General features: G+C 71.3%; 55 protein-coding genes and 1 tRNA gene (1 of these 56 running past the window's edge). 29 read left to right on the forward strand and 27 right to left on the reverse strand.

Annotated elements, in window-relative coordinates:
• Positions 1 to 49: 49 nt before the first annotated feature.
• Both NBY69_RS18570 and NBY69_RS18575 read right to left on the reverse strand, forming a co-directional pair.
• Positions 50 to 1,054, reverse strand: a complete 1,005-nt coding sequence (locus tag NBY69_RS18570) for a LacI family DNA-binding transcriptional regulator (protein WP_250302130.1) — start codon at positions 1,052 to 1,054, stop codon at positions 50 to 52.
• A gap of 332 nt (positions 1,055 to 1,386) precedes the next feature.
• Entirely contained in the window at positions 1,387 to 1,617 is a 231-nt protein-coding gene (locus NBY69_RS18575; RefSeq protein WP_250302131.1) for a DUF4287 domain-containing protein, read from the reverse strand.
• Between the two features lie 143 nt (positions 1,618 to 1,760).
• On the opposite strand from NBY69_RS18575, the gene NBY69_RS18580 reads away from it, so the two are divergent.
• On the forward strand, positions 1,761 to 2,093 hold the full coding sequence (locus NBY69_RS18580) for a hypothetical protein (RefSeq protein ID WP_250302132.1): 333 nt from the start codon (positions 1,761 to 1,763) through the stop codon (positions 2,091 to 2,093).
• A 75-nt stretch (positions 2,094 to 2,168) separates the two neighbouring features.
• Here NBY69_RS18580 and NBY69_RS18585 read toward each other — a convergent pair whose 3' ends face one another.
• From NBY69_RS18585 to NBY69_RS18595, 3 genes are all read right to left on the reverse strand, one after another.
• Positions 2,169 to 3,080 (reverse strand): hypothetical protein, encoded by a 912-nt coding sequence (locus NBY69_RS18585; protein WP_250302133.1) that lies wholly within the window; start codon positions 3,078 to 3,080, stop codon positions 2,169 to 2,171.
• 295 nt (positions 3,081 to 3,375) lie between these two features.
• The gene (locus NBY69_RS18590) at positions 3,376 to 4,596 is read right to left on the reverse strand and encodes an acetyl-CoA C-acetyltransferase (RefSeq protein ID WP_250302134.1); all 1,221 of its coding nucleotides are present in this window, start codon (positions 4,594 to 4,596) and stop codon (positions 3,376 to 3,378) included.
• A gap of 192 nt (positions 4,597 to 4,788) precedes the next feature.
• Positions 4,789 to 5,790 carry an SGNH/GDSL hydrolase family protein gene (locus NBY69_RS18595; protein ID WP_250302210.1) on the reverse strand — a complete coding sequence of 334 codons (1,002 nt, stop codon included), beginning with the start codon at positions 5,788 to 5,790 and terminating at the stop codon, positions 4,789 to 4,791.
• Between the two features lie 123 nt (positions 5,791 to 5,913).
• Here NBY69_RS18595 and NBY69_RS18600 point away from each other — a divergent pair, with 123 nt between their 5' ends.
• A complete protein-coding gene (locus NBY69_RS18600; protein ID WP_250302211.1) occupies positions 5,914 to 7,299 on the forward strand; it encodes a cystathionine beta-synthase in 1,386 nt (461 codons plus the stop codon).
• Between the two features lie 492 nt (positions 7,300 to 7,791).
• On the opposite strand, the gene NBY69_RS18605 is transcribed toward NBY69_RS18600, so the two are convergent.
• The 4 genes from NBY69_RS18605 to NBY69_RS18620 form a co-directional block, all read right to left on the reverse strand.
• Positions 7,792 to 8,226, reverse strand: coding sequence for a hypothetical protein (locus tag NBY69_RS18605; RefSeq protein WP_250302135.1), 435 nt, complete (start codon positions 8,224 to 8,226; stop codon positions 7,792 to 7,794).
• Between the two features lie 41 nt (positions 8,227 to 8,267).
• Complete coding sequence (locus NBY69_RS18610) at positions 8,268 to 9,731, reverse strand: cytosine permease (protein WP_250302136.1); 1,464 nt, start codon at positions 9,729 to 9,731, stop codon at positions 8,268 to 8,270.
• A gap of 116 nt (positions 9,732 to 9,847) precedes the next feature.
• Positions 9,848 to 10,351: a cysteine dioxygenase family protein gene (locus NBY69_RS18615; RefSeq protein WP_250302137.1), complete on the reverse strand. Its 504-nt coding sequence runs from the start codon at positions 10,349 to 10,351 to the stop codon at positions 9,848 to 9,850.
• Entirely contained in the window at positions 10,348 to 11,244 is an 897-nt protein-coding gene (locus NBY69_RS18620) for an amidohydrolase (protein WP_250302138.1), read from the reverse strand. The genes NBY69_RS18615 and NBY69_RS18620 overlap by 4 nt, the downstream gene beginning before the upstream one ends.
• A 91-nt stretch (positions 11,245 to 11,335) precedes the next feature.
• On the opposite strand from NBY69_RS18620, the gene NBY69_RS18625 reads away from it, so the two are divergent.
• A complete protein-coding gene (locus NBY69_RS18625) occupies positions 11,336 to 12,337 on the forward strand; it encodes a LacI family DNA-binding transcriptional regulator (protein WP_250302139.1) in 1,002 nt (333 codons plus the stop codon).
• Between the two features lie 214 nt (positions 12,338 to 12,551).
• Here the strand turns inward: NBY69_RS18625 and NBY69_RS18630 are convergent.
• The 5 genes from NBY69_RS18630 to NBY69_RS18650 form a co-directional block, all read right to left on the reverse strand.
• Positions 12,552 to 12,625, reverse strand: a tRNA-Met gene (locus NBY69_RS18630).
• A 196-nt stretch (positions 12,626 to 12,821) separates the two neighbouring features.
• Entirely contained in the window at positions 12,822 to 13,751 is a 930-nt protein-coding gene (locus NBY69_RS18635; RefSeq protein ID WP_250302140.1) for an ABC transporter substrate-binding protein, read from the reverse strand.
• 27 nt (positions 13,752 to 13,778) lie between these two features.
• Complete coding sequence (locus tag NBY69_RS18640; protein ID WP_250302141.1) at positions 13,779 to 14,450, reverse strand: ABC transporter permease; 672 nt, start codon at positions 14,448 to 14,450, stop codon at positions 13,779 to 13,781.
• 3 nt (positions 14,451 to 14,453) lie between these two features.
• Positions 14,454 to 15,098, reverse strand: coding sequence for an ABC transporter permease (locus NBY69_RS18645; protein WP_250302142.1), 645 nt, complete (start codon positions 15,096 to 15,098; stop codon positions 14,454 to 14,456).
• Positions 15,095 to 16,216 (reverse strand): ABC transporter ATP-binding protein, encoded by a 1,122-nt coding sequence (locus tag NBY69_RS18650; protein ID WP_250302143.1) that lies wholly within the window; start codon positions 16,214 to 16,216, stop codon positions 15,095 to 15,097. The genes NBY69_RS18645 and NBY69_RS18650 overlap by 4 nt, the downstream gene beginning before the upstream one ends.
• Before the next feature lie 142 nt (positions 16,217 to 16,358).
• Here NBY69_RS18650 and NBY69_RS18655 point away from each other — a divergent pair, with 142 nt between their 5' ends.
• Genes NBY69_RS18655 through NBY69_RS18665 form a run of 3 tightly spaced genes read left to right on the forward strand, consistent with a single transcriptional unit; the run spans position 16,359 to position 18,907 of the window.
• Entirely contained in the window at positions 16,359 to 17,837 is a 1,479-nt protein-coding gene (locus NBY69_RS18655; protein ID WP_250302212.1) for an aromatic amino acid ammonia-lyase, read from the forward strand.
• Positions 17,838 to 17,865: 28 nt separating this feature from the next.
• Positions 17,866 to 18,702, forward strand: coding sequence for a MurR/RpiR family transcriptional regulator (locus NBY69_RS18660; protein ID WP_250302144.1), 837 nt, complete (start codon positions 17,866 to 17,868; stop codon positions 18,700 to 18,702).
• Between the two features lie 16 nt (positions 18,703 to 18,718).
• Positions 18,719 to 18,907 carry a hypothetical protein gene (locus NBY69_RS18665; RefSeq protein ID WP_250302216.1) on the forward strand — a complete coding sequence of 63 codons (189 nt, stop codon included), beginning with the start codon at positions 18,719 to 18,721 and terminating at the stop codon, positions 18,905 to 18,907.
• A 6-nt stretch (positions 18,908 to 18,913) separates the two neighbouring features.
• On the opposite strand, the gene NBY69_RS18670 is transcribed toward NBY69_RS18665, so the two are convergent.
• From NBY69_RS18670 to NBY69_RS18690, 5 genes are all read right to left on the reverse strand, one after another.
• Entirely contained in the window at positions 18,914 to 19,288 is a 375-nt protein-coding gene (locus NBY69_RS18670) for a hypothetical protein (protein WP_250302145.1), read from the reverse strand.
• A gap of 113 nt (positions 19,289 to 19,401) precedes the next feature.
• On the reverse strand, positions 19,402 to 19,791 hold the full coding sequence (locus tag NBY69_RS18675) for a roadblock/LC7 domain-containing protein (RefSeq protein ID WP_250302146.1): 390 nt from the start codon (positions 19,789 to 19,791) through the stop codon (positions 19,402 to 19,404).
• Between the two features lie 38 nt (positions 19,792 to 19,829).
• Positions 19,830 to 20,588, reverse strand: a complete 759-nt coding sequence (locus tag NBY69_RS18680) for a transcriptional regulator (protein WP_250302147.1) — start codon at positions 20,586 to 20,588, stop codon at positions 19,830 to 19,832.
• Between the two features lie 32 nt (positions 20,589 to 20,620).
• Positions 20,621 to 21,088, reverse strand: coding sequence for a hypothetical protein (locus NBY69_RS18685; protein WP_250302148.1), 468 nt, complete (start codon positions 21,086 to 21,088; stop codon positions 20,621 to 20,623).
• 245 nt (positions 21,089 to 21,333) lie between these two features.
• A complete protein-coding gene (locus NBY69_RS18690; protein WP_250302149.1) occupies positions 21,334 to 22,689 on the reverse strand; it encodes a diaminopimelate decarboxylase in 1,356 nt (451 codons plus the stop codon).
• Positions 22,690 to 22,862: 173 nt separating this feature from the next.
• On the opposite strand from NBY69_RS18690, the gene hutU reads away from it, so the two are divergent.
• The 5 genes from hutU (at position 22,863) to NBY69_RS18715 (ending at position 29,028) form a co-directional block, all read left to right on the forward strand.
• On the forward strand, positions 22,863 to 24,599 hold the full coding sequence (hutU, locus tag NBY69_RS18695; RefSeq protein ID WP_250302150.1) for a urocanate hydratase: 1,737 nt from the start codon (positions 22,863 to 22,865) through the stop codon (positions 24,597 to 24,599).
• A 17-nt stretch (positions 24,600 to 24,616) separates the two neighbouring features.
• Entirely contained in the window at positions 24,617 to 25,816 is a 1,200-nt protein-coding gene (locus NBY69_RS18700; protein WP_250302213.1) for an allantoate amidohydrolase, read from the forward strand.
• Positions 25,807 to 27,156: a formimidoylglutamate deiminase gene (locus tag NBY69_RS18705; protein WP_250302151.1), complete on the forward strand. Its 1,350-nt coding sequence runs from the start codon at positions 25,807 to 25,809 to the stop codon at positions 27,154 to 27,156. The genes NBY69_RS18700 and NBY69_RS18705 overlap by 10 nt, the downstream gene beginning before the upstream one ends.
• Positions 27,157 to 27,230: 74 nt before the next feature.
• On the forward strand, positions 27,231 to 28,406 hold the full coding sequence (gene hutI / locus NBY69_RS18710) for an imidazolonepropionase (RefSeq protein ID WP_250302152.1): 1,176 nt from the start codon (positions 27,231 to 27,233) through the stop codon (positions 28,404 to 28,406).
• A 70-nt stretch (positions 28,407 to 28,476) separates the two neighbouring features.
• Positions 28,477 to 29,028, forward strand: coding sequence for a DinB family protein (locus tag NBY69_RS18715; protein WP_250302153.1), 552 nt, complete (start codon positions 28,477 to 28,479; stop codon positions 29,026 to 29,028).
• A gap of 148 nt (positions 29,029 to 29,176) precedes the next feature.
• Here NBY69_RS18715 and NBY69_RS18720 read toward each other — a convergent pair whose 3' ends face one another.
• Positions 29,177 to 30,070: an RNA polymerase sigma factor SigF gene (locus tag NBY69_RS18720; RefSeq protein ID WP_250302154.1), complete on the reverse strand. Its 894-nt coding sequence runs from the start codon at positions 30,068 to 30,070 to the stop codon at positions 29,177 to 29,179.
• 237 nt (positions 30,071 to 30,307) lie between these two features.
• Between NBY69_RS18720 and NBY69_RS18725 the strand changes: the two genes are divergently transcribed.
• The 6 genes from NBY69_RS18725 (at position 30,308) to NBY69_RS18750 (ending at position 35,775) form a co-directional block, all read left to right on the forward strand.
• Positions 30,308 to 30,676 carry an STAS domain-containing protein gene (locus tag NBY69_RS18725; protein ID WP_250302155.1) on the forward strand — a complete coding sequence of 123 codons (369 nt, stop codon included), beginning with the start codon at positions 30,308 to 30,310 and terminating at the stop codon, positions 30,674 to 30,676.
• 117 nt (positions 30,677 to 30,793) lie between these two features.
• A complete protein-coding gene (locus tag NBY69_RS18730; RefSeq protein WP_250302156.1) occupies positions 30,794 to 31,285 on the forward strand; it encodes an ATP-binding protein in 492 nt (163 codons plus the stop codon).
• A gap of 211 nt (positions 31,286 to 31,496) precedes the next feature.
• Positions 31,497 to 32,213: a peptidase gene (locus NBY69_RS18735; protein ID WP_250302157.1), complete on the forward strand. Its 717-nt coding sequence runs from the start codon at positions 31,497 to 31,499 to the stop codon at positions 32,211 to 32,213.
• A 60-nt stretch (positions 32,214 to 32,273) separates the two neighbouring features.
• Complete coding sequence (locus NBY69_RS18740; RefSeq protein WP_250302158.1) at positions 32,274 to 33,287, forward strand: DUF916 domain-containing protein; 1,014 nt, start codon at positions 32,274 to 32,276, stop codon at positions 33,285 to 33,287.
• Between the two features lie 38 nt (positions 33,288 to 33,325).
• Entirely contained in the window at positions 33,326 to 34,399 is a 1,074-nt protein-coding gene (locus NBY69_RS18745; RefSeq protein WP_374211297.1) for a hypothetical protein, read from the forward strand.
• Positions 34,400 to 34,413: 14 nt separating this feature from the next.
• Positions 34,414 to 35,775: a hypothetical protein gene (locus NBY69_RS18750; RefSeq protein WP_250302159.1), complete on the forward strand. Its 1,362-nt coding sequence runs from the start codon at positions 34,414 to 34,416 to the stop codon at positions 35,773 to 35,775.
• 92 nt (positions 35,776 to 35,867) lie between these two features.
• Here the strand turns inward: NBY69_RS18750 and NBY69_RS18755 are convergent, their stop codons facing one another.
• Entirely contained in the window at positions 35,868 to 37,358 is a 1,491-nt protein-coding gene (locus NBY69_RS18755; RefSeq protein WP_250302160.1) for a peptide MFS transporter, read from the reverse strand.
• Between the two features lie 462 nt (positions 37,359 to 37,820).
• Here NBY69_RS18755 and NBY69_RS18760 point away from each other — a divergent pair, with 462 nt between their 5' ends.
• Entirely contained in the window at positions 37,821 to 38,498 is a 678-nt protein-coding gene (locus tag NBY69_RS18760) for a response regulator transcription factor (RefSeq protein ID WP_250302161.1), read from the forward strand.
• A gap of 36 nt (positions 38,499 to 38,534) precedes the next feature.
• A complete protein-coding gene (locus NBY69_RS18765) occupies positions 38,535 to 39,812 on the forward strand; it encodes an ATP-binding protein (RefSeq protein WP_250302162.1) in 1,278 nt (425 codons plus the stop codon).
• A 6-nt stretch (positions 39,813 to 39,818) separates the two neighbouring features.
• Here NBY69_RS18765 and NBY69_RS18770 read toward each other — a convergent pair whose 3' ends face one another.
• The gene (locus tag NBY69_RS18770) at positions 39,819 to 40,292 is read right to left on the reverse strand and encodes a GtrA family protein (protein WP_250302163.1); all 474 of its coding nucleotides are present in this window, start codon (positions 40,290 to 40,292) and stop codon (positions 39,819 to 39,821) included.
• Positions 40,293 to 40,443: 151 nt separating this feature from the next.
• On the opposite strand from NBY69_RS18770, the gene NBY69_RS18775 reads away from it, so the two are divergent.
• From NBY69_RS18775 to NBY69_RS18785, 3 genes are read left to right on the forward strand one after another with little or no spacing between them, the layout of a single operon-like run.
• Positions 40,444 to 41,595 (forward strand): 5-(carboxyamino)imidazole ribonucleotide synthase, encoded by a 1,152-nt coding sequence (locus NBY69_RS18775; protein ID WP_250302164.1) that lies wholly within the window; start codon positions 40,444 to 40,446, stop codon positions 41,593 to 41,595.
• Complete coding sequence (purE, locus tag NBY69_RS18780; protein WP_250302165.1) at positions 41,592 to 42,116, forward strand: 5-(carboxyamino)imidazole ribonucleotide mutase; 525 nt, start codon at positions 41,592 to 41,594, stop codon at positions 42,114 to 42,116. Before NBY69_RS18775 ends, purE begins: the two co-directional genes overlap by 4 nt.
• 39 nt (positions 42,117 to 42,155) lie before the next feature.
• Positions 42,156 to 43,343, forward strand: coding sequence for a dipeptidase (locus NBY69_RS18785; RefSeq protein WP_250302166.1), 1,188 nt, complete (start codon positions 42,156 to 42,158; stop codon positions 43,341 to 43,343).
• A 33-nt stretch (positions 43,344 to 43,376) separates the two neighbouring features.
• Here NBY69_RS18785 and NBY69_RS18790 read toward each other — a convergent pair whose 3' ends face one another.
• Both NBY69_RS18790 and NBY69_RS18795 read right to left on the reverse strand, forming a co-directional pair.
• Positions 43,377 to 45,218, reverse strand: a complete 1,842-nt coding sequence (locus tag NBY69_RS18790) for a cell wall metabolism sensor histidine kinase WalK (protein ID WP_250302167.1) — start codon at positions 45,216 to 45,218, stop codon at positions 43,377 to 43,379.
• A complete protein-coding gene (locus tag NBY69_RS18795; protein WP_250302168.1) occupies positions 45,208 to 45,996 on the reverse strand; it encodes a response regulator transcription factor in 789 nt (262 codons plus the stop codon). Before NBY69_RS18795 ends, NBY69_RS18790 begins: the two co-directional genes overlap by 11 nt.
• Positions 45,997 to 46,109: 113 nt before the next feature.
• On the opposite strand from NBY69_RS18795, the gene NBY69_RS18800 reads away from it, so the two are divergent.
• Genes NBY69_RS18800 through NBY69_RS18815 form a run of 4 tightly spaced genes read left to right on the forward strand, consistent with a single transcriptional unit; the run spans position 46,110 to position 49,918 of the window.
• Entirely contained in the window at positions 46,110 to 46,775 is a 666-nt protein-coding gene (locus tag NBY69_RS18800) for a hypothetical protein (protein WP_250302169.1), read from the forward strand.
• Positions 46,762 to 47,877, forward strand: a complete 1,116-nt coding sequence (locus tag NBY69_RS18805) for a peptidoglycan-binding protein (RefSeq protein ID WP_250302170.1) — start codon at positions 46,762 to 46,764, stop codon at positions 47,875 to 47,877. The genes NBY69_RS18800 and NBY69_RS18805 overlap by 14 nt, the downstream gene beginning before the upstream one ends.
• Positions 47,874 to 48,662 (forward strand): ABC transporter ATP-binding protein, encoded by a 789-nt coding sequence (locus NBY69_RS18810; RefSeq protein WP_250302171.1) that lies wholly within the window; start codon positions 47,874 to 47,876, stop codon positions 48,660 to 48,662. Before NBY69_RS18805 ends, NBY69_RS18810 begins: the two co-directional genes overlap by 4 nt.
• Complete coding sequence (locus tag NBY69_RS18815) at positions 48,659 to 49,918, forward strand: ABC transporter permease (protein WP_250302172.1); 1,260 nt, start codon at positions 48,659 to 48,661, stop codon at positions 49,916 to 49,918. Before NBY69_RS18810 ends, NBY69_RS18815 begins: the two co-directional genes overlap by 4 nt.
• A 19-nt stretch (positions 49,919 to 49,937) precedes the next feature.
• On the opposite strand, the gene NBY69_RS18820 is transcribed toward NBY69_RS18815, so the two are convergent.
• Positions 49,938 to 50,318: a VOC family protein gene (locus NBY69_RS18820; RefSeq protein ID WP_250302173.1), complete on the reverse strand. Its 381-nt coding sequence runs from the start codon at positions 50,316 to 50,318 to the stop codon at positions 49,938 to 49,940.
• A 95-nt stretch (positions 50,319 to 50,413) separates the two neighbouring features.
• On the opposite strand from NBY69_RS18820, the gene NBY69_RS18825 reads away from it, so the two are divergent.
• Positions 50,414 to 50,935 carry a CGNR zinc finger domain-containing protein gene (locus NBY69_RS18825; protein ID WP_250302174.1) on the forward strand — a complete coding sequence of 174 codons (522 nt, stop codon included), beginning with the start codon at positions 50,414 to 50,416 and terminating at the stop codon, positions 50,933 to 50,935.
• A gap of 42 nt (positions 50,936 to 50,977) precedes the next feature.
• On the opposite strand, the gene NBY69_RS18830 is transcribed toward NBY69_RS18825, so the two are convergent.
• Entirely contained in the window at positions 50,978 to 52,321 is a 1,344-nt protein-coding gene (locus NBY69_RS18830; RefSeq protein WP_250302175.1) for a UDP-glucose/GDP-mannose dehydrogenase family protein, read from the reverse strand.
• Positions 52,322 to 52,485: 164 nt separating this feature from the next.
• Here NBY69_RS18830 and NBY69_RS18835 point away from each other — a divergent pair, with 164 nt between their 5' ends.
• Positions 52,486 to 53,643: an acyl-CoA dehydrogenase family protein gene (locus NBY69_RS18835; protein ID WP_250302176.1), complete on the forward strand. Its 1,158-nt coding sequence runs from the start codon at positions 52,486 to 52,488 to the stop codon at positions 53,641 to 53,643.
• Positions 53,644 to 53,841: 198 nt separating this feature from the next.
• Here the strand turns inward: NBY69_RS18835 and NBY69_RS18840 are convergent, their stop codons facing one another.
• Entirely contained in the window at positions 53,842 to 54,318 is a 477-nt protein-coding gene (locus NBY69_RS18840) for a hypothetical protein (protein WP_250302177.1), read from the reverse strand.
• Positions 54,319 to 54,619: 301 nt separating this feature from the next.
• Between NBY69_RS18840 and NBY69_RS18845 the strand changes: the two genes are divergently transcribed.
• Positions 54,620 to 55,616, forward strand: partial view of a DUF5954 family protein gene (locus NBY69_RS18845; RefSeq protein WP_250302178.1) — the 5' portion only. Its footprint extends 38 nt past the window's final position; 997 of the gene's 1,035 nt are visible here — the first part of the coding sequence; its start codon is at positions 54,620 to 54,622; its stop codon lies off the right edge, out of view.

The raw sequence follows: 55,616 nt of genomic DNA on the forward strand, positions 1-55,616 counted from the left end.
GTGGTGGGTGGCGGCGGTGGTGGGCGGGGCCGTGGTGGTGGGTGGGCGGTCAGCTGGACGCGCGGATCACCAGGTCGGGGACGATCACGGCCTCCTCGGGCCGGTCACCGGACATCAGCGCCTCGACCTGGCGTACGGCGGCCCGGCCCAGCTGTTCCTTGTCGATGTGCAGCGTGGTGAGCGGGGGGTCGACGAGCCGCCCCAGCATCAGCCCGTCGCAGCCGACGAAGGCGCAGTCCCCGGGGACCGAGAGCCCCCGGGCCAGGGCGCGGCGCATGGCACCGATGGCGATGAGGTCGTTGTACGCGACCACCGCGGTGGCCCCCGGAAGGGCCGCCAGCAGCCGGTCCATCGCCTCCGCGCCGCCGTCCAGGGAGTTCTCGGCGGGCAGCACCCAGGCCTCGTCCACGGGCAGCGCGTGTTCGGCGGCCACCCGCAGGAAGAGCCCGTGCCGGGTGTCCGGCAGCAGGGCGTCGCTGTTCGCGCGGTCGTCGAGCATGGCGATCCGGGTGTGGCCACGGGCGGTCAGATGGCCGACCGCCTGCCGGATCCCCGACTCGAAGTCGATCCGGACACCGCCCACCGAGGGCGGCGGCGCCTCGTGGTTCAGCAGGACGAGCGGGATGCCGGAGGCGCGGATGCGCTCCACCGCCACCGGGTCGATCATGAACGCCACACAGGCGTCGACGTGTTCGGCGACGGTGTCGGCCACCGACGACTCGCGTTCCGTCGCGTGGCCGGTGCTGTGGACGGTGACCTGCCAGCCGCGTTTGTCGGCGGCCTCCATCACCCCCGACACCACCTCGGGGAAGAAGGGGTTGAGGACGTCCGCGATGACGAGTCCGACGGTGGTGACCCCCTGGCTGACCATGCCGCGGGCGAAGCGGCTCGGCCGGTAGCCCATCGCGCGGGCGACCTGGAGCACGTGCTGCCGGGTCGCCGGGTCGATCTCGGGCTTGTCGTTGATCGCCCGGGACACGGTCTGCCGGGAGACCCCGGCCGACCGGGCGACGTCGTCGATCGTGGCCCGTCGTGACGTGCTGGCTGCGGACAAGTGCGTCGCCCTTCTTGCCCCGGCCGGTGAACGGCCGGTGAGGGATGGGAAGACGGTGAGGACGGTGGAGGGAGCCGGGTACGTGAGCGCTCCCGGGAGCGCTCACGGGGTCATGATTCTGGCGCCCGGGATGCCTGTCAATACCGCCGGATCTCTGAAATCCCTTCCGGGCGAAGGCACTTGGCCCGTCGGACGTGGGCGCTCGGTGCGTCCGTGGCACGGCTGCCCGGCACGTCCCGGCGTGCTCACGGTCAAGGCGCGCGGCACGACAGCACTTCGCCCCGCAGGCCGGAGCCGACGGGGCGAAGACGGGGGGAGGGGGACCGTACGCCTCAGCGCAGCCGTCGGGCGGCTCGCCGCAGGTCGTACTCGTGGATGATCGCCTTGGCGTGGCCGTAGGCCAGGTGGTGCTCGGTCCTGAGCCAGCTGACCTTCTCGTCGAAACGGACGAGGGTGGGGCCTTCGTCGACGGCACGGAGCCAGTCGGACACTTCGCGGCCCGTGCACTGGGGGATGCGGGAGAGCAGATTGCGATGGGTCTCTTCGGAGAAGACTTGGGACATCGGCGCCTCCGGAGGCGTTGCGCTGAGTCGGCCGTGGAGAGCCCGGTGGTAGCGGGACGGGCCCTCGTGCTGGTCCTTCACTGCACCGTGCCTGAGCGTCGGCCCGTTGGCAACAGTCCTGGACGGGCGCGTAAGGTCGCGGCGTGCTTGATACGACCCCCCTCACCGCCGCAGTGGAACGCTTCGCCGACCGGCTGCGCGCCGCCCCGCAGAGCCGTCTTCAGCGGGGCGCCGCCGCCGACGGGCTCGCGCTGGCCAGGGAACTCTCGTCCCGCGCACAGCGCTTGGAGGCGCAGCGTCGGCAAGGGGCGGGCGCTGCCGTGCGGGTCATGCCAGACGCCGGGATATTCGCCGTGGCCGACCAACTCGCCGTAGCGGGGAACGACTTGGCCCTGGAGCTGCGAACGGCCTCGTCCGTGGAGCTGGACGAGGCCGTGAAGTTGGTGGAAGCGGCCGAGGCCGGTTCGGGTCTGTGAGGGGCGGGTCGGGTCCGCGGAGGGCCGTCGGGTGCGGGTGCTGCGGGGACTGCGGGCGCTGAGGGCGCTGCGGGACTACAGGGACGCGATGACGCGGTCGGCGAGGATGTAGACGTTCTCCTCGCCGCAGGTGAAGGTCAGCGCGTACGCACCGGAGATGCCGGAACCGCCCAGCAGGACCGGGGTGTCGCCCGCGCGCAGCGCCTCGGCGAGCCGTTCGGCGGTCTCGCGGTGGCCCGGGGTCATGCAGAGCGTGGTGCCGTCGGCGAAGACGTACACATCGAGCGTGCCGAGCGGGCCGGGGCGCACGTCGGAGAGCGCGGTGCGGGTCTCGGCCAGCTCTTCCAGGCGGGTCACCATGCGCTCGTGGTCGGTCACCACCGGTGTCCGGACCGGTACGAAGTCGGGGTGCGAGGGGTGCCTGCGGCGGGCGGCGGCCAGCTCGGCACTGTCGTTGGCGTACTCGTCGACGCCCGGCTCGTCGTCCGCCTCGATGCCTGCGTCGACGGCCGGTTCGAGCTCCGGCGCGAAGGGCGATTCGAAGCCGCGCCCCAGAAGGGCGTCGTTCAGGGCACTGTCCAGGCCACCGTCCGGACCGGATTCGAGGCCGGATTCGAAGCCGGTGAAGTCGGCCTGGCGCGGCAGGAAGAACGCGGCGTCCTCGCCGAGTCCGGCCAGACCGCCCAGCAGGGACGGGGTGTCCGCGGCGTCACGGGACTCCTGCGCCGCCCAGAAGGCGCGCGCCTCGGCCAGTTCGCGTTCGCGTTCCTCGGCCAGCGCCTCGGCGACGGCCGCGCGTATCTCCGCGACCGGAGTCTCACGGGCGGCCGGTACGGTGGCGCCCCGGGTGCCGCGGGACGTGGCAGCCAGGTCGTCGCGCAGGGCGGCGATCTGACCGCGCAGGCCGTGCGCGGCATAGAGGGACGCAGCGCCGACGGCCGTGGCGGCGGCCGTCGTCAGCAGCAGGGCAATCGACAAAGTGCTCACTGACTTACTCCCGGATTCAATCGTTCCCCGACTTCCTACATCAGCTTGTCGTGAGAGTGCTCCCACCGGCAGTGCATTACGTCATGAATTGGACAGGTCTTTGTGCCCTATGTTCTGTCCCGATACTGCTGTGACCTGCGGAAACAACTCTCCCCCGGGACGTAGGTCACATCCTGGGGGAGATTCGGTCACAGCTGGGTGGCGAGAGGCTTACCTGAGGCACGGTTGTGACAGGGGCGGCATCAGCCGTGCCTCTGGGTAGCGGAGTACTTCAGGCCGAACAAGCTGATTCAGGTCAGCTGAGGCGCTCGATGACCATGGCCATGCCCTGGCCGCCGCCGACGCACATCGTCTCCAGACCGAACTGCTTGTCGTGGAACTGGAGGCTGTTGATCAGTGTGCCGGTGATCCGCGCGCCGGTCATGCCGAAGGGGTGACCGACGGCGATGGCGCCGCCGTTGACGTTCACCTTGTCCAGGTCGAGGCCCAAGTCCTGGTAGGACGGGATGACTTGAGCGGCGAACGCCTCGTTCAGTTCGGCCAGGTCGATGTCGCCGATGGTCAGACCGGCCCGCTTCAGCGCCTGCTTCGACGCCTCCACCGGGCCGTATCCCATGATCTCGGGGGACAGGCCGGTGACCCCGGTCGAGACGATCCGGGCCAGCGGGGTCAGCCCCAGCTCGCGCGCCTTGGTGTCGCTCATGATGACGAGTGCGGCGGCGCCGTCGTTCAGCGGGCAGCAGTTGCCCGCGGTGACCCGGCCGTCGGGCCGGAAGACCGGCTTCAGGCCCTGCACGCCTTCGAGGGTGACTCCGGCGCGCGGGCCGTCGTCCTTCGAGACGACCGTGCCGTCGGGGAGCGTGACCGGGGTGATCTCCCGCGCCCAGAAGCCGTTCTTGATGGCTTCCTCGGCGAGGTTCTGGGACCGTACGCCGAACTCGTCCATCTCCTGGCGGCTGATGCCCTTGAGCCCGGCCAGGTTCTCGGCGGTCTGCCCCATCGCGATGTACGCGTCGGGCACCAGGCCGTCCTCGCGCGGGTCGTGCCAGGAGGCGCCCTCGCTCTCCGCCACCGCCGCGGTGCGCGCCTCCGCGTCCGCGAAGAGCGGGTTGTGCGTGTCCGGGAGGCTGTCCGAATTGCCCTTCACGAAGCGGGACACCATCTCGACACCGGCGGAGATGAAGACGTCGCCCTCGCCCGCCTTGATGGCGTGCATCGCCATCCGGGAGGTCTGGAGGGAGGAGGAGCAGTAGCGGGTGACCGTGCAGCCGGGAAGGTGGTCCATCCCCATCTGTACGGCGACGATGCGGCCCATGTTGTTGCCCTGCTCGCCGCCGGGCAGCCCGCAGCCGAGCATCAGGTCGTCGATGTCCGTGGGATCCAGCTCGGGGACCTTGGCGAGGGCGGCCTGGATGATGGTGGCGGTGAGGTCGTCGGCGCGCAGGTCCTTCAGCGAGCCCTTGAAGGCGCGGCCGATGGGGGAGCGGGCGGTTGACACGATCACGGCTTCGGGCATCACGGCTCCAGAGGGTGCGGTGGTCGGGTGACGGGGTGCTGGGGGTGGTGGTCGGGTTGCGTGCGGGCGGCGCAGGAAGGCACGGCTGATTGGAAGTTACCCGGACGTACCGTGAAGGTCACCGGACCGGGCATGTGATGCGGGACTCTTTTCTAAGCGACCGCTCAGGACGCGCCGGGGCGGTCCCGGATCTCACCCGTGCGGCGCAGTGTCGGCCGGTTCCGACGCCTCCGGTGTCTCCGGCAGCCGCCTCCGCCTGCGGTGCTTCAGCAGCGCCCACGGGGCCCGCGCCCCGGTGACCTCGGTACCCGCCTCCGACGCCGCTGCCGATGCGGCCTTCGCCACCGGGAGCATGTCCTCGTCGCGGGTCGCGTCCAGCCGGTCGGCCTCCGGCCACAGGCCCAGGGCCGCGCAGAGGGTGGGCAGGACCGCCATCGCGGCCGTCGCGTACCCCTCCGCCGACGGGTGGTAGTTGTCCGGGCCGAACAGCTCGCGCGGGTTCGCCGCGAACTCGGGGCCCAGCATCTCGCCCAGCGACACGGTCCGCCCGCCCTGTTCGACCACGCCGATCGTCTGGGCCGCCGCCAGCTGCCGCGAGACGCGGCGGGCCAGCCAGCGCAGCGGCTGGTAGACCGGCTCCACCGTGCCCAGGTCGGGGCAGGTCCCGACGATGACCTCCGCCCCTGCCGTGCGCAGCCGCCGTACCGCCGTGGCCAGGTGCCGCACGGACCGGGTGGCCGGCATCCGGTGCGTCACGTCGTTCGCGCCGATCATGATCACGCAGACCTCCGGCGTACCGGCGGGATCCGTGAGCACCAGCGTCACCTGGCGGTCCAGGTCGTCCGACATCGCGCCGGGCAGCGCCACGTTCCGCAGGTCCACCGGCCGCTCGGCCACCGCCGCGAGCCCGGAGGCCAGCAGCGCGGCCGGGGTCTGGCCCGCCCGTCGTACGCCCTGCCCCGCCGCCGTCGAGTCGCCGAGCATCGCGAGCCGCAGCGGCTCCAGGCGTTCGGTGCGCCCGGCGAACGCCAATCCGTACCGCCCGTCCGCGCTCGGCGCGTCCGGGGCCCGCCCACCGCCCACCGACCGCTTCGCCAGCTGGACCTCCGCGAGCACCACACCCACCGCAGCCGCTCCGACCAGGCCGATGCTTCCTCCGCCGTACGCCGCGCCCGCGGCGATCCGGCGTGCCACCCTCGCCCTCGACACTGCCACCTCCTCATGGCCGGACACCTGCCGGGCGGTGTCCGGCCGACCAAGTCGTAACTGCCCGGAGACCGGTGCCGCTCAATCTTCTCCAATACGCTGACCGCCATGGTGCACTTCCACGACTCGATGATCAGCCTCGTAGGCAACACCCCGCTGGTGAGGCTCAACCATGTGACCGCCGGTATCAGGGCGACCGTCCTGGCCAAGGTCGAATACTTCAACCCGGGCGGCTCCGTGAAGGACCGCATCGCCGTACGCATGATCGAGGCGGCGGAGCAGAGCGGTGAGCTGCAGCCCGGCGGCACGATCGTCGAACCGACCTCCGGGAACACCGGTGTCGGCCTTGCGATCGTGGCCCAGCAGAAGGGCTACAAGTGCATCTTCGTCTGCCCGGACAAGGTGTCCACGGACAAGATCAATGTGCTGCGGGCGTACGGCGCCGACGTCGTCGTCTGCCCGACGGCGGTCGACCCGGACCACCCCGACTCGTACTACAACGTCTCCGACCGCCTGGTCAGGGAGACGCCGGGCGCCTGGAAGCCCGATCAGTACAGCAACCCCAACAACCCGCGCTCGCACTACGAGACCACCGGTCCCGAGCTGTGGGAGCAGACGGAGGGGAAGATCACCCACTTCGTCGCGGGTGTCGGCACCGGCGGCACGATCACCGGCACCGGGCGCTATCTGAAGGACGTCTCGGACGGCCGGGTCCGGGTCATCGGCGCGGACCCCGAGGGCTCGGTGTACTCCGGGGGTTCCGGGCGGCCGTACCTCGTCGAGGGCGTCGGTGAGGACTTCTGGCCGACCGCGTACGACAGGACCGTCACGGACGGCATCGTCGCCGTGTCCGACAAGGACTCCTTCCGGATGACGCGCCGGCTCGCCAAGGAGGAGGGTCTGCTGGTCGGCGGCTCCTGCGGGATGGCGGTCGTGGCGGCGCTGAAGGTGGCGGAGGACCTGGGCCCCGACGACATCGTCGTGGTCCTGCTGCCGGACAGCGGACGCGGATACCTCTCGAAGATCTTCAACGACGAATGGATGAACGACTACGGGTTCCTGGAGCAGCCGGGCGACGAACCGTGCGTCGCCGACGTACTCGAGTACAAGTCGCACGGCATCCCCAGCCTGGTGCACATGCACCCGGAGGAGACGGTGGGCGAGGCGATCGAGGTGCTGCGGGAGTACGGCGTCTCGCAGATGCCGATCGTCAAGCCGGGGGCCGGACATCCGGACGTGATGGCGGCCGAGGTCATCGGCTCGGTGGTGGAGCGCGAGCTGCTCGACGCGCTGTTCACCCAGCGGGCCTCGCTGGGCGACGCCCTGGAGAAGCACATGTCGGCGCCGCTGCCGCTGGTCGGTTCGGGCGAGCCGGTCGGCGATCTGATGGCCGTGCTGGGCAAGGCGGACGCGGCGATCGTGCTGGTGGAGGGGAAGCCGAAGGGGGTCGTGACGCGGCAGGACCTGCTGGCGTTCCTCGCCAAGGTCGAGGCGTGACCGGCGCACGCTGAACGCGGAGCGTCCCTGATCCGGGCCGTCCTGATCCGGGCCCGTGCCGATCCGGGCCGTGCCGATCCGGGCCGTGCCGGTTCGGGCCGTGCCAATTCGGTACGTGCGTGTCACGTCCGCGCAGCACGGGCTTAACACCACTGGGGCACATTGGTGAGTGCCGGAAGGGAAACCTTCCGGCACCACGAACGGCGTCAAGGACCTCCGGAGCGGCTCCCGGCCTCCAGGACGCCACGGACGCGGTACCCCGGCCCTGACCCGGGACCGCGTCCCTCGCGGGGACCGTCGTCGTCCCGCCCTCCGGCCCGCCGGAGGTGCGGCGGTCCCCGCGGTCACCTCTTCGGTGTTCAGCTGTCCCGGTCGGAGTGGGAAGAGGGGGCGGATGTCGGTGGCTTCGCCGGGTGGGGCCTGAGCAGCCCCCGTCCCGCGCTGCGTGCACCGCCGGGGGTGCGGCGGTCCCCGCGGTCACCTCTTCGGCGTTCAGCTGTCCCAGTCGGAGGAAGAGGACGAGGACGACGACTTCACCCGGTGGAACCCGAACAGCCCCCCGTCCCGCGCCGCGTGCACCATGTTGACGCCGACGATGCCGACCCAGGTGGCGATGAGGCCCGGCAGATGTGCGTTCACCACGCCGATCGCCGACAGCGGGACGGCCAGGATCATCGTGACGATCCCGAATCCGAACCGCTCACCGAATCCGCTCTCCGACTGCGCCGGACGGCTGCCCCGGGCCACCGCCACCTGCTGCTCGGCGAACTGCCGCCGGACCCGCCGGTCCACCGTGCTGTCGAGCCGCTGCTCCACCTTCTCCAGGAACGACTCGACCAGGGCGGAGTCGTACTCCTCGCCCAGCTCCCTGCGGGCGTGCAGGGCGGCGTCGAGTTCCTTCTTCAGCTCTGCGTCGCTGGCTTCCATGTCGTACACGGTACGAATCCGGGGGCCCCGGAGCAGTGGGGCTAACCCCCCAATCCGATTCGGGGCTGCCTCCGGTCCGGCTCGTTCCGCCGGCCCGGCACCTGGCCCGGCACCTGGCCCGCCGCCGTGACGATCGTCGCTTCCGGGATGTGTGACGTGTCCCGGCGGGCCAGCAGCCAGTACAGCGCCGCCGGGACCACCAGCCCCACGATCCAGGAGATGTCCGCGCCGCCCAGCGGGTCCACCAGCGGGCCCGTGTAGAAGGACGTGGCCAGGAAGGGGAATTGGGCCAGCAGCCCGATGCCGTAGACCAGGAGCGCGTCCCAGCGCCAGGCGCCGTAGCGGCCGTTCGGGTCGGACAGGGCGGGGATGTCGTAGCGCTCGCGGGAGATCAGGTAGTAGTCGACCAGGTTGATCGCCGACCACGGGGTGAAGAAGGCCAGCAGGAACAGCAGGAAGTCCTTGAAGGAGTTCAGGAAGCTGTCCTTGCCCGCGAGCGCCACCGCCGTACCGGCGAGCATGATGAGCAGGATGTAGAGCGTGCGTCCGCGCGGGGAGAGGGTCTTCTGGCCGCGGAATCCGCTGATGCTCGTCACCATCGACATGAAGCCGCCGTAGGTGTTGAGCACATTGATGGTGAGTTTGCCCAGGGCGATGACGAAGTAGAGGACCGAGGCCATCAGGCCGGTGCCGCCGAGGCCGACCACGTAACCGACCTGGTCGTCGAGGAACGCGTCGCCCGCCGTGGCCGCGACGAGGACGCCGAACGTCATCGACCACTGGGAGCCCAGCGCGGTGCCGCCGAGGGTCCACCAGAACGTGGCACGTCCGCTCGTCGTGCGCGGCAGGTAGCGCGAGTAGTCCGCGACGTACGGGCCGAAGGCCAGCTGCCAGGAGGCCGAGAGCGAGATCGCGAGGAGGAACAGCGGGACGGAGAAGCTGTGGTCGTGCAGGACCGTGGAGAGGTCGATGCGGTCCAGCAGCCGGATGCCCAGGTAGACGAAGGCCACCGCGCACACGATGCTCGCCACCCGGCCCAGCGTGTGGATGATCCGGTAGCCGATGACGGCCATCACGGCGGTGATCACGCCGAAGACGATGATGCCTGTGGTGTCGCCGAGGTGGGTCAGCTTGCCCACCGCCTCGCCCGCCAGGACCGTGCCGCTGGCGAAGAACCCGACGTACATCAGGATGACGAGGAGGAGCGGGACCACCGCTCCCCGGACCCCGAACTGGGCGCGGGACGAGATCATCTGGGGCAGACCGAGCCGCGGTCCCTGCGCCGAGTGCAGCGCCATCACCGCGCCGCCCAGCAGATTGCCGAGCAGCAGGCCGACGATCGACCAGAGCGCGCCGCCGCCGAAGACCACGGCGAGCGCGCCCGTGACGACCGCGGTGATGTGGAGATTGGCGCCGACCCAGAGCGTGAACTGGGAGAAGGCGCTGCCGTGACGCTCCTCGTCCGGGACGACATCGATCGACCGCTGTTCCACCAGGCCTGCCATCCGACGGCCTCCTCTCTCGTCCCCCCGCACCCTCATGTATTGATCTATGCAGAGTGTGCGGTGATGAATGGAAGGTCAATAGGTGGCGGTCGATCGACTCGATAATCAGCGGATTCTCAGGCTGCGGGAGAGTCCATCGGTCGGAGTTCGTCCGCATATGAGACGGAATGGCGTCGCATCAGGCCGTCATCGCTGATGTCGTACTGGCCGAGCCGCCAGAGCGGCGGCGAGTACGCGTGGATCGAGACCGCGTCGTCCGTGGCCCCGGTGAGGCGGTGGATGTGGTCCGGGCCGAAGCAGAACGAGGTGTCCGCGCCGACCGCCGTGGCCAGGTGGTGGCCGCCGATGCGGGGGTTGGACTCGGTCAGCGCGCCCTGGACCACCCGGACCGCGCCGGACGAGATGTCGTGGTCGTGCCAGCCGGTGTCGTTCTGCCGGGTCCAGCAGAGCAGCCAGATGTCCACGTACTCGTCGCGGTGCAGCGAGGCGTAGTGGCGGTCGGTGTCGGAGAACGCGACCTCCGAGCGCCACAGCTCCGGCCTGGCCGCCAAGTCGTCGACCAGGGCCCGGAGTTCACGCTTGTCGAGATTGCGGTCGGGCAGCGCGGCGTCGTACGTCATGGGCGTGCTCCGTTCAGGAGGCGGGCGGGGTTGGTGGCACGCAGGGCGTGGACGGCGGCGTCGGCCCCGAGGTCGGGGTGGACGGGGACGGCGTACGGGCGGTCGCTGCCCGAGACGACCACATCGATGCCGACGGCCCGGACCAGCGCGTCCACGGCCCGGGTGCCGTACGAGGAGGTCTCGTAGAAGGCGTCGAAGTCCACCGGGCCGCGTCCGCCGCCGCGCGCCGCGAGGCGCTCGCCGTGCAGCGGGGCGAGGCCCGCCAGGGCGGCGAAGCAGATGCGCAGCCCGGGATGGCGCGGGCGGCCGAACGCACGGAAGGCGAACCACGCGGCGTGCATCTGCTGGAGGTACGGCACCAGAGCGGGCCACCACGGCGGCGCGCCGGGGTCGCCGGCCGGGGCCGCGCCCGGGTGGACGAAGAGCGGCTTGTCCGCGCGGGTGAGGGTGTCGATCAGCGGGGCGCAGTGGGCCCAGCCCGCCTCGTCCAGCAGCGCGGTGGCCGGGAGTTGGAGGCCCGCGCAGCCCCGGTCGAGGGTGTCGGCGAGCGAGTCCGGGTCGGGGGCGACGAGACCGGCCGAGGCCCAGACACCGAAGGGGGCGGGCAGCGCCAGGGCGCCCTCGTGGAAGGCGGCGAGGAGCGGGGCCGACTCGGCGGGTGGCAGATATTCGATACCGAGGGGGCTGGAGAGCGAGACGAGTGCCAGCCCGAGGCCGTCGGAGCGGGCGAGCGCGGTGCGGGCGGCGAGGTCGTGGTCGGCGGGGTCGACCTGGTACGGCGGTTCGCCCGGCAGGTGGAGCGTCCATCCGTCGAGGTGCGGACCTGTCCGGCGGGCGCGCAGCAGCTCCGTGAAGGCCGGGGGCCAGAGATGTTGGTGGACGTCTACAAGCAAGGGTCACTCTCGTGTTAAGCGGTTCAGTGATGCGCTTAAGTGAAGCGGTTAACGAGGCGGGGTGTCAAGAGCGGCCGGTAGGCTTCCGGGCATGGCCAGGCCCAGCAAGCGCACCACCCTCCGCGAGGTGGCCGAGGCCACCGGACTCTCCACTGCCGCCGTCTCGTACGCCCTGCGCGGCAAACAGGTCTCCAAGGAGACCGAGGAACGCGTCCGCAGAGCCGCCGCCGAGCTGGGTTACGAGGCCGATCCCATCGCCCGTGCCCTCGCCAGCGGCCGTACGAGCATGGTCGGCGTCCTCGCCGGTGACCTCCAGGACCTCTGGCAGCAGCAGTTGATGGCGGCCATAGGACGGGAACTGCTCGCGGGGGACCGGTACGCGCTGATCCTCGACGCGGGCGGCGACCCGGACCGGGAGCTCGTCCTCGCCAAACAGCTGCGTGACCAGCGGGTGGACGGCCTGCTGGTGTCGCCCGTCGACCCGTCGGCCGGGGGCTGGGCGAAGATCGCCGACGCGGTGCCGGTGGTCTCGATCGGGGACTCGCTCCAGCAGGCGAGCACCGCGGGCGAGGTGCTCTTCGACAACCGGGCCGGTATCGATGCGGTGCTCGGGTACCTGGCGGGGCTCGGGCACCGGTGCGTGACGGTGCTGACGCCCACCGGGCCCAGTACGCCCGACCGGCCCGCGGACGTGTATGTGCGGGAGGCGGCGGACCGGCTCGGCCTGGAGGTCGAAGTCGTGCCCTGCGCGCAGGAGTTGGGCGAGGCCACCGGGGTCGCCCGAGGGGTTCTCGGGGGGCGTTCGACGGCGGTCTTCTGCTTCTCGGACTCGATCGCGTACGGGGTGTACGCGGCGGCGGCGGAGGCCGGGCGGGTGATCGGGCGCGATCTCTCGGTGGTCGGCTTCGACGACCATCCGGTGTCGCGGGTGCTGACGCCCGCGCTGACCACGCTGGACTGGGGGCTCGCGGAGATCGCCACGCAGGCGGCGCGGCTCGCGGTGGCGGCGATCGAGGGGCGCCGGGTACGGCGGAAGCGGGTGCTGTGCGCGCCGCGGCTGGTGGAGCGGGGGTCCGCGACGCGGGCCGGGTAGACCTGGGCCGGGCAGGCCTGGGCCGGGCAGGCCTGGGCCGGGCAGGAAGTCCGGCCGGTCGGGAAAGTCGGGCCGGTCGGGAAGTCGGGCCGGTCGGGAAGTCGGGCCGGTAAGGAAAGTCGGGCCGGTAAGGAAAGTCCGGCCGGTCTCTGCCCCGCCGGGAACGGAAAACACCGCAGGCCCGGTGCTTGCGCACCGGGCCTGCGGTCTTCAGTAGCGGGGACAGGATTTGAACCTGCGACCTCTGGGTTATGAGCCCAGCGAGCTACCGAGCTGCTCCACCCCGCGTCGGTAACCCCGACAGTACGGGTTCGGGGACCAGGTGGGAAATCGCCCCCGTCGCGCCCCTGCGCTCGCGGCCGTCATCCGAGCCCGGCGAAGCCCCCCCCGGACATGGCCTACGCCGTCACCCAAGCCCGGCGAAGACCGGCCGGACACGGCCCGCGCCGTCATCCGAGCCCGGCGAAGACCCACCGGACACGGCCTACGCCGTCAGCTTCTGCCGCTTGAGCCACGCGTCGGCCACCCGGTCAGGGTCCTGCTTGTCCTTGTCCACCAGCCGGTTCAGCCGGGTCAGTTCCGCCGTGGTGAGCGCGTTGCCCAGCTCCGCCAGCGCCTTGCGGACCTTGGCGTCCGCCTTGCGGGCGGCGACCAGCGGGACGATGTGCTGCGCGGGCACCAGGTTCTTCGGGTCCTCCAGGACGACCCACTTGTTCGCCGCCACGTCCACGTCCGTCGTGAAGACGTTCGCCACGTCCACGTCGCCCTTCTTCAGCGCGCCCTTCACCAGCGGCCCCGACGAGTCGAGGGCCTTGAACTCCTTGAACTCCACGCCGTACTGGTCCTTCAGCCCGACGACTCCGACGACCCGCTTCTTCATCTCGGCGGCGGCCCCGAAGACCAGTTTCCCGTTGGCCTTCTTCAGGTCGGCGAGGGTCTTCAGGCCGTACCTATCGGCGGTCTCGCGGGTGACCGCGAAGCTGTCGCGGTCCTCGGCCGCCGCGTACGGCAGCACCTCCAGGCTCGCCGGGAGCACCGCGGCGAGCGCGTTCTGCATGGCGCCCGCCTCCGTCTCGGTGGCCTTCGGATCCAGGTAGAGCAGCAGGCTGCCCTGGTACTCGGGGAGCAGGTCGATGTCGCCGCCCTTCAGCGCGGGCACGATGATCTCCCGCGAGCCGAGGTTGGGCTTGACCGTGGTCTTGATGCCCGCGGCCTTGAGCACCCCCGCGTAGAGGTAGCCGAGTATCTGGTTCTCGGTGAAGTTGGCGGTGCCGATGACCAGGCCGCCCGAGCTGCTGCCGGTGTCGCCGCCGGATCCGTCCCCGTTCAGGGACGTGATGCCGGACGAGCAGGCGGCGAGCAGCGGTGCGGAGGCACCGGCCAGCAGGGCGGTGAGTGCGGTACGTCGGTTCATCTCGGGTCTCCAGAAGTCAGCGGGCGGTCAGCGGGCGGTGGTGGGCCGGCCGCGCAGCAGCAGCCGCTGCACCCCGCCCAGGGCCAGGTCGGCGAGGACGGCGAGGACGGCGACGAGCACCGCGCCGCCGAGTACCTGCACCAGATCGCGCTGGGCCAGGCCGTCGAACACGTAGCGGCCCAGGCCGCCGAAGCTGACGTAGGCGGCGATGGTGGCGGTGGCGACGACCTGGACGGTCGCCAGCCGGATGCCGGTCATGATCAGGGGGAGCGCCAGGGGGAGTTCGACCTGCCAGAGGACCTGGTGCCCGCGCAGGCCGACGCCCTTCGCCGCGTCCTTGACCTCGGGGTCGACGGCGGCCATGCCCGCGTACGTATTGGTGATGATCACCGGCACGGCGAGCGCCACCAGCGAGATGTACACCGGCCAGATGGAGAGGCCGCCCGCGAGGAAGACCAGGGTGACCAGGCCGACGGTCGGCAGCGCGCGGCCGAAGGAGGCCAGGTTGACCGCGAGGAACGCGCCGCGTCCGGTGTGGCCGATCAGCATGCCGATGGGCAGCGCGATCACGGCGGCGACGACGGTGGCCAGCAGCGAGTACTGGAGGTGTTCGACGAGCCGGTGGGCGATGCCTTCCGGGCCGGACCACTGGGCGGAGCTGGTCAGCCAGGTGGCGAGGTTCTTGAGGAGTTCGATCACGGCTCAGGCACCTCGCTCGTGGGTCCACGGCGTGCACAGCCACTGGACGGTGACCAGCAGCGCGTCCGCCACCAGGGCGAGCAGCAGGGTCAGGACCACCCCGGCGACGACCGGGGTGGGGTAGTTGCGCTGGAAGCCGTCGGTGAAGAGCTGGCCGAGGCCGCCGTACCCGATGTAACTGGCCACGCTCACCAGGGAGATCGACATCACGGTGGAGACCCGGACACCGGCCATGATCACCGGGAGCGCGAGCGGCAGCTCGACGGTGAGCAGGGTGCGCAGCGGCCTGGTGCCCATGGCGGTCGACGCCTCGCGCACCCTGGCGGGCACCGCGTCCAGGCCCTCGACGGTGTTCCGTACGAGCACGACCAGGGTGTACGCGGTCAGCCCGGTGATCGCGGTCGTCCGGGTCAGCCCGGTGATCGGGAGCAGCAGGACGAAGAAGGCGAGGGACGGGATCGTGTAGAGGATGTTGGAGAGACCGAGGACGAAGCCGCGCAGCGGCCGTACCCGGTGGGCGAGGACCGCCAGGGGGAGCGCGATCAGCAGGCCGAGGAGGACCGCGGGTACCGCGGTGGAGAGATGGTCCGCGGTGAGATGGGTCATCTCACCGGTGTGGTCGGGGAACCAGCCCCAGTCGATGGTCATGCGGCGCTGCCCGTGCCCGCTGCCGCGTGGGCCTCGCCCGCGCGGTCGTGGATGTCGTCGCGCGCGGTGACGCCGGTCAGGACGCCTGCCGCGTCGACGCGGGCGACGAGACCGGCCGGGGAGGCGACCGATTCGTTGAGCGCGGAGAGCAGCGAGTCGGTGTCGCGCAGGGCCCGTACGGGCAGCAGCCGGGCGTCGCCCGCGGTGTCGTTCGTGGGGCCGGACGCCTTTTCGGCCTCGGCGTCGAGCCAGCCGAGCGGCTTGCCGTCGGCCGAGACGACCAGCTGCCAGCGGGCCGCGCCCTTGGCGGCGGAGAGCTTCTCGCCGGCCCGGACGGTGGGGGTCGCGGTCTGCGGTACGCCCGCGAGCGTGGACAGCGAGAGGAGCTTCAGCCCGCGCTCGGCGCCCAGGAAGTCCGCGACGAAGGCGTCGGCGGGACGGGCGAGGAGTTCGGCGGGCTCCGCGCACTGGACGAGATGGCCGCCGGTACGGAAGACGGCTATTCGGTCGCCGAGCCGCACGGCCTCGTCTATGTCGTGGGTGACGAAGACGATCGTCTTGTCGATGTCCTGCTGGAGCCTGAGCAGCTCGTCCTGGAGCTGGGTGCGGACCACCGGGTCCACCGCGCCGAACGGCTCGTCCATCAGCAGGACCGGCGGGTCGGCGGCGAGCGCGCGGGCCACGCCGACCCGCTGCTGCTGGCCGCCGGAGAGCTGGTGCGGGTAGCGCTTCGCGGTGTCGGCGTTCAGTCCGACGGTCTCCAGCAGCTCGGCGGCGCGGGCACGGGCCTTCTTCCGGCCCCAGCCGAGGAGGAGCGGGACCGTCGCCACGTTGTCGAGGATCGTCCGGTGCGGGAAGAGCCCGGACTGCTGGATGACGTAACCGATGCCGCGCCGCAGGTCGGCGGCGTCCGCCTCGCGGATGTCCTTGCCCGCGAGACGGATGGTCCCCGAGGTCTGCTCGACCATGCGGTTGATCATGCGGAGCGTGGTCGTCTTCCCGCAGCCGGACGAGCCGACGAGGACGGTGATCTGCCCCTCCGGCATGTCCAGGCTGAGGTCGTGGACCGCGGTGGTGCCGTTCGGGAAGCGTTTGTGCACGGAGTCGAATTCGATCATCGGTCATCCCTTGCCGGGCTGCATATGGTCATGCAGAGTTCTTGGTGGCTGAATAATTTGTCATGGGGCTGTGGTGAGAGGTCGGGCGGTACGAGGCCATGGGGCAAGACCGTATGTCGGAAAAAGGAGGCGTTCGCGCATGATGTCGTCCCGCACGGTGGACACCCCGACCGGCATCGTGGTCCTCGACGGTGAGTCCCTTCCGGTTTCCGATGTGGTGCGACTGGCGCGTGGTACGGCCAGGCCCGTACCCGGAACCGAAGCGATGAAGCGTGTCGAATGGTCGTGGGACGCGGCCCGTGAGCTCGCCGCGTCGGGCCGCGTGTACGGCCGCTCCACCGGTGTCGGGGCCAACCGTAACGAGTCCGTGCCCTCCGGCGCCGCCGCCGACCACGGACTGCGGCTGCTGCGCTCGCACGCCGGGGCCATCGGCGACCCGCTCCCCGCGCACGAGGTCAGGGCCATGCTCGCGGTCCGCGCCAACCAGCTGCTCGCCGGTGGGGCCGGACTGCGGCCCACCGTCGTCACCGCGCTCTGCGAGGCCCTGGAGTCCGGCGCCCACCCCGTCGTCAACGAGTTCGGCTCGGTCGGTACGGGAGACATCGCCGCCCTCGCCCAGCTGGGACTCGCCCTGGCCGGCGAGCACCCCTGGGAGGGCGGTGCGCCGCCCGCCGCGCAGCCCCTCGACAACAACGACGCCCTCGCACTGATCAGCAGCAACGCCCTCACCCTCGGCCAGTCCGCGCTCGCCCTCGACGAGCTGCGCCGGCTGGTGTCCGCGACCCAGGTGGTGGCCGCGCTGTCGCTGCTCGCCGTGGACGGCTCGTTCGAGGCGTACGCGGAACCGGTGCACGCGGCCCGCCCGCACCCCGGCTCGTACGCGGTCGCCGCCCGCAGCCGCTACCTGCTGGGCGCCCCCGAGCGGCCCACCCCGCCGCTGGGCCGCATCCAGGACCCGTACGGTTTCCGCTGCGTACCGCAGATCCACGGCCCCGCACACGACGCGGCCGACCTGCTGGAGCGGACCATCGCCATCGAGATCAACGCGGCGGCCGAGAACCCGCTGATCCGCCCCGCCGACATGGCCGCCTACCACCACGGCGGCTTCTACATGGCCCAACTGGTCCTGGCCCTCGACCACTTCAGGCTGGCCCTCACCCAGACGGCCCGGCTCTCGACCTCCCGGCTCTCCGCGCTGAACGAACCCGCGCTCACCCGGCTGAGGCCCTTCCTGGCCGACGGCGAGGCCGCCTCGTCGGGCGTGATGATCCTGGAGTACGCGGCCGGGGCGGCCCTCGGTGACCTGCGGGCCTTCTCCGCGCCGGCCTCGCTCGGGCATGCTGTTCTCTCCCGCGGCGTCGAGGAACAGGCCAGCTTCGCCTCACTGGCGGCCCGGCAGGCGCTGCGGGCCGGGCGGGCGTACCGGTACGTCGTCGGCTGCGAACTGGTCGCCGCCGTAAGGGCGTTGCGCCAGCGCGAGCTGCGGATCGACCCCGGCCTGCCGGTCGGCCGCGCCTTCGAGCTGGCGGACGCGGTACTCGATCCGGACCCGGCGGACCGGCCGCTGACCGGCGATGTGGAGGCGGCAGCCGCGCTGCTCGACCGGTTCAATGAACTCTGACACGGACATGGATCTTGAGGGGGACGGCATGAGCGACAGCCCGGCCGCACGGCTGCAACAGCTCTTCGAAGGGCACCGGCTGACGCCGACCCAACGGCGGATCGCGCACTGCATGGTGCGCCGGGCCGCCGACGCGCCGTTCCTCTCGTCGGTCGAGCTGGCCGAGCTGGCCGGTGTCAGCCAGCCCTCCGTCACCCGCTTCGCCGTCGCGCTCGGCTTCGACGGCTACCCGGCGCTGCGCAAGCACCTGCGGGAGGTCGCACCGAACGGGCGGGCGGTCGGCGGGGACAGCCTCAACGAGTACCAGCAGGCCGTCCAGGGCGAGTTGGAGAATCTGCGGCAGCTGTCCGAACTGCTCGCCGACCCGTCACTCGTGGAACGGGCGGGACGGCTGCTCGCCGGGTCGCCGACCCTGCCGGTGCTCGGCCTGCGTGCCGCGTCCTCGCAGGCCAGGGGGTTCGCGTACTTCGCGGCGAAGGTCCACCGGGACGTCCGGCTGCTCGACGAGGGCGGCACGATGCTGGCCGACCGCATCGACGCGTCGGTACGGGCGGGCGCCACGGTGCTGCTCTGTTTCGCGCTGCCGCGCCACCCGCGCGAGGTGGTCGAGGCACTGGCGTACGCGCAGTCGGCGGGGCTGACCGTGGTGACGGTCGCCGACTCGGCCTTCGCGCCGGTCGCCAAGCACAGCGACATCCTGATCCCGGCGGCGGTCGGCACCGGTCTGGCCTTCGACACGGCCTGCGGGCCGATGCTGCTCGGCCGGGTGCTGCTGGAGGCGATGTGCGACGAGCTGCCGCAGGCGCAGTCGCGGCTGGAGGAGTTCGACGCGCGGGCGGCGGCGCGGGGGCTGTTCGTGGAGTAGCGCCCGTTCTCGTGGTGTGCGCGGCGCCCTTCCGCGTCCACGGCGTGCGCAGGGGCCCGTTCTCGCGGCGTACGCGGACGACCTGCTCCTCTGGGTCCGTACGGACTGGATCGCCCGGGGCCCGGCCGGGAAGCAGGTCAAGGGCTACCGCTCCACGGGCGTACTGGCGGGCGACGCCGCACCCGGCGGGGCGCGGCGCCGCTGACCGGGCTCACACCTCCAGCTCGGCCTCGATCTTCCTCAGCTGGTGGCGGGCCATCGCGAGATTGGCCCGGGACTTGTCCAGCGCGAGATAGAGGAACAGGCCCGTGTTGTCGCGTCCCTTGAGCAGCCGGATCAGGTGGTACTGCTCGCCCAGCGTGATCAGGATGTCCTCGATCTCGTCCTTCATGCCGAGGTGCTCCATGGTCCGCACCTTGGCGCGCACCACATCCGTGTTCCCGGCGGCGGCCACCGCCAGATCGAGGTCCTTGCCACCACCGAGCGTGCCGAGGGCCATGCCGCTGGTGAAGTCGACGAGCGCCGCGCCGAGCGCGCCCTCGATCGAGGTCATCGCGTCCTTGAGTGCGTTCTCGGTGTTCGCCATGAGGGGTGCACTTCCTTTCTCGTGGGTGGATTTCCTGGTGTGGTTCCGTGCGTGGTCCGGTGCGGTCCTGGCACGGGCGGCGCCGGAACGGCCCGCCCGTGAGGGGGAGTTGGTCATGGGCTCTCCAGCCGGTCGAGGGCGCCGTCGACCAGCTCGCCGATCCGGGTGCCGGCCCGGCGGGCTTCGAGGTGCAGGCGGCCCACGTTGACGCGCGGCCGGGCGAGCAGGGTGAGGACGGCGGACGGGCCTGCCGCGTAGGTCGCGACATAGCCGTTCTCGCCACGGACCAGCAGCTCGCGGAAGCCGCCCTGGCCCGTCGTCTCGGTCAGCCGCTGGGCGACACCGAGGGCGGCGGCGGTCAGTGCCGCGACGGACTCGGCCTCCGCCGCGGCGTCCTGCGCCAGCACCAGTCCGTCGACGGTGGCTGCGAGCGCCCCGCCGATCAGCGGCACCCGGGCTCTCAACCGGCGTAGCTCTTCGAGGACTTCGGACTCGGCGGACATCAGCTGTCTCCTCTCGGCGCGCTGCCGCAGGGAGCGGATCACAGCGTGGCCTCCAATGCGTCTCGCAGCCGTTGGAGCAGGGCGACATCCGGGTCCCGAGCCACCTCGCCGACCCAGGCGGGGACGGCGGAGGCGGGCGGCGCGGGTGTCCGCGGGGTCTCGACGGCGCCGGCGGCTGCCAGCCTGCGGACGTCGATGAGGACGTGGAAGGCCGGGCGCCCCAGCGTCCGCGCGATGTCCGGCGGGGTCCGTACGCCGTCGGCCAGCGCGAGTACCGCGCGCTGGCGCGGGGTGACGGGCGTGCCGGGGACGTCGGCCGCGCGGCTGCGGTGCGGGGCCCGCACCACGGGGGCGCTGTCGAGGTCGGGGTACGGCCACAGCCGGTCGAGCAGTTCACGGCGGCGCGCCGCCTCCCGCTCCACCGCGTCGGCGGGTACGGGGTGCACCGGGCCGATCCAGTGGGCCACCCCGTAACGGAACCGGGTGGGGCCGCTGCCCGGCGCCAGGGCGAAGTACGCCGCGTCGTGCAGCGCGCCCAGGTGGCAGATCTCCAGCTCGCCCCCGGCCACCTGCCCGCTCTCGACGAGGAACCGGCCGACCGATCCCTTGGCCCCGGCCCGGTCGACGGCCTGCTGCCACCCCTCGGGGCGGAGCCGTCCGGTGGTGGTCAGCAGGATGTCGATACCGGGGGCGGCCGGGCTCTCGGCGTGCACCACCTGGCCGTCGACCAGGTAGAGGGTGCCGCGGTCACGCAGCAGGGCGCCGGTGGCGCGTTCGCCCGCGAGGCGGACGAGCATCGGGGAGACGCTGCTCTGCGGCGCCGGGCCCATCACAGCACCAGTCGTTCGGCGAGGTCCCGCAACCGTAATCGGGCGAGCGCCAGATTGCCCTCGTCGCGGTTCAGCCAGAGATGGAGGAAGACGCTGCTGTCGAAGGTCGTCTCGACGAAGTGGAGGAGGTGGTAGCCGGTGCGGGTGGTGACGATGACGTCCTCCACGGAGAGGCCGCCGTCGTTCCCGTCGCCGCTCTCGTCGCCGCTCTCGTCGCCGCTCTCTCCGCTGCCCGCGGGCGCTGTCGCACCGAAGGCTGTCGCACCGAAGGCCGTCGCGCGGAAGGCGGGGTGCTCGGCGGCCATCCTGGCCAGCTCCGCCGTCTCGGCGGCGGTCGCCTCGTGGTCGTCGTTGGGTGACTGGCCGATGGTGCCGAGCGTCAGCCCGCTGGTCCAGTCGACCACGCCCGCACCGAGGGCACCGGGCAGTCGCATCGCTTCCAGCAGACACTCGTCGATTCCGGGCACGCGGAACTCCCCTCCCGGCGTGGTGCGCACGGTGGCCGTCGTGACCGCGGGGGGCGGCCGTGCGGCAGTAACCGTGAAGTTACGGGGACGGTCCTCCGGCCGGTGGGACTTCTGGCATTTTCCAGCGGAACATGCCCAGCGGGTCTAGAGTCCGCGACCCGGCGGGCGGCAACGGCCGGGACGGGAGCGGAAGGCAGGGCAAGTCCCTTTGGACACACGTGAGTTGCAGTCGTCGACAGCCCGCCTCAGAGCAGCGCGTCCGCGTGCTCGCCGCCCGACTCCGCCACGATCTCCGCCACGCTCTGCGCGTCCCGCACCACGGCGAACCGCACCCCGTCAGCCCCCGCGGTGAACCCGTGGATCCCCGGCCTGGCCAGGCTGTTGTACGCGTAGTGGTGCGCGAAGTAGTACGCCCCCGTGTCCAGCACCGCCGCGTAGTCCCCCGGCTCCAGCAGCGGCAACTCCCGGTTCTCCGCCAGCAGATCACCCGCGAAGCAGGCCGGTCCCGCCACGTCCTGCGCGACCGCGGGCCCGGTCCTGGGGCGCCCCTGCGCGTCGAACGCGGCGATCCGCAGCGGCCAGGACGCCGGCGCGTACACCGTGCGGGTCGCCACCTGGACCCCCGCGTGGGTCACCGCGATGGGCCGCCCGCCGGCGGACTTCGTGTACTCGACGTGGGCCAGGATCGTGCCGTGCCGGGCGAGCAGCGAGCGGCCGAACTCGGTGACCAGGCCGTAGCGGCCGTCCAGCAGTCCGGGCGCGGTCCTCTTGAGGAGGCGGGCGTAGTCGGCGTACGTGGGGGTCTCCTCGTCGGACGAGAAGTTGACCGGGAGGCCGCCGCCGATGTCGATGGTGTCGATCTGCTGCCGGCCGGCCGCGGCGTTGATCTCCTCGGCCAGTTCGTGGACGGTCCGTACCCCCTCCGCCATCAGGGCCAGCGGTACGCCCTGCGAGCCCGTGTGGGTGTGCAGCCGGGTCAGCCACGGGCGGTCCAGGTAGGCGCGTACGACCCACGCGCGGGCGCCCGCGTCGCGCAGCGCCACCCCGAACTTCGACGTCGCGGTGGCCGTCGACAGCGCGCCGATGGAGCCCGCGCCGATCTGCGGGTTGACGCGCACGCCCAGCGGGGACGTGGTCGGGGCCGACCGGACGAGCGCGTCGATGCGGGCCAGTTCCTGCGGGTTGTCGGCGTTGACCGCGATCCCCAGGGCCAGGGCCTCGCGCAGCTCGGCGGGGGTCTTGGCGGGGGAGTCGAGGACGGTGCGGGCGGGGCGTACCCCGGCCGCGCGGGCCAGCGCCAGCTCGCCCGGACTGGCGACCTCCGCGCCGATGCCCTCCGCTCCGAGCAGCCGCAGGACCGGCACGAGCGGGCACGCCTTCACCGCGAAGGCGTGCAGGACGGGTGTCCCCGGCGGGGTGACCTCGTCGAAGGCGGTACGCAGGGCGGCGGCGCCGCCACGGATGCCGGAGACGTCCAGCAGCGCGACGACGGGGTTGTCGGGGCCGACCAGGCCGGCCGCGACCGCGGCCTCGACCGCCTGCTCACGCCGTACGACGGTGCCTGTTTCGAAGGCCGGTCCGGAGCTCGTGTGGGAAGCCATGCGATCCAGCCAATCACCGGCCGGGGGCCGGCGGGAGGCCCAGCGGTATTGACTAACTCTATTCAGCTCATCAAGATGTGAATAGTTCATGCAACAGTGGGAGATCGCAGCGTGAGGCCACGGTGCGGGATCACACTGCGACATCGAGGTCGCGACACCGAGGAGGCAGAACCATGTCAGGACCCCGGCCGGTACGGGCCCCGCGCGGTACGGAGCTGAGTGCCCTGGGATGGCAGCAGGAAGCCGCCCTCCGGATGCTGCAGAACAACCTCGACCCCGAGGTCGCCGAGCACCCCGACAAGCTCGTCGTCTACGGCGGCACCGGCAAGGCCGCCCGCGACTGGCGCTCCTTCGACGCGATGGTGCGTACGCTGCGCACCCTCAAGCAGGACGAGACCATGCTCGTCCAGTCGGGCCGTCCGGTCGGTGTGATGCAGACGCACGAGTGGGCGCCGCGGGTCCTGATCGCCAACTCCAACCTGGTCGGCGACTGGGCCAACTGGGAGGAGTTCCGGCGCCTTGAGTCGCTCGGGCTCACCATGTACGGCCAGATGACGGCCGGTTCCTGGATCTACATCGGGACCCAGGGCATCCTCCAGGGCACGTACGAGACCTTCGCCGCGGTCGCCGCCAAGCGGTTCGACGGCACTCTCGCCGGGACGATCACGCTCACCGCCGGTCTCGGCGGCATGGGCGGCGCCCAGCCGCTCGCCGTGACGATGAACGACGGCGTCGCGATCTGTATCGACGTCGACCCCCGCGCCATCGAGCGCCGGATCGAGCACCGCTACCTGGACGTACGCGCCGACAGCCTGGAGCACGCCCTCCAGCTCGCCGTCGAGGCCCGCGACGCCCGTAAGCCGCTCTCCATCGGCCTCCTCGGCAACGCGGCCGAGCTGCTGCCGCGGATGCTCGCCGAGGGCGCCCCGATCGACATCGTGACGGACCAGACCTCCGCCCACGACCCGCTCGCCTACCTCCCCCTCGGCATCGACTTCGACGACATGGCCGCGTACGCCGCCGAGAAGCCCGCCGACTTCACGGTGCGCGCCCGTGAGTCGATGGCCCGGCACGTCGAGGCCATGGTCGGCTTCATGGACGCGGGCGCCGAGGTCTTCGACTACGGCAACTCCATCCGCGGCGAGGCCCAACTCGCCGGATACAGCCGGGCGTTCGACTTCCCCGGCTTCGTCCCCGCCTACATCCGTCCGCTCTTCTGCGAGGGCAAGGGACCGTTCCGTTGGGCGGCGCTGTCCGGCGAGGCCTCGGACATCCACAAGACCGACAAGGCGCTCCTCGACCTCTTCCCCGAGAACGAGTCGCTGCACCGGTGGATCAAGATGGCCGGTGAGCGCGTCCACTTCCAGGGCCTGCCCGCGCGGATCTGCTGGCTCGGCCAGGGCGAGCGCGACAAGGCCGGGGCGCTCTTCAACGACATGGTCGCCGACGGCACCCTCGCCGCCCCGCTCGTCATCGGCCGCGACCACCTGGACTGCGGCTCGGTCGCCTCCCCGTACCGCGAGACCGAGGCCATGCTCGACGGCTCCGACGCCATCGCCGACTGGCCGCTGCTCAACGCCATGGTCAACGTCGCGTCCGGCGCCTCCTGGGTGTCCATCCACCACGGCGGCGGGGTCGGCATGGGCCGCTCCATCCACGCCGGTCAGGTGTCGGTGGCCGACGGCACGCAGCTCGCGGGCGAGAAGATCCGCCGGGTGCTCACCAACGACCCGGGGATGGGCGTCATCCGGCACGTCGACGCCGGGTACGACATCGCCGAGCGGGTGGCGGACGAGCGCGGGGTCCGCGTCCCGATGCGCGAGGGCGACGACGCGACCGGTGCCACCGCGGGCGCCGGCAGCACCACCGGCACCAACGGTGGCGCGAGCGGCGAGGGCGATCCCCGGTGACCTCCTCGTTCCACGAGATGTGGGCGGAGCTGCTGCCCGTCGGCCGCAGCTCCGCCTCCGGCGGGTACCGGCGGTACGCCTGGACCCCGGCCGACGCCGACTGCCGCGCCTGGTTCAAGGACCAGGCCGAGTCCCGCGGTCTCACGTACGAACTGGACCGCAACGGCAACCAGTGGGCCTGGCTCGGTGACCCGCAGGGCTCCGACGCCGTCGTCACCGGCTCGCACCTGGACTCCGTACCGGACGGGGGCGCCTTCGACGGCCCGCTCGGCGTCGTCTCCTCCTTCGCGGCACTCGACGAACTCCGTCGCAGGGGAGCGGAGTTCAGCAGGCCGCTGGCCATCAGCAACTTCGGCGACGAGGAAGGCGCCCGGTTCGGGCTCGCCTGCGTCGGCTCCCGGCTCAGCGCCGGACAGCTCACCGCCGACAAGGCCCGCCACCTGCGCGACGGCGACGGGATCTCCCTGCCCGAGGCCATGGAACGGGCCGGGTACGACCCGGCCGCCATCGGCCCCGACCCCGAGCGGCTGGCCAGGATCGGCGCGTTCGTCGAGCTCCACGTGGAGCAGGGCAGGGCCCTCGACCTCAGCGGCGACCCGGTCGGCATCGCCTCCGCCATCTGGCCGCACGGCCGCTGGCGGTACGACTTCCACGGCGAGGCCAACCACGCGGGCACCACCCGCCTGGTGGACCGCCGGGACCCGATGCTGACGTACGCCGAGACGGTCCTCGCCGCCCGCCGCGAGGCCGAACTCGCGGGTGCGGTCGCCACGTTCGGCAAGATCGCCGTCGAGCCGAACGGGGTCAACGCCATCCCCTCCCTGGTGCGCGGCTGGCTCGACTCGCGCGCCGCCGACCAGGCCACCCTCGACACCGTCATCGCCGGTATCGAGCAGGCCGCGAAGGAACGCGGCGAGCGCGACGGCGTGGACGTCCGCGTCACCCGGGAGTCCTTCACCCCCGTGGTCGAGTTCGAGCACGCCCTGCGGGACGAGCTCGGCAAGATCCTCGGCGGCGACGGCTCGGACATCCCCGTACTGGGAACGGGCGCGGGACACGACGCCGGAATCCTCTCCGCGTCCGTCCCGACCGCCATGCTGTTCGTACGCAACCCCACGGGCATCTCGCACTCCCCGGCGGAGACCGCCGGCGAGGACGACTGCCTGGCCGGGGTGACCGCACTCGCCGATGTTCTGGAGGGCCTGGCGTGCAGGTGACGTACTGGCTGGAGCATGCCTGGCTCGACACCCATGTCGAGCCGGGCGTCGCCGTGGAGACCGAAGGCGGCAGGATCACGGCCGTCAGCAGAGACGTGCCGCAGCCGCCGCCCGGCGCGACCGCCCTGCGCGGCCTGACCGTCCCGGGCCTGGCGAACGCCCACAGCCACGCCTTCCACCGCGCCCTGCGCTCCACGGCCCAGGTCGGCTCCGGCACCTTCTGGACCTGGCGCGACGTGATGTACGGGGTGGCCTCCCGGCTCACCCCCGACTCGTACCACGCGCTGGCCCGCGCCGTGTACGCCGAGATGGCGCTGGCCGGGATCACCGTCGTCGGTGAGTTCCACTACGTGCACCACGCGCCGGGCGGCAAGCCCTACGACGACCCGAACGCGATGGGCGAGGCCCTGATCGCCGCCGCGGCCGACGCGGGCATCCGCATCACCCTGCTCGACACCGCCTATCTCGCCTCCGGCATGCTCGACAAGCACCGCAGCGCGGCGCCCGAGAAGCACCAGCGGCGCTTCTCCGACGGCACCGCCCAGCAGTGGGCCGAGCGCGCCTCCCTGCTCAAGGACCGGGACCACGCCCGGATCGGCGCGGCCGTGCACTCCGTGCGCGCGGTGCCCGCCGACCAGCTCGCCACCGTGGCCCAGTGGGCCGAGGCGCGCACCGCCCCGCTCCATGTGCACCTCTCCGAGCAGACCGCGGAGAACGAAGCCTGCCTGGCGGCCCACGGCTGCACACCCACCCGGCTGCTCGCCGACCACGGTGTACTGGGCCCGCGCACCACCGGCATCCACAACACCCACCTCACCAGCGAGGACATCGCCCTCCTCGGCTCGACGGCGACCGGTACCTGTATGTGCCCCACGACCGAACGGGATCTCGCCGACGGCATCGGCCCGGCGGTCCAGCTCCAGCGCGCGGGCAGCCCGCTCTCCCTCGGCAGCGACAGCCATGCCGTGATCGACATCCTCGAAGAGGCACGCGCCCTGGAGCTCGACGAGCGGCTGCGGTCCCGCACCCGCGGCCACTGGACGGCCGCCGCCCTGCTGCGCACCGCCACCGCGGGCGGCCACCAGGCCCTCGGCTGGTCCGAGGCGGGCATCATCGAGCCGGGCGCCCTCGCCGACCTCACGACGATCGCCCTCGACACCGTCAGGACAGCGGGACCGGTGCCACGCCTGGGAGCGGAGACCGCCGTATTCGCCGCCTCCGCGGCGGACGTACGCCATACGGTCGTGGGCGGCCGTCATGTCGTACGCGACGGGGTCCACGCCCTGGTACCCGACGTCCCGCAGTCGCTGGCCGACGCCATCGGGGCCCTGCACCCCTGATTCCGGCCCCGGCGCCGTTCCCGCTTCCGCCCCCGTCTCCGTTCCTGTTCCCGTTTCCGTAGGAGCACACCGCGATGCCGAGCACCACGGCCATCACCCACATCAGCAGCCTGGTCACCAACAACCCCTCCCTCGGTGACGGATCCCCGCTCGGTCTGATCCAGGACGCGGCGCTCGTCATCGACGGTGACCGCATCGCCTGGGTCGGTGAATCCAGCAAAGCACCCGCCACTGACAATGCGGTCGACGCGGGCGGCCGGGCGGTCCTCCCCGGGTTCGTGGACTCCCACTCGCACCTGGTGTTCGCCGGCGACCGCACGGCCGAGTTCAACGCGCGCATGTCGGGCCGCAGTTACTCGGCGGGCGGCATCCGCACGACGGTCGCGGCCACCCGCGCGGCCACCGACGAGCAGCTCTCGGCGAACGTACGGACGTACCTGGGCGAGGCGCTGCGCCAGGGCACCACCACGCTGGAGACCAAGTCCGGCTACGGCCTGACCGTCGCCGACGAGGCCCGCGCCCTGCGCATCGCGGCCGAGCACACCGACGAAGTCACCTACCTGGGCGCCCACATCGTCCCGCCGGACCACGCCGACGACCCCGCCGGTTACGTGGACCTGGTCACCGGTGACATGCTCGAAGCCTGTGCCCCGCACGCCCGTTGGATCGACGTCTTCTGCGAGCAGGGAGCCTTCGACGCCGACCAGGCCCGCACGATCCTCACCGCGGGCCGCGCCAAGGGCCTCCTTCCGCGCATCCACGCCAACCAGCTCAGCTACGGTCCCGGTGTGCGGCTGGCCGTGGAGCTGGACGCGGCGTCGGCCGACCACTGCACGCATCTCACCGACGACGACGTGACGGCCCTTGCCGACGGCAACACCGTCGCCACGTTGCTGCCCGGCGCGGAGTTCTCCACCCGCGCCGAGTGGCCCGACGCCCGCCGCCTCATCGACGCGGGCGTGACGGTGGCGCTCTCCACCGACTGCAACCCGGGCTCGTCGTTCACCTCCTCCGTGCCGTTCTGCATCGCCCTGGCCGTACGGGACATGGGCATGACCCCGGACGAGGCGCTCTGGTCGGCCACCGCGGGCGGCGCACAGGCCCTGCGCCGTACGGACATCGGCCGTCTCGACCCGGGGGCGCGGGCGGACCTGACGCTGCTCGACGCCCCGTCCCACGTCCACCTCGCCTACCGGCCCGGCGTCCCGCTGGTCTCGGGCGTGTGGCAGCGCGGGGTCCGGGTGGTCTGAGACCGACCGGCACCCGGGGGGTCCGGAAAAGCTCTGGCGGGCCCGGTGCCCAGGGCCGAGCATGGCGGGCATGACTGGACCCCTCAGACGTGCCGACATGTTCATCGACACCGCCGACGACCCCCGGGAGGACGGGCCCACCCTGGGCGGTGAGCTGGCCACACTCGTCGAATTCCTGCGCTGCCAGCGGCTGACGCTGGAGTTGAAGTGCTCCGGGCTCGACGCCGAAGCCCTGGCCCGGCGTGCTGTGGAGCCCTCCACGATGTCGCTGCTCGGGCTGGTGCGGCACATGGCCGACGTGGAGCGGCGGTGGTTCCGGGTGCGGATGGCCGGGCTCGACGCGCCGCCGTACTACCGCACCGACGCGGACCCCGACGGGGACTTCGACGGCGCGGTGGCCGATCCGGCGGTGGTCGCCGACGCCTGGGACACCTGGCGGGACGAGACGGCGTTCGCCGATCGGTTCGTGGCCCGGGCGCCCGGCCTCGACGTCATCGGGGACACCGGCAACGGCCCCATCTCGCTGCGGGAGTTGCTCGTCCACATGGTGGAGGAGTACGCGCGGCACAACGGCCACGCCGATCTGCTGCGCGAGCGGATCGACGGCAGGATCGGCCAGTAACCGGCCTTCCCCGACACAGAGGAGCCGGTCCCGACGCGGACGAGCCGTCTCCTACACGGAGGAGCAGTCTCCCTACGTGGAAGAGCCGGTCCCGACGAGCGGGACCGGCTCTTCCACCGAGGAGCCCCGGGCTCCTCGCGGCGGTGCGTCACTGCTCCAGGGTCAGCCCCTTGCGCAGCTTCACCAGCGTGCGCGACAGCAGCCGCGACACATGCATCTGTGAGATCCCCAGTTCCTCGCCGATCTCCGACTGCGTCATGTTGGCGACGAACCGCAGCGAGAGGATCTGCCGGTCGCGCGAGGGCAGTCCGGCGATGAGGGGCTTGAGCGACTCGATGTACTCGACGCCTTCGAGGTCGTGGTCCTCGTACCCGATCCGGTCCGCCAGCGCGCCCTCGGACTCGTCCTCCTCGGGCTGGGCGTCGAGAGAACTGGCGGTGTACGCGTTGCTCGCCGCCATCCCTTCGACGACCTCTTCCCTGGTGAGGTCGAGGCGCGCGGCGAGTTCCGCCACGGTCGGGGCGCGGTCCAGCTTCTGTGCGAGTTCGTCGCCCGCCTTGGCGAGGTCGAGACGGAGCTCCTGGAGGCGGCGCGGTACCCGGACCGACCAGGAGGTGTCGCGGAAGAAGCGCTTGATCTCGCCGATGATGGTCGGCATGGCGAAGGTCGGGAACTCGACGCCCCTGCTGAGCTCGAACCGGTCGATCGCCTTGATCAGGCCGATGGTGCCGACCTGGATGATGTCCTCCATCGGTTCGCTGCGGGAGCGGAAGCGGGAGGCGGCGAACTTGACCAGAGCCAGGTTCAGTTCGACGAGTGTGTTGCGTACGTACGCGTAATCGTGTGTTCCCTCTTCGAGGGATTCGAGACGCGCGAAGAGCGTCTTCGACAGGGCCCTGGCATCCAGCGGGCCCACCTCGTCGTACGGCGGAATCTCGGGAAGATCCTCGATTCCGGACTCGATCCGGTTGGGCTGGGTAGTCTGAAATTTCGACGGATCACTGTGGGATTCGTCGAGCCGGGGTGACATGGCGTCCTCCATGGTTCTCGGCATATGGCTGCCGATGCCTGCGTGTCAGCGGTGTAGCGGCGCCTCCAAAGCCGGCCGTGTTCGAATGCTGTCGCTCCTACCCCTATCGGCTAGTGAGGGACCAGCGCAAGTATCGAATGTCCGTATTGTGATAGTTCGTTGGCGTTGTTCGGGTACCGGACGGCGCGCGGAGGGCGTAGTCTTTCTCGCACGTCAACGACATCTCCAACACGGTGAAGAGGGACGGACATGGACCGCGGGACGGTCGGCAGCGCGAACCGGGGCCGGCTTCAGGTCGGAGTCCGGTCCGAAGGCCGGAGCGAAGTCGTGACCCCGGCGGGTGAGCTGGATCACCACACCGCCGAATTGCTGAGCGAGCCGCTGGACAGGGCTCTGGAGCGGGGTCGGTCCCGGCTGGTCATCGACTGCTCGGAGCTGGAATTCTGCGACTCCACCGGCCTGAACGTGCTGCTGGGGGCCCGCCTCAAGGCGGAGGCCGCCGGGGGCGGGGTTCATCTGGCGGGGATGCAGCCGGTGGTGGCCAGAGTGTTCGAGATCACAGGCGCCGAGGCGGTCTTCACCGTGCACGATTGCCTGGAAGACGCACTGCGCGACTGATCCGCACACTCTGTCGAAAGAAAATGAGTGTTGTCACCATTCGGCAGGGCAGGAGTCCCTGCGCAATCCCTGTAACGCTGACTTTTTGAACTGGTGAATCGGTGAGGTGAAGCGCTGATGAGCACCACCCGGCAGCAGCCGCCGGGGGACCTCGGCCCCGAGCGCGACAGCGCCGGACCAGCCTCGACCGTGTCCGCCGACGGCCGCATCCGCACGCTCTCCTTGCAGAGCGCCAGCGGCATCGTTCCGCTGGCGCGCGATTTCACGCGGCAGGCGCTGTACGACTGGGCCTGGCTGCCCGCGGCGAGCGCCGACCGGCGTGCCGCGGCGGAGGACGTCCTGCTGGTCGTGTCCGAGCTGGTCACCAACGCGTGTCTGCATGCCGAGGGCCCCGAGGAGCTGCGCGTCTCGTACGGGCCGAAGGTGCTCCGCCTGGAGGTCAGCGACCGCGGCGCGGGCCAGCCCGCGCCGCGCAGCCCGCACCGGGCGGGCCGCCCCGGCGGGCACGGCATGTTCATCGTCGAGCGGCTCTGTCTGGACTGGGGAGTCGTCCGTACGCCGGGCAGGCCCGGCAAGATGGTCTGGGCGGAGCTGGCCGCGCCCGCCTGAGGGCGGAACGGCCCGCACGGCAGTCCGTACGACCGGCGCACGGGAGCGCCTGAGCTCCCGGTGTCCGCCCCTGTTGTCCCGCATCCCCCAGAGCGCACCGATCCGGTGCGCTCTTTGTCTTCCCTCGGCAAGGCCCCGGGCGTACCTTGAGCGCCCAATCTGATGTGTCGTCAGTAACTTAGCGGCGGCATCCGGCATAAGGGGACACGAGGTGTCGTACCAGAAGCGGACAGCGTTTGCGCTGGCGGCGGCGGTCGCGGGCTCGGTGGTGCTGATGACCGCACCGGCGGCCCACGCCGACGTCGTGGACGTCAACTACCAGTGCAAGACGCCGATCGGGAACAAAGGAGCCGTCTCGCCCATCGACATCAAGGGCGTCAAGAGCGGCAGCGGCTACACCCTCAGCATGTCCTTCCAGAAGGGCGTCTCCTCCAGCCCGGTGGAGCTGGGCAAGGGTGCCATGAAGCCCAACGCGCTCATCCAGCTGGGTGGGGCGGAGAGCGGCACGGTCGCGGTCGCGGGACCGGCCAACGACGCGGCCATTCCCGCCAACACCCCCATCAAGATCAGCACTCTGACGGGCACGTACACGCCCAAGAAGAGCGGCAAGGTCACCTTCACCGCCTCGACGCTCACCATCAAGGCGCTCGGGACGACGACCACCTGCACCCCGTCCAACAGTCCCAAGCCTTCCCTGGAACTGACGGTCGCGGGCTCGGGCGGCGGCGCGAGCGGCGGTACCGGCGGGAGCAGCAGTTCCGGCGGCAGCAGTACGAGCGGTGGCACCTCCCAGAGCGCGTCGGGCGGCGACCTGCCGAAGACCGGACCGCTGGACTCCACGATGGCGCTCGGCACGCTCGGCGGGACCGTCCTGCTGACCGGCGCCGCGGGTGTCCTCTGGCTGACCCGGCGGGGCCGGCCGGCCTGAGGTCCGGTGTCCGCGTGTCCTCGCCTGTCCTCGCGTAAGCCGGTACCCGGGAGTCGTTTCATGCCGACGCGCATCGTCCGTTCCGCCGCGCTCACAGCCGCCGTGCTGCTGTGCTCGGCCCTGTCCGCACTCGTACCCGCCCACGCGGCGGGTCCCGCCGCGGGCGATCGCGCCTGGACGGCGGCTCCCGCGTCCGGCGGCGGGAGCAGGCCCGGCGAGGACGGCCGCCCGTACTTCTACCTGGAGGGCGCGGCGGGAACGGTACTGGAGGACACCCTGACGCTGACCAACCCGGGCACGAAACCGGTGTCGGTACGGCTGCGCGGGGCCGAGGCGTACAACACGGCGTCCGGTGCCTTCGCGATCCGCGGTACGGACGACTCGTGGATCACCCCGGCCGTCCGTACGGTGAAACTCCCGGCGCGCACCCGGGCCGACGTCCCGTTCAGCGTCACCGTCCCCGCCACGGCCGCACCGGGCGATCACCCGGCCGCGATCGTGGCGTCGGCGGGCGGGCGCCAGGCCGGGGTACGGGTGCAACTGCGGGTCAGCGGGCCCACGCTGTCGGCGCTGACCGTCGAGGACGTCGGCGTCGACAAGGGCCGCGGGCTCATCCGCTACACCGTGGTGAACCGCGGCAACACCGCCCTCACCCCGAAGCTCGAAGTCCGCGCCGACGGCCTGTTCGGCCGTGTACTGCACCGGGCCCCGCACGCGCTGCCGATGGAAGTGCTGCCCGGCCAGCGTGTGCGGCTCACGGAGAAGTGGCCGCACCCACCGGCGCTGGACTCGGTACGGGTCCGGGTGACGCTGACGGCGGGAGGCGGCGCCCACGGCACCGGAACGGCCTCGGCGGTGTTCGTCCCCTGGGCGTGGGTGGCCGGTCTCGCGGCCGTCGTCGCACTGGGCGCCGGGGCGTGGTTCGTACGCCGGAGACGGCCTGCGGAACCGGAACGGGCGCCTGCCGCCGGGTCGGACAGCGGCGACGGAGTCGTTGGAGCCGACGGAGCTGACGGAAATGACGAAACGCACGTGAAGAACAGCGAACCGGCTACGGCGGGAGCGGCAACGTGAAGATCAAACCCGTCCGGTCCCCGAGGGCTCCCCAGCCCCTGCGGACCCTGCGGAACCTGGGAGTCTGGGGGGCGGCCCTGACGCTGCTCCCCGCCCTGGTCCTCCTCCCGGCCACCGGCGCCGTCGCGGACGGTGGTCCGGGCGCCACCCTCTCCCAGCAACAGGCGGGCAAGGGCGGCGACATCACCGTCAAGGGCACGGGCTGGCGCCCGCACGCCCTGCTGATGATGCTGATCTGCGGTCAGTCCGCGCCCGGCCGCGGCGTGATCGGCGGTACCAACGCCTGCGCCAACGCCGACGGCCGCGCGGTGACCACCGACGCCAAGGGCACCTTCGACAAGAAGCTGCCGGTCGCCGAGCCGCCCAAGCCCTGCCCCTGCGTGGTGCACATCGCGACGGTGACCGGTGAACCGGCCGCCGCCGACGTGGTGTTCAAGGTGGCGGGCCATCCGGTGGCGCCCCTCCCCGAGGCCCCGGCGGGCGGGCGGCTCGCGGTGCTGTCCGCCGCCCGGCTCGAAGGGTCGAGCGGGATCCTCACCTGGTTCGGTGCACCGCCCAGCCGGCAGATCGTCTTCACGGTGGGCAATCTCGGTTCGACACCGGTCAAGGACCCCCTCTTCTCGCTCGGCACCTCGCACGGGGTGTTCGCGCCCCAGTGGGAGGACCGGCAGTGGCACGGCACGATCGCGCCCGGCAAGAAGGCGCAGATCAAGCTGGACACCGAACTGTCGGCAGGAGCACACGGCGACTACCAGATCGCGGTCAGGTACAGCGGCAAGGTGCTGATCGAGCAGCCGTGGGGGGTGGGGCGTCCCTGGGGCGTCACGTTCTTCTGGCTGCTGCTGTGCGTGGTCGTGCCGGCCGCGGTGTTCCGCATCGGCATGGCGGTGGTCGACAAGGTCCGGCCGCGGACCGGGCGCGGCCCTGGCGCCGGGCGCCACCGGACCGGGCTGCTGCCCGAACTCACCGTGAAAATACCCGCGTTCCGCAGGCCCGAGCAGGCGCCGAAGGCACCCGCCGACGGGCCGGAACCCCAGACCGCCACGGTTCTTCCGTGGTTCACCCCGGACACCGCACCGTCTGAGAACCATCCGACGAAGGGACATTCGTGACCAGACAACGGAGGATGAGCGCGGCGGGATTCGCGCTGATGCTCGGCGGCGCGGGAATCGTGCTGGCCGCGGGCCCCGCCCAGGCCGCAGACATCTCGTACAAGACCGAGTGCATACCCCCGGCGATCTCCGGCCTGCCGCCCATCGAGGGCACGACCAAAGTGGAGATCACGGCGCCCGCGACGGCAAAAGTGGGCGACGAGGTCGACGTGGTGTGGAAGACGGTCTCCGCCGCCTCCAACAATCCGAACATCCTCGACCTGGCCGCCGACACGGTCCAGCCCACGGGCACGGTCAAGGTGGCCGGGGCGCAGACCGCCGACCTGTCCATGCAGGGGCCCCGGACCAATCCGCCGATCGCCAAGGGCAGCCCGATGCTCTTGTCCGACATGACCGGCAAGCTGAAGCTGACCACGGCCGGTGATGTCACGCTGACCGCGGACCAGTACAACATCAACGTCAGCAAGCCGATCTCCACGGACACCAAGTGCACGCCGAAGGAGACCGTCCCGAAGTCGGTCACCATCAAGGTGACGGACGGCGGCGGGGGGACGACGACGGGCGGTACCACCACGGGCGGTACGACCACGGGTGGCACCACCACCGGCGGTACGACCACCGGTGGTACGGACACGGGCGGGACGACCACCGGCGGTACCACCACAGGGGGCACGACCACCGGCGGGACGTCCACGGGTGGCACGACGACCGGCGGTACCGGCGGGGGCGCGACCGACTTCCCCGGCAAGCAGGTCGATGTCGCCTACACCTGCAAGACCCCCATCGGTGACAAGAAGGCCACCTCCCCGGTGAAGATCAGCGCCAAGAAGGACGGCGGCTCCTACGGCCTCACGGTGAACTTCGCCAAGTCCGTGATGGACAGCCCGGTCGACATCCCCGCGGGCGCGGTCGTTCCCTCGATGGAGGTCAAACTGGGCGGCTCCGACAAGGGCACCGTCCATGTCGTGGGCCCGGCCAACAAGGAGGGCTTCAAGCAGGGCGCACCGATCGCGATCCCTGACCTGACCGGTACGTACAAGCCGGGCGCCAACGGCAAGTCGACGCTCAGCCCCGGCGTGCTCACGGTCAAGGCGCTCGGTACGACCACCACCTGCACCCCGCCGGCGAACGTCGGCGTCTCGCTGGAGCTCGACACCTCGGCCCAGCCGGGCGGAGCCTCCGGCGGTACGTCGACCGGCGGCACCACCGCGGGCGGCACCGGCGGGAGCACCAGCAGCAGCGGTGGACTCGCCGAGACCGGCGCGAGCGACAACGGCAGCCTGCGGGCGCTCGGCCTGGTGGCCGGGACCGCGATCCTGCTGGGCGGCGCGGTGTTCACCTTCACCCCGTGGCGGAGGCTCCGCGGCACCCGCTGACCCGGGCACGCCACGTACCCCGCTACAGGCGAGGGCCCGGCCGCACCGGATCAACCGGTGCGGCCGGGCCCTCGCCCGTGTTCAGGACGGCGTCAGCGGACGTCGCCCATGAGTTCCTTCACCTTGCCGCGGTACATCCAGACCGCGAAGGCCGCGACCACCGCCATCGCGGCTTCGAGGCCGACCATGCCCGACTTGTCGAGGTTGACGCCGGCCAGGGACATCAGGCTGGTGAAGCAGTCGCCCGCCGTGACGGCGAGGAACCACACGCCCATCATCTGGCTGGCGTACTTCGCCGGGGCCATCTTCGTGGTGACGGAGAGCCCGACCGGGGAGAGGCAGAGCTCACCGACGGTCTGGATGAAGTAGATCGCCACCAGCCACATCGGGCTGACCCTCGACCCGTCGGTGGTCGACATCAGCGGCAGCATGAAGACGAAGAACGACACCCCGATCAGGAACAGACCCGACGCGAACTTGACGACGGTGCTCGGCTCCTTGCCCCTCCGGTTGAGCGCCAGCCAGATCCAGGCGACGACCGGGGCCAGCGCCATGATGAAGACCGGGTTCACCGACTGGTACCAGGACGTCGGGAAGTGGAAGCCGAACAGGGTGTTCGTGGTGGAGGAGTCGCCGAAGAGCGACAGCGTGGAGCCGCCCTGGTCGTAGATCATCCAGAAGACGGCAGCGGCCACGAAGAACCAGATGTACCCGGACATCTTCTTCTGCTCCAGGCCGGACAGGTCCTTGTCGCGCTTGATGCGCACCAGGACACCGATCGGGATGAGCAGGCCGAGCACGGTGATCGGGTAGAGCGCCCACTTCTCCGTGAAGAGACCGCCGAAGACGACGATGCCGTAGAACACCGCGGCGACGATCAGGCAGATCAGGCCCTTGGTCAGGGTGGCGTTGCGCTCCTGGACCGACAGCGGCTTCGGGACGACGCTGCTGCGCGCGCTCAGGTGGCGGGTGCCGACGAGGAACTGGACGAGTCCCAGCGCCATGCCGACGGCCGCCAGGGCGAAGCCGAAGTGCCAGTTGACGTTCTCGCCCACGGTGCCGATGACCAGCGGCGCGAAGAAGGCGCCGAGGTTGATGCCCATGTAGAAGACGGTGAAGCCACCGTCCCGGCGGGGGTCGTCCGGACCCTTGTAGAGATGGCCGACCATCGTGGAGATGTTGGCCTTCAGCAGTCCCGAGCCGAACGCGACGAGGGCGAGGCCCGCGAAGAACGCGCCGGTGCTGGGCAGGGCGAGCGTCAGATGCCCGACCATGATCACCGAGGCCGCGATCGTGACCGTTTTACGGGGGCCCCAGACCCGGTCGCCGAACCAGCCGCCGGGCATCGCGAGCAGGTAGACCATCGCCAGGTAGATCGAGTAGATCGCCGTGGCGGTGGCCACGCTCAGGTGCGGACCGCTGTTGGAGACGAGGTACAGGGGGAGCAGGGCCCTCATGCCGTAGAAGCTGAAACGCTCCCACATCTCGGTCATGAAGAGTGTTGCCAGGCCGCGGGGGTGGCCGAAGAAGGTCTTCTCCGCACCGGGGGCGCCGGTCGGGTCCTTCGTCAGGCTTGACGCCATGGTCGTTCCTTGCTTTTCGGGACGCGCCGCAGTCGGTGGTGCGCCCGGTGGGGGGAGGCCGGCACCGGTATGGCTCGTTCCCGCGCCCACGTCCGGGGGCCGGCCGGAATGGATCCGTGCCGAAGGGGAAGACCACACCGGGATCCACGCCCCGCGTGCTGTGTCGCACGCGGAGCCCGGCCGCTAGGTCAGTCACTTTGTACCCGGCCGACAGAGTCGACCGGGTACAGAAAAGGGGCCTTTGCCGCTCTATAGCGGGTCAAAGAGCCCCGAATACTGTTACAGACGTATCGCAACCATAAAGAGCAAGCTGGGGCATATGGAAGGACTTGAGAGATGGATCACAGGTGGATACGGAAACCAGCCAGCCAATTCAAAGGAAATGCTCGACATTAATTCTGTATCCGAAGGGCTTGTCGATCGCCTCACGAGCAGTACCTGTCGCGGACTACCATCACCCTCATGACCCGTGTACTGCTCGCCGAGGACGACGCATCCATCTCGGAGCCACTGGCCCGCGCACTGCGTCGGGAGGGCTACGAGGTCGAGGTGCGGGAGGACGGACCCACCGCGCTCGACGCCGGCCTCCAGGGAGGTGTCGACCTGGTCGTGCTGGACCTGGGTCTGCCCGGAATGGACGGCCTGGAGGTGGCCAGGCGGCTGCGCGCCGAGGGCCACACCGTGCCGATCCTGGTGCTCACCGCCCGCGCCGACGAGGTCGACACGGTGGTCGGCCTGGACGCCGGTGCCGACGACTACGTCACCAAACCCTTCCGCCTCGCCGAACTGCTGGCCCGCGTACGGGCCCTGCTGCGGCGCGGCGCCACCGAGACCACCCCCCAGCCCGCCACCCACGGGGTGCGCATCGATGTCGAGTCGCACCGCGCCTGGATGGGGGACGAGGAACTCCAGCTCACGGCCAAGGAGTTCGACCTGCTGCGGGTCCTGGTCCGGGACGCGGGCCGGGTCGTCACCCGGGACCAGCTGATGCGTGAGGTCTGGGACACCACCTGGTGGTCGTCCACCAAGACGCTCGACATGCACATCTCCTGGCTGCGCAAGAAGCTCGGCGACGACGCGGCGAACCCGCGCTACATCGCCACCGTGCGCGGCGTCGGCTTCCGCTTCGAGAAGAGCTGATCCCTTCCGGGGAGCTCCGGCTGCGAGACTGACGGCATGCGCCGCCGACTCATCAACTCCACGCTCGCCGTCGTGCTCGTCGTGATCGCCGTCTTCGGTGTCTCGCTCGTCATCGTCGAGACGCGCACCATCAACAGCAGTGCCCAGGAGAGCGTGGACTCGGAGGCGCTGCGGCTGGCGAGCATCGTCGAGAGCCGGCTGGTCGGCGACGAACGGGTCACCCAGGCGATCCTGCGGGACCAGGTCGCCGTCGACCGCTACGCCGTGATCACCATCCCCGGCAAGCAGACCATCCGGCTCGGCACCGAGCCGCAGGGCGGCGTCATCCGCGGGAAGGCCACCGGCGGCCACGGCGAGCACGTCACCGTCGAGGAACCGGCCTCCACCGTCACCCGCGAGGTCGGCCGCACCCTGCTCATCATCGGCGCGGTGGCGCTGCTCGCGATCGTCTCGGCGGTACTCCTCGCCGTACGCCAGGCCAACAAGCTGGCCTCCCCGCTCACCGATCTCGCCGAGACCGCCGAGCGCCTCGGCTCCGGCGACCCGCGCCCCCGGCACAAGCGGTACGCGGTGCCCGAGCTGGACCGGGTCGCGGACGTGCTGGACTCGTCGGCCGAGCGGATCACCAGGATGCTCACCGCGGAACGGCGGCTGGCCGCCGACGCCTCGCACCAGCTCCGTACGCCACTGACCGCGCTCTCCATGCGCCTGGAGGAGATCACCCTCACCGACGACCTGGACACGGTGAAGGAGGAGGCGACCATCGCACTGACCCAGGTCGAGCGGCTGACGGACGTGGTGGAGCGGCTGCTGACCAACTCCCGTGACCCGCGCACCGGTTCTGCCGTCACCTTCGATCTCGACGACGTGGTGAAGCAGCAGCTCCAGGAGTGGCGTCCGGCGTACCGCAGCGCCGGGCGGGCGATCGTGCAGTCGGGCAAGCGCGGGTTGCAGGCCATCGGCACCCCGGGCGCGGTGGCCCAGGTGATGGCCGCACTGATCGAGAACTCGCTGATGCACGGCGGCGGGACCGTGGCGGTCCGCACCCGGGTCACCGGCACCCAGACGGTTGTCGAGGTGACGGACGAGGGGCCCGGCGTACCGCCCGACCTCGGGGCGCGGATCTTCGAGCGGACCATCAGCGGACGCAATTCCACCGGCATCGGGCTGGCCGTGGCGCGTGACCTTGCGGAGGCGGACGGCGGACGGCTGGAAATGCTCCAGCAGCACCCGCCGGTCTTCGCGCTCTTCCTCAGCCGGGTCTCCAAGAACCCGCCGCCGCCCGCGGAGAACCCCGAGCCGACGATCAGGTGAGGCGGCTCAGCGGGCGAGAGGCTCCGCGACCGGAGCGCCGTCCCGCACGGGCAGTGCCCGGAACACCCAGGTGCGGTAGGACCAGAAGCGGAAGAGCGTCGCGACGGCGATGCCGAAGAATTTGAAGAAGTTGCTCTGCAGTGGGGAGTTCCAGTCGGCGCCGTACGTCGCCGCGTACAGGATCCCGTTCTCGATGACCGCGCCGACCACGCTGAACAGCAGGAACAGGGTCATCTCCCTGGCCCGCCCGCTCTTCTCGCGGTCCCGGTAGGTGAAGTACCGGAAGCCTATGTAGTTGAAGACGATCGCGAGCGCGGTGGCCACCAGGCTGGCCCGGACCACCTGCAGGGAGGTCGTGTGGCGCAGGAGATTGAACGCCGCCATGTTGACCAGCAGGCCCAGAGCCCCCACCAGGCCGAACTTGGCGACCTCCCGCCAGAGCCGTCGCACCCGCGTCCGCACGCCGCCGGAATCGCTCATGGTGGTCGCTGGCCCCGTTCGGTCGGTTGAGTCGACTCACCCATGTGATCGAGTCAACATGCCCATGCTAACCAGTTCCCCCTTCGGGTGCCTCTCGCGGACCGGGTACGGGTGGCGAGCCCTCGGCCGGCCTGCGGATACCCTGGGATACGTGACGTTCCCCGTAGTCGGCATGGTCGGTGGCGGTCAGCTCGCCCGTATGACCCACGAGGCGGGCATCCCCCTCGGTATCAGATTCAAGCTGCTCAGTGACACCCCCCAGGACTCGGCGGCCCAGGTGGTGAGCGAAGTCGTCGTAGGCGACTACCGCGACCTGGCCACGCTGCGCGCCTTCGCGCGCGGCTGCGACGTGATCACTTTTGATCACGAGCACGTGCCGACCGAGCACCTGCGGGCCCTGGAGGCGGACGGCATCCCCGTCCGGCCGGGCCCCGAGGCGCTGGTGCACGCCCAGGACAAGGGGGTGATGCGCGAGAAGCTCACCGAGATCGGCGCGCCCTGCCCCCGCCACCGGATCGTCTCGGACCCGTCCGACGCGATGGCCTTCGCGGACGAGGTGGGCGGCCTCCCGGTCATCCTCAAGACCGTGCGCGGCGGCTACGACGGCAAGGGCGTCTGGTTCGTACGCTCCCGCGAGGACGCCGAGGCGCCCTTCAAGGCGGGCGTCCCGGTGCTGGCCGAGGAGAAGGTCGACTTCGTACGGGAGCTCGCGGCCAACGTCGTCCGCTCCCCGCACGGCCAGGCCGTGGCGTACCCGGTCGTGGAGTCCCAGCAGGTCGACGGCGTCTGCGACACCGTGATCGCCCCCGCGCCCGGCCTCGACGAGGACCTCGCGGGCGAAGCGCAGCAGCTCGCCCTGCGGATCGCCGCCGAGCTCGGAGTGACCGGCCATCTGGCGGTCGAGCTGTTCGAGACCCGGGGACCGGACGGCAAACCCGGCATCCTCGTCAACGAACTCGCGATGCGCCCGCACAACTCCGGCCACTGGACCCAGGACGGCGCGATCACCTCGCAGTTCGCCAACCACGTCCGGGCCGTCCTGGACCTGCCGCTCGGTGACCCGCGCCCGCGCGCCCGGTGGACGGTCATGGGCAACGTCCTCGGCGGCGACTACCCGGACATGTACCAGGCGTACCTGCACTGCATGGCCCGCGACCCGCAGCTCAAGATCCACATGTACGGCAAGGACGTGAAGCCGGGGCGCAAGGTCGGCCACGTCAACACCTACGGCGACGATCTCGACGAGGTGCTGGAGCGCGCCCGTCATGCCGCCGGATATCTGCGAGGGACGATCACCGAATGACCTCTCCTGTAGTAGGCATCGTCATGGGTTCGGACTCCGACTGGCCGGTCATGGAGGCGGCGGCCACCGTCCTGGAGGAGTTCGGCGTTCCGTACGAGGTCGACGTCGTGTCGGCGCACCGGATGCCCCGCGAGATGATCACGTACGGCGAGCAGGCGGCCGGGCGGGGCCTCAAGGCGGTCGTCGCGGGCGCCGGGGGCGCGGCCCATCTGCCGGGCATGCTCGCCTCGGTCACCCCGCTGCCGGTGATCGGCGTCCCTGTACCGCTGAAGTACCTCGACGGCATGGACTCCCTGCTCTCCATCGTCCAGATGCCGGCCGGTGTCCCGGTCGCGACGGTCTCGGTGGGCGGCGCCCGCAACGCCGGGCTGCTCGCGGTCCGCATCCTGGCCGCGTCCGACCCCCAACTCCTCGTGAAGATGCAGGAGTTCCAGCAGGAACTGAACGACCAGGCGACCGAGAAGGGCAAGCGGCTGCGGGCCAAGGTCCAGGGCGCGGGCTCCTTCGGATTCGGGAAGTAGAACGTTCGGATCCGGAAAAGTAGAGACGAGAGGCTCCTGATGAGCAATCACCTCACCGAAGCGCTTGATCTGCTCGCCGAGTACCCGGTCGTCGACGGTCACAACGACCTGCCGTGGGCGCTGCGCGAGAACGTCCGCTACGACCTCGACCGGATGGACATCGCCCGCGACCAGACGGGCCACCTCCACACCGACCTGCACCGGCTGCGCAAGGGCGGCGTCGGCGCGCAGTTCTGGTCGGTCTACGTCCGTACAGACCTGACGGGCGACGAAGCGGTCAGCGCGACGCTGGAACAGATCGACGTGGTCGCCCAGTTGCTCGACCGCTACCCCGGCGACCTGGTCCGCGCGCTGACCGCCGACGCCATGGAGTCGGCCAGGAGCCAGGGCCGCATCGCCTCGCTGATGGGCGCCGAGGGCGGCCACTCCATCAACAACTCGCTGGGCACGCTGCGCGCCCTGCACGCCCTGGGCGTGCGGTACATGACGCTGACCCACAACGACAACATCGCCTGGGCCGACTCGGCGACCGATGTCGTGAAGGCCCACGGGCTGACCGCCTTCGGCCACGAGGTCGTACGCGAGATGAACCGCACCGGCATGCTGGTGGACCTCTCGCACGTGGCGGCCTCGACGATGCGCGACGCGCTGGCGACCTCCACCGCGCCGGTGATCTTCTCGCACTCCTCGGCCCGCGCGGTCTGCGACCACCCGCGCAACATCCCGGACGACGTGCTGGCGCAGCTCCCGGCCAACGGCGGCATCGCGATGGCCACCTTCGTACCGAAGTTCATCCTCCCGGAGGCGGTCGAGTGGACCGCCCGCGCGGACGAGAACATGCGCACCCACGGTCTGCACCACCTGAACACCACGCCCGCGGGCATGAAGGTCCAGCGCGCCTTCGAGGAGGCGCACCCCCGCCCGGTGGCCACCCCCTCGACGGTCGCCGACCACCTCGACCACATGCGTGAGGTCGCGGGCGTCGACCACATCGGCATCGGCGGCGACTACGACGGCACGGCCTTCACCCCGGCGGGCCTGGAGGACGTGGCGGGCTACCCGAACCTGATCGGTGAGCTGATCGGGCGCGGCTGGTCGAAGACGGACCTGGCGAAGCTGACCTGGCAGAACGCGGTACGGGTGCTGCGGGCGGCCGAGGACGTGGCCCGCGACCTGCAGTCGAGGCGCGCCCCGTCGAACGCGACGCTGACCGAGCTGGACGGCTGACCGTACGGTCCACGGCCCCTCAGCCCTCAGCCCTCAACCGCCGGCCGGGTCACCCCCGGTCGGCGGTCGGGGTCGGCCGGTCGGCACCCCCGCGTCCGCCGGGAACCGCAGCGTGAACACCGACCCGGCCCCCACCGTGCTCTCCGCGGTGACCGACCCGCCGTGCGCCTCGGCGAGCTTCCGTACGATCGACAGCCCCAGACCGCTTCCGCCCGTCCGACGGCTGCGTGACTTCTCCGCCCGCCAGAACCGGTCGAAGACCTGCGGCAGTTCACCGGGCCCGATACCGGTACCCGTGTCGGCCACCTCGATGAGCACCACGTCGCCCTCCCGCCGGGACCGGAGGGTGACCGAGCCGCCGGGCGGGGTGTGCCGGACGGCGTTGGTGAGCAGGTTGCCGACCGCCTGGCGCAGCCGTACGGGGTCGGCCTCCAGCTCCAGGCCGTCGGGCGCCGACACCACGAGCGACACCCCGGCGCCGTCCGCCCCGCCCCGGTGGGCGGCGGCCGTCTGGGCCAGCAGTTCGGCCACCTCGGTCCGTTCCGTACGGATCCGCAACTCGCCCGCGTCCGCCGCCGACAGGTCCCGCAGATCGTCGATGAGGTGCTGGAGCAGCAGCGCCTCCTCGTGGAGCGAGGCGAGCAGCACGTCGTCGTGCGGGACCACCTCGTCCTGCGCGGCCTCCAGCCAGCCGCGGATGTTGCTCAGCGGAGTCCGCAGCTCGTGGGCGACATCGCTGACCATCGCCGTGCGGGCCGCCTCCAGCTGCTCACGCCGCCGGGACATGGAGTTGAAGGCCAGCGCGAGCCGTCCGATCTCGTCGCCGCCGGTCACCCGTACCCGGGCCGAGGCGTCCCCGCGCTCCATCCGCTGCGCCGCGTCCGTCAGCGCCCGCAACGGCCTGACCAGCCGTACCCCGGCCAGGGTGGTGACCGCGAAGGTCACCAGCAGGACCAGCGCGGCGCCCCCGGCGATCCGGGCCCGGTTGCCCGCCGACAGGTCGAAGAAGGTCGTCGCGCTGCGGCCCGGACTGCTGACGTACAGCAGGGCGGCGGGGGCGACATAGGGGGTGAGCTGTTCGGTGCGGCTCCGGTCGACGCACGAGGTGACGAGCGAGGGATCGGTCGTCGCGCGCGGGTCGCGCGGCGTCCAGCTGCCGTCCAGCGCGAGCCGCACCCCCGGCGCCCGGCCGCGCGCGAGGCAGGTGTCGACCAGCCTGTTGAGCGCGGCGAGCGCCTCGGCCTCGGTGGGGGTGGGCCCGGCCAACTCCTCGGCGGCGCACCGGACACCGGGCGTGAGCGGGCCGTTCGCGGAGTCCGTACGTGGGCGCCCGCTCGGCCCCTCGACGACCTGCGCGTCGATGTGCAGCGTGGTGCGCAGACAGGCCGCGGAACGCTCGGCGGCGGTACGCAGCCGGGCCCGTTCCCCCGGCGGGAGCCGGAAGGGCCCCACGGCCCGTGGATCGATGCGGTCGGGGGCCGAGCCGGGCAGCAGCTCCGGGTCGACCGCCAGTGGGTCGATGACCGCCGTGGGCTTGGCGGGTGGCTCGTACGGGCGGCCGGGATCGGGGGCGGAGTCGCCGACCGGAGCATGGTCCCGGGTGGTCAGCACGATGCGGTGGCCGGTCAGCCGGGCCAGCGAGGCGACCGTACCGGCCACCGAGTCCCAGTCGGGGTGGCTCGCCGCGTACCCGAGCAGCGCGTCGTAGACCCGGGCGTCGTCGGCGAGCGCCTGGCCCTGCTCCTGCTGGATCGCGACGGCGGTGGTGCGGATCACCAGCCAGGCGGTCGCCGCCACCGAGCAGACGCCGACCAGCGCGGACACGGCGAGCAGCCGCAGCAGCAGACTGCGCCGCAGCGGCACCTCACCGGGCACGGTGCGGCTCCTGAGGCTCCTGCGGTTTCTGAGGCTCCTGAGGTTTCTGAGGCTCCGGTGATTCCTGAGGCGCCCGCGGGCCGCTGTCAGCGAGCTTGTAGCCGACCCCGTACACCGTCACCAGACAGTCGGCCCTGCGCGGATCGCGCTCGATCTTCCGGCGCAGATTCATGATGTGCACATCCACGGTCCGCGAGGTGATGTACCGGTCGAAGCCGTGCAGATGATCGAGGATCTGCGCGCGGGTGAAGACCTGGCCGGGTCGCGAGGCCAGCACTTCGAGCAGCCGGAACTCGCCCGGGGTGCAGTCGATCCGCCGCCCGTGCGCCCACACCTCGTGGCGGCCCGGATCCACGGTGAGCGCGCCGACCGTCATTACGGGATCGGCGGCGGCCCGCTGCCCGTGACCGCCGCGCCGCAGCAACGAACGGATCCGGGCCATCAGTTCGCGCGGGCTGAACGGTTTGGACATGTAGTCGTCGGCGCCCAGATCCAGGCCGAGCAGCAGATCGTCCTCGGTCGACCTGGCGGTCAGCATCAGGACCGGGAGCGCGGCGAACTCCGGCTCGGCGCGCAGGATCCGGCACACGTCCAGACCGTCGGTCCTCGGCATCATCACGTCCAGCACGAGCAGGTCGGGCGTGACCCCGCGGACCGCCTCCAGCGCCGCCCGTCCGTCGTGCACGACCACCACACGGTGCCCCTCGCGCTCCAGATAGCGACGGACCAGCTCGGCCTGCTTCTCGTCGTCCTCGGCCACCACCACATGCGCACACATGACGGTGAGTCTAGGAACGTCCGTCCGGGTACGGGCGCCCGCGAGCCCCGGGACCATCACCGCGCCACGGCTTCCTGACAGCTTTCTGACATCTTCAGGAAATCGTCGGGGCCATGCCGAACCAGACAGTCCGCAGTACCCCGGTGGCCCGTGCCGCAGCCCTCTGCGCCGCCGCCCTGATCTCCCTGGGCGCGCTCAGCGCATGCAGCAGCGGCATCAGCGAGGTGAAGGGGGAGAAGAGTGAGAAGGGCGTCGACTCGCTGGCCGACGGCGCATCGACGTCCGGCTCCGCCGCGCACGGCAAGGGCAACACCACGCCGAAGGACAGCACCGCGGGCCGCCCCCAACTGCGCCTCGACACCTCGCCCGAGGAGGCGCAGCGCCTCGATGACACCTACAACGCCTGTCTCCAGGCCCACGGTGTCCCGATGAACACCAAGCGCGCGGCTCTCGCGGGCGCCAAGCAGGCGGCGCCGCTCCAGAATCCTGACCCCACGAAGGCGCATCAAGCGGCCTACGACGCCTGCGAGATCAAGCTGCCGCTCCGGCCGCCGGAGACGAGGCCGGAGACCAACGCGCACTTCGCCGACGACTACCGCGCGTATGTGAAGTGCCTCCAGAAGCGCGGCATGAGGATCCACATGGTGCCCGACACCAGCGTCAGCCCCGACGGTCTGTCCTGGCGGTACGACGACAGCAGCGGCGAGACCCTCTCGGACGCCGAGCAGACCAAGGCCGACCGCGACTGCATGACGGAGGCCTTCGGTGGCAAGGGATAACGCCGCCGCCCACGCGCCCCGCCGCCGTACGGGCCGGCGCATCGCCCTCACCGCGGCGGTGGCCGTCCTCGTCGCGGGCGCCGGGGCCGGAGCGATGGCGCTCTCCGCGCACGGCCACGCCTCGGACCCGAAGCCCGCGGCGGCCCCGTCCGCCCGCACGGTCGCGATCGTACGGACGGACCTGTCGGACAGCCGCTCGGTGACCGGGACGCTGGGCTTCGGTGGTGGCTCCCCGGTCAAAGGAGCGGGCAAGGGGCTTGTCACCCGCCTGCCGGAGCCGGGTACGACGGTGGCCCGTGGCAAGCCGCTGTACTGGGTGGACGACCGGCCGGTCATGGTCTTCTTCGGGGACACCCCGGTCTTCCGCGAGCTGGCGAAGCCGGGCGTCACCGGCCGTGACGTCACGGTGCTCGCGGAGAACCTCCAGGCGCTCGGGTACGACACGGGCCCGGTGCGGCAGCACGCGGACGGCGCCGAACTCACCCCCGCCCTCGCCGCCGCCCTCAAGCGGTGGCAGCGCGACACCGGGCAGCAGGCCACCGGAACCCTGGGGATCGGGCAGGTCGCCGTACTGCCGGGGGAGGTACGGGTCAGCGCGGTCAAGGCGCAGCTCGGCGACGAGGCGGCGGCCGGCGAACTGCTGACCGTCACCCCGGTCGCCAAGGTCGTCTCGGTGAAGATGGACGCGGCGGACGCCGAACCGGTCCGCAAGGGCGACCGGGTGACCATCACCCTGCCCAGCACCAAGACGGTCCCCGGCAAGGTCACCGCGGTGGGACAGACCGTGCAGGGCGGCGCGGACGACGACGGGTCGGGCGAGCAGGCCCCGCCGACGCTCGGGATCACCATCGTGCCGACGGACCCCGGCACCGTGAAGAAGCTGGACTCCGCCTCCGTACAGGTGCAGTTCACCACCGGGACCAGGAAGCACGTCCTGGTGGTGCCGGTCGGATCGCTGCTCGCGCTGAGCGAGGGCGGCTACGCGCTCCAGAGCCCCGAGGGGAAGCTGCGGGCCGTGCAGACCGGGCTCTTCGCGAAGGGCATGGTCGAGATCTCCGGGCCGGGCATCAGCGAGGGCGACCGGGTGGTGACCACCTCATGACGGCGCCCCCCGCGGCCGGCCCGGCGGCCGGTGCCCCCAGGACCGCGGCCGACCCGGCGGCCGGTGCTTCCGGTGCCACGGCTACGGGCCCCGCGGGCCCGCCGCCGGTGCTGGCCGTCCACCGGGCGAGCAAGGCGTACCCCGGCGGAGTCACCGCACTGGACGACGTCTCGCTCTCCGTCGGCCGGGGCGAACTGCTCGCCATCGTGGGCCCGTCGGGCTCCGGCAAGTCCACCCTGCTCAACATCATGGGCACGCTCGACCTCCCGACCAGCGGCTCGGTGGAGTTCGGCGGCGTGGACGCGGCGGAGCTGTCCGACCGGCGGCTCTCGGCGCTGCGCGGGCGCTGGCTCGGCTTCGTGTTCCAGCAGTGCCACCTCACCGACGGGCTCAGCGCCGAGGAGAACGTCGCCACCGGCCTGCTGTACGCCGGGGTGCCGCGCCGCAAGCGCCAGCCACTGGCCCGCGCGGCGCTGGCCCGGGTGGGCCTCGCCTCCCGGGTGCGGCACCTCCCGCACCAGCTCTCCGGCGGCGAGCGCCAGCGCGTCGCCATCGCCAGGGCGCTGGTCAACGAGCCCGCACTGGTCCTCGCCGACGAACCGACCGGCGCCCTGGACACCGCCAACGGCCGGGCCGTACTCGACCTTCTGATCCAGCTGAACAGTGAGGGCACCACCATCGCCGTCATCACCCACGACCGGGACATCGCCGCCCGGCTGCCGCGCCGCGTCGAGATCCGCGACGGCCGCGTCACGGCCGACACCGGTTCCGGAGGGTACGTATGACATCCGCCGCGCCCGCCTTTGATTCCGATCCTGCACCCGATTCCGCGCCCGGCTCCGACCGTACGAAGCCGGTGCGGCTGGCGCCCTCCGACGTGCTGCGGCTCGGGCTGCTCGGGATCCGTACCCGCCGCATGCGCGCGGCGCTCTCCGCGCTCGGCATCTCCATCGGCATCGCCACCCTGATCCTGGTGACGGGCATCCCGGCCTCCAGCCAGCGGGACCTGAACGCCCAACTGTCCGCGCTGGGCACCAACACACTGCGCGCCGAACCGCAGCCGAACCAGAGCCCGCCGGTGCTGCTGCCCGAGAACGCGGACGAGTCGGCCGCCCGCATCGGTCCGGTCACCGTGGCCAGCAGCGTCGCCAACACCCATGCGCTCGTGCGGCGTTCGGACCGTACGGATCCGCAGGACGGCTCGGGACTGACCGTGCTGGCCGCCAAGTCCGACCTGCTGCCCGCGGTCAACGGGAAGATCCGTTCCGGCCGGTTCCTGAACGCGTCGACCGAGCGGTTCCCCACCGTCGTACTCGGCTACCGGGCGGCGTCCCGCCTCGGCATCCCCCGGCTGGTACCGGGCGCGGAGGCACCGCAGATCGTCATCGACGACCGGTGGTTCACGGTCATCGGCGTCCTCGACGAGCTGCCGCTCGCGCCCGATCTCGACCGCTCCGTACTCGTCGGATGGCAGGCGGCCCGTACCGAGCTGGGCTTCGACGGCCACCCCACGGTGATCTACGTGAAGGCCCGCGAGGACGCCGTCGAGGACGTCGCCGCGGTGCTGCCCGCGTCCCTGTACCCCGAACTGCCCGGCATGGTCAGGGTCAGCCGCCCCTCGGACGCGCTGACGGCGAAACGCGCCACCGAGACGACGTTCTCCGCGCTCTTCCTGGGCCTCGCGGGGGTCGCCCTGCTGGTCGGCGGGATCGGGGTCGCCAACACCATGTACATCTCGGTCCTGGAACGCCGCAGGGAGATCGGCCTGCGCCGGGCACTCGGCGCGGGCCGCGGGCAGATCCGCGTGCAGTTCCTGACGGAGTCGGTCGCGCTGTCGGTGCTCGGCGGCATCGCGGGCACCCTCATCGGCGTGCTGGCGACGCTCGCCTACGCCCTGTACCAGGGCTGGCCCGCGGTCGTCCCGCCCACCGCGCTCGTCGGCGGCACGGTGGGCGCGGTGCTGATCGGGATGGCGGCGGGCGTCTACCCCTCGGTCCGCGCCGCCCGGCTGACCCCGACGGAGGCGCTGGCCGCGACGTGACCCCGTACGGTGCGCGGGCTCAGTCGAAGCAGAGGCAGAACGGGTGCCCCGCCGGGTCCGCGTACACCCGCCAGTTGCACGACGGGTCCGTCGCGTCCGGCGCGTCCAGCAGCTTCGCGCCCAGTGCCAGGACCTGTTCCTCCGCCGCGTCGATGTCGGTGACGGAGAAGTCCAGATGGAACTGTTGAGAGCCGTCGGCGGACGGCCACGACGGGGGTACGAATCCGGGCGCCTCCTGGAACGCGAGACGCGTGCCCTCGTGCCCTTCGAGGACCACCCACCGCACCTCTTCGCCGTCCTCGGCCACGGGCGTGCCACCGATGACGGCGGCGTAGAACGCGGCGAGCGCGTGCACGTCCGGACAGTCCAGGACGACACTGCGCAGCTTGGCTACGGTCATGGGTTCTCCCTAGTTCGAGGCCGCTGGTTACCGCTTGCAGGGCTCATCCGGTAACCGTTACCTCATGCTGCCGCATGGAAGGTAACGTCGCAAGGGTGAATGAGAGGGCAACCGCCCCGGGCGGGCTCGCGCTCGTGGAGGCGCTGGTGAACACGGTGAGCCTCGACACCGGCGACGACCGGCTGGCCGAGGAGTTCTCACTCGGCGGCGGCGCACTGGCCGAAGCGGCCGAGCTGCGCGAGGCGCTGCGCGCGGCCTGCCGGGCGCACGCGGGCCAGGACATGCCGACAGCGCAGCGGGAGACCCTGGCCCGGCTGCTGTCGGACGCCCCGCTGGTGGTCACGGTCGACAAGGAGGGCGTGGCCGCGCTGGCCCCGAAGGACCCGTCCGCGCTCACCTCCCGTGTCGCGGCGGCCGTCGCGACAGCGGTCACCGAGGGCACCTGGCAGCGCCTCAAGGCCTGTGAGGCGGAGGACTGCCAGTGGGCGTACTACGACCGCAGCCCGGCGGGCCGCGGTCGCTGGTGCACGATGGCGGCGTGCGGCAGCCGGGCGAAGATGCGCGCGTACCGGGCCCGGAAAGCGGGCCGCACGGCATCGGATCCGCCCGGCACCTGAGGGGCCGGCGCCGGGCCCGCACCAGGAATGCGTACCCGGGGACTACGCCCGGGGCCGTCCCATCGCCCGGTAGACCCACCCGGCCTCCCGCCACGCCACCGGGTCCAGCGCGTTGCGCCCGTCCAGCAGTATCCGCTCCGAGGCCACCGCCCCCAGCTCCGCCGGGTCCAGCTCGCGGAACTCGCGCCACTCCGTCAGGTGCAGGACGACATCCGCACCCCGCACCGCGTCCAGCGCGGTCTCCGCGTAACCGAGCGTCGGGAAGAGCCGCCGGGCGTTGTCCATGCCCTTGGGGTCGTAGACCGTGACCTGGCCGCCCTGGAGGTGGATCTGCCCGGCGACATTGAGCGCGGGCGAATCCCGTACGTCGTCCGAGTCCGGCTTGAAGGTCGCGCCGAGCACCGCGACCCGCTTGCCCAGGAACGAACCGCCGCCCACGGCCTCACGGGCCAGCTCCACCATGTGCCCGCGGCGCCGCATGTTGATCGAGTCGACCTCGCGCAGGAAGGTCAGCGCCTGATCGGCGCCCAGCTCGCCGGCGCGGGCCATGAAGGCCCGGATGTCCTTGGGCAGGCACCCGCCGCCGAACCCGATCCCGGCCCGCAGGAACTTCTTCCCGATCCGCTCGTCGTGCCCGAGTGCTTCCGCGAGCTTCGCGACGTCGCCGTCGGCGGCCTCGCAGACCTCGGCCATCGCGTTGATGAAGGAGATCTTCGTGGCGAGGAAGGAGTTCGCCGCGGTCTTCACCAGCTCGGCGGTGGGGAAGTCGGTCACCACGAACGGCGAACCCTCGCCCACCGGTCCCGCGTACACCTCACGCAGCAGCTTCTCGGCCCGCTCGCTCTCCACACCGACGACGATCCGGTCGGGGTGCAGGGTGTCCTGGACGGCGAAGCCCTCGCGCAGGAACTCCGGGTTCCACGCCAGCTCCACCGCGGCCCCGGCCGGAGCCAGCTCCTGGAGCAGCCCCGCCAGCCTGGCCGCGCTGCCGACCGGCACGGTCGACTTCCCGACGACCAGCGCGGCCCGGTTCAGATGCGGTGCGAGCTGGGCGAACGCGGTGTCGACGTACGACATGTCGCACGCGTACTCCCCGTGCTTCTGCGGAGTGTTGACGCACACGAAGTGCACATCGCCGAACTTTCCGGCCTCTTCCGGCGAGGTGGTGAACCGCAGCCGGCCGGTCGATCCCTCGATCCCCGCGACGTGCCGCCGCAGCAGTTCCTCGAGACCGGGCTCGTACATGGGGACCCGCCCCTGCGACAGCATCTCGATCTTCTCGGGCACCACATCCAGCCCGAGCACCTCGAACCCCAGCTCAGCCATGGCCGCGGCGTGCGTGGCACCGAGGTATCCGGTACCGATCACGGTGATTTTCAGGGCCATGAAGATGCTCCAGGGGGCGTACGGGATCGGGTGCGCGCCCGAGCATAGTCGGGCTGTCCGATGACGGGCTTTCCCCCTGTCGCCAAGCTCACGTATCCCTGGGGGCGGCCAGCCCCTAAAATCGGGTTACTTAACGGTAGTTAGCATCTGGGGAGTGAGTGACCTTGGCAGGTTCGCCCGAATTCGACCTGTACCGCCCGGCCGAAGAGCACGACATGCTCCGCGACTCGGTCCGCTCCCTGGCCGAGGCGAAGATCGCGCCCTTCGCGGCTGCGGTCGACGAGGAGGCCCGCTTCCCGCAGGAGGCGCTGGACGCGCTGAGCGCCGCCGACCTGCACGCGGTGCACGTACCGGAGGAGTACGGCGGCGCGGGCGCCGACGCGCTCGCCACGGTCGTCGTCATCGAGGAGGTGGCCCGCGTCTGCGCGTCCTCCTCCCTCATCCCGGCCGTGAACAAGCTGGGCTCGCTCCCCGTGATGCTCTCGGGCTCCGAGGACCTCAAGCGGAAGTACCTGACCAAGCTCGCGCAGGGCGAGGGCATGTTCTCGTACTGCCTCAGCGAGCCGGACGCGGGCTCCGACGCGGCGGGCATGAAGACCAGGGCCGTCCGCGACGGCGACTTCTGGGTCCTCAACGGCGTGAAGCGCTGGATCACCAACGCGGGCGTCTCCGAGTACTACACGGTCATGGCCGTCACCGACCCCACGAAGCGCTCCAAGGGCATCAGCGCGTTCGTCGTCGAGAAGTCGGACGAGGGCGTCTCCTTCGGCGCCCCCGAGAAGAAGCTCGGCATCAAGGGCTCCCCGACGCGCGAGGTCTACCTCGACAACGTCCGTATCCCCGCCGACCGCATGATCGGCGAGGAGGGCACCGGCTTCGCCACGGCGATGAAGACCCTGGACCACACCCGCATCACGATCGCGGCCCAGGCCCTCGGGATCGCCCAGGGCGCCCTCGACTACGCCAAGGGCTACGTCCAGGAGCGCAAGCAGTTCGGCAAGCCGATCGGTGACTTCCAGGGCATCCAGTTCATGCTCGCGGACATGGCCATGAAGCTCGAAGCGGCCCGCCAGCTCACCTACGCGGCAGCGGCCAAGTCCGAGCGTCTGGACGGCGACCTGACCTTCTTCGGCGCCGCGGCGAAGTGCTTCGCCTCGGACGCGGCGATGGAGATCACGACGGACGCGGTCCAACTGCTGGGCGGGTACGGGTACACGCGGGACTACCCGGTGGAGCGGATGATGCGGGACGCGAAGATCACCCAGATCTACGAGGGCACGAACCAGGTCCAGCGGATCGTGATGGCGCGGAACCTGCCGTAGAGCGGTTCTCGCCGGGCCGTAGCCATCCTTGGCGGCCGGCGGTCAAGGAACGCCCCCGTCAGTCACGACGGGGGCGCTCGTCTGCCAGTGGGCAGCATGCTCAGCCGGAGTCCGGCGCATCGTCAATCTTTATCAGCAGATGTGACCGCAGCCAGGCGCCTCTCTGTCCGCCCGTTCGGTCGACGTGGGGAGTCCCTGTCAGGCGGAGCGCTTGCGTACCAGCCCCCGCAGTTGACGGACCAGATCCTCGCCCGCCTGCACTGCCGCACGGGGGAATTCCAGCCGGGCGACCCGGCCGTCGGCAACGCTGATGTCCACACGCAGAGCCTTCGCCATGCCCGTGGTCAGTACGGGCTTGGAAACCCCGTCCACGTCGTCGAGCTCTATGTCCCAGAGCAGTTTCCTCGGCTGCGGCGTGATGAACCCGCCGAGCGAGAAGATGAGCACCCGGCCGGTCGTCAGGGCCAGGACGTTGCGTTCGTTCACCGGGAAGTCGGCCCCGGCGGACCGGTCCGTGGCGGCGTCCGTAGCGCGCTTGCTCCTGTCCCGTGCGATCTTCTTGCCCGCGAGCGCCCCGGCACCGCCGCCCCCCGCTGCCCCGAGCACCTCCCCCTTCATCCCGGACACGACCCGCGCCACCCGCCCCGCGGGGTAAGCCAGCGCGACGGCCAGCACTTCCTCTCCCTCGATTCCCTCGGACGTCAGATACTTCCGGACTCGGCTCTCCTGTGACGGCTTCACCTGCGATTACGCCTCCGATGTCGTCAACTCGCTGGCACAGTCGACTTATTGAAGCACCGGCCCGCGACGGCCGCAGCGGTGAAGCCGGAGAACAGGGAAACTGGCCGGTCAGCCGCCGCGCAGGGGGGACACCCGGCCAGTGGTCTCGGGCCGCTGCCCGCAGGACCGCGTCACCGAATCACCTTTCTTCTGCATTTCTGCCCACTTGCCGGTTCCGGTTCGGCACAGTGGAACGATGGATGAGCAGAAGCAGAGGCCGCCGGACCACCTCGTCATCAACGTGGAGCACCGCGAGGATCCGGTGGCCCGGGTCACCGAGGTCGATGCCTTCGCTGCCACCAGGAAGTACGGGAAGATCGTCGTCCGCGGCCCGCTCTTCGGCTACGCCGAGCAGCGGCCTGGCGAGCGGCCCCGGTGGCGCCTGCTCGGCGGCATGGACACCGGGTACCCGCAGGACGCGCGGGACGATCTCAACTCGTACCTCTGGCTCAAGGCGAGGGACGAGGCCGAGGACCACCTGGAGCGGCGCGCCCTGCTGGCCGGGGTGGCCCGGCTGGAGACCGAGCCGGTGGACAGCCTGACCGCCGCCGGTACGCGCTACCGCATCGTGCGCGCCGACGAGTTCGCCAGGATCGGCGAGCACCAACTGGAGCCCCCACGGCCCACGGACATCGACCTGGACGGCTGGGACGACAGCCAGGACGGCGGCCGGTCGCCGGCGCACACCGAGGGCGTCGTGATCGACCACGCGGCGGCCGTCGGGCTGACGGAGGGCCTGGACCGGGTCGGCCTGCTGCCGGTCTCGTACACCTCCGAACGGTTCCCGCCGGACGTACTCGCCGATTCCCGCCGCGCGTTGACGACACATCCGGGAGTGGTGCTGCTGCCCCCGGTCTTCCGGGTGATGGAGCACAAGGAGCTCTCCTGGTCCATGGTGGGCGGCGGCTACCACGGCACCCCGCAGGAGGCCCGGCGGGCGCTCGTCCACTACCTGACGGAGTTCCTGCCGATGTATCACCGGATCGAGGAGAAGGACGTCGCGGTGTACGCGAAGGCGGCCGAACGGTTCAAGCAACAACGCCGGGCGAACGAGCTGCGGGTGCGCGGGCGTTGCTTCGAGATCGTCCGGGTCGAACGGATGATGCGCATCGGCCCGGACGGCCCCGAGCCCCCGCGCCGGTCGGACACGGACATCCAGGAGCCGATGAAGATCCGCCCCATGATGGACGAGT

It is taken from the genome of Streptomyces sp. A 4/2 (assembly GCF_940670765.1).
Lineage (GTDB): Bacteria > Actinomycetota > Actinomycetes > Streptomycetales > Streptomycetaceae > Streptomyces.

Bases quoted from the DNA above. Each gene is read 5' to 3' on its own strand.
- hutU (WP_250302150.1), top strand. From the start codon at position 22,863: ATGTCAGGACCCCGGCCGGTACGGGCCCCGCGCGGTACGGAGCTGAGT.
- NBY69_RS18660 (WP_250302144.1), top strand. From the start codon at position 17,866: ATGAGCGACAGCCCGGCCGCACGGCTGCAACAGCTCTTCGAAGGGCAC.
- NBY69_RS18730 (WP_250302156.1), top strand. From the start codon at position 30,794: ATGAGCACCACCCGGCAGCAGCCGCCGGGGGACCTCGGCCCCGAGCGC.
- NBY69_RS18795 (WP_250302168.1), bottom strand. From the start codon at position 45,996: ATGTGTGCGCATGTGGTGGTGGCCGAGGACGACGAGAAGCAGGCCGAG.
- NBY69_RS18785 (WP_250302166.1), top strand. From the start codon at position 42,156: ATGAGCAATCACCTCACCGAAGCGCTTGATCTGCTCGCCGAGTACCCG.
- NBY69_RS18650 (WP_250302143.1), bottom strand. From the start codon at position 16,216: ATGATCGAATTCGACTCCGTGCACAAACGCTTCCCGAACGGCACCACC.
- NBY69_RS18690 (WP_250302149.1), bottom strand. From the start codon at position 22,689: ATGGCTTCCCACACGAGCTCCGGACCGGCCTTCGAAACAGGCACCGTC.
- NBY69_RS18725 (WP_250302155.1), top strand. From the start codon at position 30,308: ATGGACCGCGGGACGGTCGGCAGCGCGAACCGGGGCCGGCTTCAGGTC.
- NBY69_RS18765 (WP_250302162.1), top strand. From the start codon at position 38,535: ATGCGCCGCCGACTCATCAACTCCACGCTCGCCGTCGTGCTCGTCGTG.
- NBY69_RS18830 (WP_250302175.1), bottom strand. From the start codon at position 52,321: ATGGCCCTGAAAATCACCGTGATCGGTACCGGATACCTCGGTGCCACG.
- NBY69_RS18655 (WP_250302212.1), top strand. From the start codon at position 16,359: ATGTCGTCCCGCACGGTGGACACCCCGACCGGCATCGTGGTCCTCGAC.
- NBY69_RS18610 (WP_250302136.1), bottom strand. From the start codon at position 9,731: ATGGCAGGCCTGGTGGAACAGCGGTCGATCGATGTCGTCCCGGACGAG.
- NBY69_RS18815 (WP_250302172.1), top strand. From the start codon at position 48,659: ATGACATCCGCCGCGCCCGCCTTTGATTCCGATCCTGCACCCGATTCC.
- purE (WP_250302165.1), top strand. From the start codon at position 41,592: ATGACCTCTCCTGTAGTAGGCATCGTCATGGGTTCGGACTCCGACTGG.
- NBY69_RS18680 (WP_250302147.1), bottom strand. From the start codon at position 20,588: ATGCTCGTCCGCCTCGCGGGCGAACGCGCCACCGGCGCCCTGCTGCGT.
- NBY69_RS18820 (WP_250302173.1), bottom strand. From the start codon at position 50,318: ATGACCGTAGCCAAGCTGCGCAGTGTCGTCCTGGACTGTCCGGACGTG.
- NBY69_RS18625 (WP_250302139.1), top strand. From the start codon at position 11,336: ATGGCCAGGCCCAGCAAGCGCACCACCCTCCGCGAGGTGGCCGAGGCC.
- NBY69_RS18700 (WP_250302213.1), top strand. From the start codon at position 24,617: ATGTGGGCGGAGCTGCTGCCCGTCGGCCGCAGCTCCGCCTCCGGCGGG.
- NBY69_RS18675 (WP_250302146.1), bottom strand. From the start codon at position 19,791: ATGTCCGCCGAGTCCGAAGTCCTCGAAGAGCTACGCCGGTTGAGAGCC.
- NBY69_RS18720 (WP_250302154.1), bottom strand. From the start codon at position 30,070: ATGGAGGACGCCATGTCACCCCGGCTCGACGAATCCCACAGTGATCCG.
- NBY69_RS18670 (WP_250302145.1), bottom strand. From the start codon at position 19,288: ATGGCGAACACCGAGAACGCACTCAAGGACGCGATGACCTCGATCGAG.
- NBY69_RS18755 (WP_250302160.1), bottom strand. From the start codon at position 37,358: ATGGCGTCAAGCCTGACGAAGGACCCGACCGGCGCCCCCGGTGCGGAG.
- NBY69_RS18605 (WP_250302135.1), bottom strand. From the start codon at position 8,226: ATGGAAGCCAGCGACGCAGAGCTGAAGAAGGAACTCGACGCCGCCCTG.
- NBY69_RS18760 (WP_250302161.1), top strand. From the start codon at position 37,821: ATGACCCGTGTACTGCTCGCCGAGGACGACGCATCCATCTCGGAGCCA.
- NBY69_RS18715 (WP_250302153.1), top strand. From the start codon at position 28,477: ATGACTGGACCCCTCAGACGTGCCGACATGTTCATCGACACCGCCGAC.
- NBY69_RS18615 (WP_250302137.1), bottom strand. From the start codon at position 10,351: ATGACGTACGACGCCGCGCTGCCCGACCGCAATCTCGACAAGCGTGAA.
- NBY69_RS18575 (WP_250302131.1), bottom strand. From the start codon at position 1,617: ATGTCCCAAGTCTTCTCCGAAGAGACCCATCGCAATCTGCTCTCCCGC.
- NBY69_RS18645 (WP_250302142.1), bottom strand. From the start codon at position 15,098: ATGACCATCGACTGGGGCTGGTTCCCCGACCACACCGGTGAGATGACC.
- NBY69_RS18750 (WP_250302159.1), top strand. From the start codon at position 34,414: ATGAGCGCGGCGGGATTCGCGCTGATGCTCGGCGGCGCGGGAATCGTG.
- NBY69_RS18740 (WP_250302158.1), top strand. From the start codon at position 32,274: ATGCCGACGCGCATCGTCCGTTCCGCCGCGCTCACAGCCGCCGTGCTG.
- NBY69_RS18635 (WP_250302140.1), bottom strand. From the start codon at position 13,751: ATGAACCGACGTACCGCACTCACCGCCCTGCTGGCCGGTGCCTCCGCA.
- NBY69_RS18810 (WP_250302171.1), top strand. From the start codon at position 47,874: ATGACGGCGCCCCCCGCGGCCGGCCCGGCGGCCGGTGCCCCCAGGACC.
- NBY69_RS18770 (WP_250302163.1), bottom strand. From the start codon at position 40,292: ATGAGCGATTCCGGCGGCGTGCGGACGCGGGTGCGACGGCTCTGGCGG.
- hutI (WP_250302152.1), top strand. From the start codon at position 27,231: ATGCCGAGCACCACGGCCATCACCCACATCAGCAGCCTGGTCACCAAC.
- NBY69_RS18590 (WP_250302134.1), bottom strand. From the start codon at position 4,596: ATGCCCGAAGCCGTGATCGTGTCAACCGCCCGCTCCCCCATCGGCCGC.
- NBY69_RS18800 (WP_250302169.1), top strand. From the start codon at position 46,110: ATGCCGAACCAGACAGTCCGCAGTACCCCGGTGGCCCGTGCCGCAGCC.